General features: G+C 61.2%; 48 protein-coding genes (2 of these 48 only partly in view). 21 read left to right on the forward strand and 27 right to left on the reverse strand.

Going from position 1 to position 57,671, the window contains the following annotated elements; translation table 11 throughout:
• From mraY to lpxC, 10 genes are all read left to right on the forward strand, one after another.
• Positions 1-330: the final stretch of a phospho-N-acetylmuramoyl-pentapeptide-transferase gene (gene mraY, locus ABTV29_RS04890; RefSeq protein WP_433769068.1), read on the forward strand. Its footprint begins 753 nt before the window's first position; 330 of the gene's 1,083 nt are visible here — the last part of the coding sequence; the start codon falls outside the window, past its left edge; it ends in the stop codon at positions 328-330.
• A 6-nt stretch (positions 331-336) separates the two neighbouring features.
• A complete protein-coding gene (murD, locus tag ABTV29_RS04895; protein WP_433769069.1) occupies positions 337-1,683 on the forward strand; it encodes a UDP-N-acetylmuramoyl-L-alanine--D-glutamate ligase in 1,347 nt (448 codons plus the stop codon).
• Positions 1,680-2,897 carry a putative lipid II flippase FtsW gene (gene ftsW, locus ABTV29_RS04900; RefSeq protein ID WP_433769070.1) on the forward strand — a complete coding sequence of 406 codons (1,218 nt, stop codon included), beginning with the start codon at positions 1,680-1,682 and terminating at the stop codon, positions 2,895-2,897. The genes murD and ftsW overlap by 4 nt, the downstream gene beginning before the upstream one ends.
• Positions 2,887-3,957 (forward strand): undecaprenyldiphospho-muramoylpentapeptide beta-N-acetylglucosaminyltransferase, encoded by a 1,071-nt coding sequence (gene murG, locus ABTV29_RS04905; RefSeq protein WP_433769071.1) that lies wholly within the window; start codon positions 2,887-2,889, stop codon positions 3,955-3,957. Before ftsW ends, murG begins: the two co-directional genes overlap by 11 nt.
• Complete coding sequence (murC, locus tag ABTV29_RS04910) at positions 3,950-5,410, forward strand: UDP-N-acetylmuramate--L-alanine ligase (RefSeq protein ID WP_433769072.1); 1,461 nt, start codon at positions 3,950-3,952, stop codon at positions 5,408-5,410. The genes murG and murC overlap by 8 nt, the downstream gene beginning before the upstream one ends.
• A complete protein-coding gene (locus ABTV29_RS04915) occupies positions 5,407-6,387 on the forward strand; it encodes a D-alanine--D-alanine ligase (protein ID WP_433769073.1) in 981 nt (326 codons plus the stop codon). Before murC ends, ABTV29_RS04915 begins: the two co-directional genes overlap by 4 nt.
• A gap of 4 nt (positions 6,388-6,391) precedes the next feature.
• Positions 6,392-7,258: a cell division protein FtsQ/DivIB gene (locus ABTV29_RS04920; RefSeq protein WP_433769074.1), complete on the forward strand. Its 867-nt coding sequence runs from the start codon at positions 6,392-6,394 to the stop codon at positions 7,256-7,258.
• Positions 7,259-7,273: 15 nt separating this feature from the next.
• Complete coding sequence (gene ftsA / locus ABTV29_RS04925; RefSeq protein ID WP_110964796.1) at positions 7,274-8,533, forward strand: cell division protein FtsA; 1,260 nt, start codon at positions 7,274-7,276, stop codon at positions 8,531-8,533.
• Between the two features lie 71 nt (positions 8,534-8,604).
• Entirely contained in the window at positions 8,605-9,798 is a 1,194-nt protein-coding gene (gene ftsZ, locus ABTV29_RS04930; protein ID WP_433769075.1) for a cell division protein FtsZ, read from the forward strand.
• 112 nt (positions 9,799-9,910) lie between these two features.
• Positions 9,911-10,822 carry a UDP-3-O-acyl-N-acetylglucosamine deacetylase gene (gene lpxC, locus ABTV29_RS04935; RefSeq protein ID WP_110964794.1) on the forward strand — a complete coding sequence of 304 codons (912 nt, stop codon included), beginning with the start codon at positions 9,911-9,913 and terminating at the stop codon, positions 10,820-10,822.
• 62 nt (positions 10,823-10,884) lie between these two features.
• Here lpxC and ABTV29_RS04940 read toward each other — a convergent pair whose 3' ends face one another.
• The 7 genes from ABTV29_RS04940 to ABTV29_RS04970 all read right to left on the reverse strand — a co-directional run bounded on the left by ABTV29_RS04940 (position 10,885) and on the right by ABTV29_RS04970 (position 20,707).
• The gene (locus ABTV29_RS04940) at positions 10,885-12,384 is read right to left on the reverse strand and encodes a diguanylate cyclase (RefSeq protein ID WP_433769076.1); all 1,500 of its coding nucleotides are present in this window, start codon (positions 12,382-12,384) and stop codon (positions 10,885-10,887) included.
• A 288-nt stretch (positions 12,385-12,672) separates the two neighbouring features.
• Positions 12,673-12,897, reverse strand: a complete 225-nt coding sequence (locus tag ABTV29_RS04945; protein WP_433771746.1) for a hypothetical protein — start codon at positions 12,895-12,897, stop codon at positions 12,673-12,675.
• Positions 12,898-13,183: 286 nt separating this feature from the next.
• Entirely contained in the window at positions 13,184-14,548 is a 1,365-nt protein-coding gene (locus ABTV29_RS04950) for a heavy metal sensor histidine kinase (protein ID WP_433769077.1), read from the reverse strand.
• On the reverse strand, positions 14,538-15,215 hold the full coding sequence (locus ABTV29_RS04955; RefSeq protein ID WP_433769078.1) for a heavy metal response regulator transcription factor: 678 nt from the start codon (positions 15,213-15,215) through the stop codon (positions 14,538-14,540). The genes ABTV29_RS04950 and ABTV29_RS04955 overlap by 11 nt, the downstream gene beginning before the upstream one ends.
• Before the next feature lie 9 nt (positions 15,216-15,224).
• Positions 15,225-18,329 carry a multidrug efflux RND transporter permease subunit gene (locus ABTV29_RS04960; protein WP_433769079.1) on the reverse strand — a complete coding sequence of 1,035 codons (3,105 nt, stop codon included), beginning with the start codon at positions 18,327-18,329 and terminating at the stop codon, positions 15,225-15,227.
• A complete protein-coding gene (locus ABTV29_RS04965) occupies positions 18,326-19,486 on the reverse strand; it encodes an efflux RND transporter periplasmic adaptor subunit (protein WP_433769080.1) in 1,161 nt (386 codons plus the stop codon). The genes ABTV29_RS04960 and ABTV29_RS04965 overlap by 4 nt, the downstream gene beginning before the upstream one ends.
• 252 nt (positions 19,487-19,738) lie before the next feature.
• Positions 19,739-20,707: a LysR family transcriptional regulator gene (locus ABTV29_RS04970; protein WP_433769081.1), complete on the reverse strand. Its 969-nt coding sequence runs from the start codon at positions 20,705-20,707 to the stop codon at positions 19,739-19,741.
• Between the two features lie 274 nt (positions 20,708-20,981).
• Here ABTV29_RS04970 and ABTV29_RS04975 point away from each other — a divergent pair, with 274 nt between their 5' ends.
• From ABTV29_RS04975 to ABTV29_RS04990, 4 genes are all read left to right on the forward strand, one after another.
• Entirely contained in the window at positions 20,982-22,481 is a 1,500-nt protein-coding gene (locus ABTV29_RS04975; RefSeq protein WP_433769082.1) for an efflux transporter outer membrane subunit, read from the forward strand.
• 140 nt (positions 22,482-22,621) lie between these two features.
• Complete coding sequence (locus ABTV29_RS04980; protein ID WP_433769083.1) at positions 22,622-24,814, forward strand: FUSC family protein; 2,193 nt, start codon at positions 22,622-22,624, stop codon at positions 24,812-24,814.
• Positions 24,804-25,004, forward strand: coding sequence for a DUF1656 domain-containing protein (locus ABTV29_RS04985; RefSeq protein WP_433769084.1), 201 nt, complete (start codon positions 24,804-24,806; stop codon positions 25,002-25,004). The genes ABTV29_RS04980 and ABTV29_RS04985 overlap by 11 nt, the downstream gene beginning before the upstream one ends.
• A 24-nt stretch (positions 25,005-25,028) precedes the next feature.
• Complete coding sequence (locus ABTV29_RS04990) at positions 25,029-25,892, forward strand: efflux RND transporter periplasmic adaptor subunit (RefSeq protein WP_433769085.1); 864 nt, start codon at positions 25,029-25,031, stop codon at positions 25,890-25,892.
• 194 nt (positions 25,893-26,086) lie between these two features.
• On the opposite strand, the gene ABTV29_RS04995 is transcribed toward ABTV29_RS04990, so the two are convergent.
• The 15 genes from ABTV29_RS04995 to yaaA form a co-directional block, all read right to left on the reverse strand.
• Entirely contained in the window at positions 26,087-26,911 is an 825-nt protein-coding gene (locus tag ABTV29_RS04995; RefSeq protein ID WP_433769086.1) for an SDR family oxidoreductase, read from the reverse strand.
• Between the two features lie 64 nt (positions 26,912-26,975).
• The gene (locus ABTV29_RS05000; RefSeq protein WP_433769087.1) at positions 26,976-27,440 is read right to left on the reverse strand and encodes a multidrug transporter; all 465 of its coding nucleotides are present in this window, start codon (positions 27,438-27,440) and stop codon (positions 26,976-26,978) included.
• Positions 27,441-27,725: 285 nt separating this feature from the next.
• Positions 27,726-29,177, reverse strand: a complete 1,452-nt coding sequence (locus ABTV29_RS05005; protein WP_433769088.1) for a mannose-1-phosphate guanylyltransferase/mannose-6-phosphate isomerase — start codon at positions 29,175-29,177, stop codon at positions 27,726-27,728.
• 155 nt (positions 29,178-29,332) lie between these two features.
• The gene (locus ABTV29_RS05010; RefSeq protein ID WP_433769089.1) at positions 29,333-29,989 is read right to left on the reverse strand and encodes an alginate O-acetyltransferase AlgF; all 657 of its coding nucleotides are present in this window, start codon (positions 29,987-29,989) and stop codon (positions 29,333-29,335) included.
• 17 nt (positions 29,990-30,006) lie between these two features.
• Positions 30,007-31,182, reverse strand: coding sequence for an alginate O-acetyltransferase (locus ABTV29_RS05015; protein WP_433769090.1), 1,176 nt, complete (start codon positions 31,180-31,182; stop codon positions 30,007-30,009).
• Positions 31,183-31,193: 11 nt separating this feature from the next.
• Positions 31,194-32,759 (reverse strand): MBOAT family O-acyltransferase, encoded by a 1,566-nt coding sequence (locus tag ABTV29_RS05020; protein ID WP_433769091.1) that lies wholly within the window; start codon positions 32,757-32,759, stop codon positions 31,194-31,196.
• Between the two features lie 215 nt (positions 32,760-32,974).
• Positions 32,975-34,087 carry a mannuronate-specific alginate lyase gene (locus ABTV29_RS05025; protein ID WP_433769092.1) on the reverse strand — a complete coding sequence of 371 codons (1,113 nt, stop codon included), beginning with the start codon at positions 34,085-34,087 and terminating at the stop codon, positions 32,975-32,977.
• 8 nt (positions 34,088-34,095) lie between these two features.
• Positions 34,096-35,544, reverse strand: coding sequence for an alginate O-acetyltransferase (locus ABTV29_RS05030; RefSeq protein ID WP_433769093.1), 1,449 nt, complete (start codon positions 35,542-35,544; stop codon positions 34,096-34,098).
• Positions 35,545-35,554: 10 nt separating this feature from the next.
• A complete protein-coding gene (gene algG, locus ABTV29_RS05035) occupies positions 35,555-37,138 on the reverse strand; it encodes a mannuronan 5-epimerase AlgG (RefSeq protein WP_433769094.1) in 1,584 nt (527 codons plus the stop codon).
• Positions 37,139-37,164: 26 nt separating this feature from the next.
• On the reverse strand, positions 37,165-38,649 hold the full coding sequence (locus tag ABTV29_RS05040; protein ID WP_433769095.1) for an alginate export family protein: 1,485 nt from the start codon (positions 38,647-38,649) through the stop codon (positions 37,165-37,167).
• On the reverse strand, positions 38,646-40,157 hold the full coding sequence (algK, locus tag ABTV29_RS05045) for an alginate biosynthesis TPR repeat lipoprotein AlgK (RefSeq protein WP_433769096.1): 1,512 nt from the start codon (positions 40,155-40,157) through the stop codon (positions 38,646-38,648). The genes ABTV29_RS05040 and algK overlap by 4 nt, the downstream gene beginning before the upstream one ends.
• Before the next feature lie 15 nt (positions 40,158-40,172).
• Positions 40,173-41,342: a PilZ domain-containing protein gene (locus ABTV29_RS05050; RefSeq protein ID WP_433769097.1), complete on the reverse strand. Its 1,170-nt coding sequence runs from the start codon at positions 41,340-41,342 to the stop codon at positions 40,173-40,175.
• Between the two features lie 35 nt (positions 41,343-41,377).
• A complete protein-coding gene (gene alg8, locus ABTV29_RS05055) occupies positions 41,378-42,859 on the reverse strand; it encodes a mannuronan synthase (RefSeq protein ID WP_433769098.1) in 1,482 nt (493 codons plus the stop codon).
• Positions 42,860-43,012: 153 nt separating this feature from the next.
• Complete coding sequence (locus ABTV29_RS05060) at positions 43,013-44,329, reverse strand: nucleotide sugar dehydrogenase (RefSeq protein ID WP_433769099.1); 1,317 nt, start codon at positions 44,327-44,329, stop codon at positions 43,013-43,015.
• A gap of 825 nt (positions 44,330-45,154) precedes the next feature.
• The gene (yaaA, locus tag ABTV29_RS05065; protein ID WP_433769100.1) at positions 45,155-45,934 is read right to left on the reverse strand and encodes a peroxide stress protein YaaA; all 780 of its coding nucleotides are present in this window, start codon (positions 45,932-45,934) and stop codon (positions 45,155-45,157) included.
• A gap of 265 nt (positions 45,935-46,199) precedes the next feature.
• On the opposite strand from yaaA, the gene ABTV29_RS05070 reads away from it, so the two are divergent.
• From ABTV29_RS05070 to ABTV29_RS05095, 6 genes are all read left to right on the forward strand, one after another.
• The gene (locus tag ABTV29_RS05070) at positions 46,200-47,324 is read left to right on the forward strand and encodes a polysaccharide deacetylase family protein (RefSeq protein ID WP_433769101.1); all 1,125 of its coding nucleotides are present in this window, start codon (positions 46,200-46,202) and stop codon (positions 47,322-47,324) included.
• Positions 47,325-47,681: 357 nt separating this feature from the next.
• Positions 47,682-49,076 carry a PhoH family protein gene (locus tag ABTV29_RS05075; protein ID WP_433769102.1) on the forward strand — a complete coding sequence of 465 codons (1,395 nt, stop codon included), beginning with the start codon at positions 47,682-47,684 and terminating at the stop codon, positions 49,074-49,076.
• A 247-nt stretch (positions 49,077-49,323) separates the two neighbouring features.
• Positions 49,324-49,797 carry a cyclic pyranopterin monophosphate synthase MoaC gene (gene moaC, locus ABTV29_RS05080; protein WP_433769103.1) on the forward strand — a complete coding sequence of 158 codons (474 nt, stop codon included), beginning with the start codon at positions 49,324-49,326 and terminating at the stop codon, positions 49,795-49,797.
• A complete protein-coding gene (locus ABTV29_RS05085; RefSeq protein WP_433769104.1) occupies positions 49,794-50,036 on the forward strand; it encodes a MoaD/ThiS family protein in 243 nt (80 codons plus the stop codon). Before moaC ends, ABTV29_RS05085 begins: the two co-directional genes overlap by 4 nt.
• Before the next feature lie 3 nt (positions 50,037-50,039).
• Positions 50,040-50,492 (forward strand): molybdopterin synthase catalytic subunit MoaE, encoded by a 453-nt coding sequence (moaE, locus tag ABTV29_RS05090; RefSeq protein WP_433769105.1) that lies wholly within the window; start codon positions 50,040-50,042, stop codon positions 50,490-50,492.
• A gap of 295 nt (positions 50,493-50,787) precedes the next feature.
• Complete coding sequence (locus tag ABTV29_RS05095; RefSeq protein WP_433769106.1) at positions 50,788-51,564, forward strand: ABC transporter substrate-binding protein; 777 nt, start codon at positions 50,788-50,790, stop codon at positions 51,562-51,564.
• A gap of 113 nt (positions 51,565-51,677) precedes the next feature.
• On the opposite strand, the gene ABTV29_RS05100 is transcribed toward ABTV29_RS05095, so the two are convergent.
• From ABTV29_RS05100 to ABTV29_RS05120, 5 genes are all read right to left on the reverse strand, one after another.
• On the reverse strand, positions 51,678-52,319 hold the full coding sequence (locus ABTV29_RS05100; RefSeq protein ID WP_433769107.1) for a helix-turn-helix transcriptional regulator: 642 nt from the start codon (positions 52,317-52,319) through the stop codon (positions 51,678-51,680).
• A 122-nt stretch (positions 52,320-52,441) separates the two neighbouring features.
• Complete coding sequence (locus tag ABTV29_RS05105) at positions 52,442-53,569, reverse strand: NAD(P)/FAD-dependent oxidoreductase (RefSeq protein WP_433769108.1); 1,128 nt, start codon at positions 53,567-53,569, stop codon at positions 52,442-52,444.
• A 146-nt stretch (positions 53,570-53,715) separates the two neighbouring features.
• Positions 53,716-54,663, reverse strand: coding sequence for an ornithine cyclodeaminase family protein (locus ABTV29_RS05110; protein WP_433769109.1), 948 nt, complete (start codon positions 54,661-54,663; stop codon positions 53,716-53,718).
• Between the two features lie 141 nt (positions 54,664-54,804).
• Complete coding sequence (gene rhlB / locus ABTV29_RS05115) at positions 54,805-56,292, reverse strand: ATP-dependent RNA helicase RhlB (protein ID WP_433769110.1); 1,488 nt, start codon at positions 56,290-56,292, stop codon at positions 54,805-54,807.
• A gap of 111 nt (positions 56,293-56,403) precedes the next feature.
• Entirely contained in the window at positions 56,404-57,060 is a 657-nt protein-coding gene (locus ABTV29_RS05120; protein ID WP_433769111.1) for an alpha/beta hydrolase, read from the reverse strand.
• Positions 57,061-57,527: 467 nt separating this feature from the next.
• Between ABTV29_RS05120 and ABTV29_RS05125 the strand changes: the two genes are divergently transcribed.
• A protein-coding gene (locus tag ABTV29_RS05125; RefSeq protein ID WP_433769112.1) for an amino acid ABC transporter substrate-binding protein crosses the window boundary here: on the forward strand, positions 57,528-57,671 show its beginning. Its footprint extends 888 nt past the window's final position; 144 of the gene's 1,032 nt are visible here — the first part of the coding sequence; its start codon is at positions 57,528-57,530; its stop codon lies off the right edge, out of view.

Here is a 57,671-nt window from a genome sequence, read left to right on the forward strand (position 1 = left end):
GGCTTCCTGTGGTTCAACACCTACCCGGCGCAAGTCTTCATGGGTGACGTTGGCGCACTGGCACTGGGTGCAGCGCTGGGCACCATCGCCGTGATCGTCCGTCAGGAAATCGTCCTGTTCATCATGGGCGGCGTGTTCGTGATGGAAACCCTGTCAGTCGTCATTCAGGTTGCCTCCTTTAAGCTGACCGGTCGCCGCGTGTTCCGCATGGCACCGATTCACCACCACTTTGAACTCAAGGGCTGGCCCGAGCCGCGCGTGATCGTCCGTTTCTGGATCATCACCGTGATTCTCGTGCTGATCGGCCTTGCCACACTGAAGCTGAGGTAGAAACCCGTGTCTCTGATCGCTTCTGACCACTTCCGCATCGTTGTCGGCCTCGGCAAGAGCGGCATGTCCCTGGTTCGCTTCCTGGCGAACCGGGGCGTGGCGTTTGCCGTGGCCGATACGCGGGAAAATCCACCGGAACTGGCCACGCTCAAGCGTGACTATCCGCACGTGGAAGTGCGTTGTGGCGAGCTGGATGTCGAATTCCTGTGCCGTGCCGACGAGCTCTACGTGAGCCCCGGCCTGGCGTTGGCGACTCCGGCCCTGCAGGCTGCTGCTGCCCGTGGCGTGAAACTGTCCGGCGACATAGAGCTGTTCGCGCGTAATGCGAAGGCGCCGATCGTGGCCATCAGCGGTTCCAACGCGAAGAGCACCGTGACCACCCTGGTCGGCGAAATGGCGGCCGCGGCCGGCAAGCGTGTCGCTGTCGGCGGCAACCTCGGTACGCCGGCGCTGGACCTGCTGCGCGACGACGTCGAGCTTTACGTGATGGAACTGTCGAGTTTCCAACTGGAAACCACCGACCAGCTCAACGCCGAAGTCGCGACCGTGCTCAACATCAGTGAAGACCACATGGACCGCTATAGTGGTCTGCCGGCCTATCACCTGGCCAAGCATCGGATCTTCCGTGGCGCGAAGCAATTCGTGGTCAACCGCCAGGATGCCCTCAGTCGTCCGCTGATGGGTGAGAACCAGCCCTGCTGGACCTTCGGCCTGACCAAACCGGACTTCAAGGCCTTCGGTCTTCGTGAAGAAGACGGCGAGAAGTACCTGGCCTTCGAATTCCAGAACCTGATGCCGGTACGCGAGTTGAAGATTCGCGGCGCCCATAACCAATCCAACGCCTTGGCGGCACTGGCGCTCGGCCACGCTGTCGGCCTGCCGTTCGATGCCATGTTGTCGGCCCTGCGCAATTTCGCCGGGCTGGAGCACCGTTGCCAGTGGGTTCGTGACCTGGACGGCGTCGGCTATTACAACGATTCCAAAGCCACCAACGTCGGCGCCGCCCTGGCTGCCATCGAAGGTCTGGGCGCGGACATCGACGGCAAGATCGTGCTGATCGCCGGTGGCGACGGCAAGGGTGCCGAATTCAAGGACCTGCGTGGTCCGGTCGCAGCCAACTGCCGCGCCGTCATTTTGATGGGGCGTGACTCCGACAAGATCGGTGAGGCCATTGGCGATGCTGTTCCGCTGATTCGCGCAGGCTCTCTGATCGAAGCCGTAGAACAATGCCGCGCCGCTGCCCAGCCAGGTGACGTGGTGCTGTTGTCGCCAGCCTGTGCCAGCTTCGACATGTTCAAGAATTACGAAGACCGTGGTCACCAGTTCGTCCAGGCAGTGGAGGGATTGGCATGAGCCTCAAGGGCATCATCAAGCCGTATCCATCGCCGCTGATTACCGGACGCGGTATCGATCTCGACTTCCCGATGCTCGCCGGTTGCCTGGCGCTGCTTGGCCTTGGCCTGATCATGATCGCCTCGGCGTCGACCGAGGTGGCGGCAGTGCAGTCGGGCAGCCCGCTGTATTACATGATTCGCCATTTGATCTACGTGGTACTGGGCCTTGGCGCCTGCATCGTCACGATGATGATTCCGATCGCCACCTGGCAACGCTTGGGCTGGATGATGCTGATTGGTGCCTTCGGCTTGCTGGTGATGGTGATCATCCCGGGCATCGGCCGTGAGGTGAACGGTTCGATGCGCTGGATCGGCTTCAGCTTCTTCAACGTGCAGCCTTCCGAAATCGCCAAGGTGTTCGTGGTGATTTACCTCGCCGGTTATCTGGTGCGCCGTCAGAAGGAAGTGCGTGAGAGCTGGATGGGCTTCTTCAAGCCGTTCATCGTGCTGCTGCCGATGGCGGGTCTTTTGCTGATGGAGCCGGACTTCGGCGCCACCGTCGTCATGATGGGCGCTGCAGCGGCGATGCTGTTCCTCGGCGGAGTGGGGCTGTTCCGTTTTTCCCTGATGGTGGTGCTGGCGGTCGGCGCGGTGGTGCTGCTGATTCAGATGCAGCCGTATCGAATGGCGCGTCTGACCAACTTTGCCGACCCTTGGGCTGACCAGTTCGGTGCCGGTTATCAGTTGTCCCAGGCATTGATCGCCTTCGGTCGCGGCGAGTGGCTGGGCGTGGGCCTGGGCAACAGCGTGCAGAAGCAGTTCTATCTGCCGGAAGCCCACACCGACTTCGTGTTCTCGGTACTGGCAGAAGAACTGGGCGCCGTGGGTTCCCTGTGCACGGTCGCGCTGTTCGTCTTCGTGTGTATTCGCGGCATGTACATCGGCCTGTGGGCGGAAAAAGCCAAGCAGTTTTTCGCCGCCTACGTCGCCTACGGCCTGTCGTTCCTGTGGATTGGTCAATTCCTGATCAACATCGGTGTGAACGTCGGCCTGCTGCCAACCAAGGGCCTGACTTTGCCGTTCCTCAGTTATGGCGGCAGTTCGTTGGTGATCTGCTGCGCCTGTCTCGGCTTGTTGCTGCGCATCGAGTGGGAGAGTCGAACTCACCTGGGCAGCGAAGAGATGGAATTCCATGAGAGCGACTTCGCCGAGGAGCCGAACCATGGGCGCTAACGTATTGATCATGGCTGGCGGCACCGGTGGCCATGTGTTCCCGGCGCTGGCCTGTGCCCGCGAGTTCCAGGCACGCGGATATACCGTGCACTGGCTCGGCACGCCGCGTGGCATCGAGAACGAGCTGGTGCCAATGTCTGGCATCGAATTGCACCGGATCAACGCCAGTGGGCTGCGGGGCAAGGGCAAGCTGTCGTTGCTCAAGGCGCCGTTCATGTTGCTCAAGTCGGTCTGGCAGGCACGGGCGATCATTCGCCGGTTGCGGCCGGTCTGCGTGGTCGGGTTTGGTGGTTATGTGACCGGCCCCGGCGGTGTTGCCGCCAAACTGGCCGGCGTGCCGGTGATCGTTCACGAGCAGAACGCAGTGGCCGGTACCGCCAATCGGTTGCTGGTGCCGTTGGCCGCCCGAGTCTGTGAAGCGTTCCCCGACACCTTTACCCTGTCGAGCAGCCGACGGACCACCGGTAACCCGGTGCGCCCGGAGCTGTTCCTCGAAACATCGCGACCCGCCCTGGGCGGTCGCAAGGCGCGTTTGCTGATCCTGGGCGGAAGCCTGGGGGCAGAGCCGTTGAACAAGTTGCTGCCTGAAGCCTTGTCGCAAGTCGCTCCCGACCTGCGCCCGGAAGTGTTTCATCAGGCCGGCAAAAACCACGATGAAGTCACTGCAGAGCGCTATCGCGCGGCTGGCGTCGAGGCGCAGGTGCAGCCTTTCATCAAAGACATGGCCCAAGCCTATGGCTGGGCCGACCTGGTGGTGTGTCGCGCAGGTGCGCTGACCATCAGTGAACTGGCTGCCGCCGGTCTGCCCTCGATGCTGGTGCCCTTGCCCCATGCGATCGACGATCACCAGACCCGTAACGCCGATTATTTGGCCCGCGAAGGCGCTGCCTTCCTGATGCCGCAAAGAACGACCGGTGCAGCGGATCTTGCCGCTCGCCTGACAGAGGTCCTGATGCAACCGCAACGACTGAACGATATGGCCACCGCGGCCCGCCGCCTGGCAAAACCCGATGCCACCCGTAACGTGGTCGATACCTGCCTGGAGGTGGCCCATGGTTGAGAATCAGAAAGCCATGCCACAACCGGAAATGCGCCGCATCCGCCGCATCCACTTCGTCGGGGTCGGCGGTGTGGGCATGTGCGGGATTGCCGAAGTGCTGTTGAACCTGGGCTACGAAGTGTCCGGTTCCGATCTGAAGGCTTCGCCGGTTACCGAGCGCCTGGAGTCCTTCGGTGCGCAGATTTTCATCGGCCACCGTGCAGAAAACGCCGCAGCGGCTGACGTGCTGGTGGTCTCGAGTGCCGTGAACACCTCCAACCCGGAAGTGGCCACCGCGCTGGAACGCCGCATCCCTGTAGTGCCGCGCGCCGAAATGCTGGCCGAGCTGATGCGCTATCGCCACGGCATCGCCGTCGCCGGCACCCACGGCAAAACCACCACCACCAGCCTCATCGCTTCGGTATTCGCCGCCGGTGGCCTGGACCCGACCTTCGTGATCGGTGGCCGTCTGAATGCCGCGGGCACCAACGCCCAACTCGGCACCAGCCGTTACCTGATCGCCGAGGCCGATGAAAGCGATGCCAGCTTCCTGCACTTGCAGCCGCTGGTCGCTGTGGTCACCAATATCGATGCCGACCACATGGCAACCTACGATGGTGACTTCAACAAGCTGAAGAAAACCTTCGTCGAATTCCTCCATAACCTACCGTTCTATGGTCTGGCCGTGGTCTGCCTGGACGATCCTGTCGTGCGGGAAATCCTGCCGCAGGTCAAGCGTCCGACCGTCACCTACGGTTTCGGCGAAGACTGCGACGTGCGCGCCATCAATGTACGCCAGCAGGGCATGCAGACCTTCTTTACCGTGCTGCGTCCGGATCGTGAGCCGCTGGATGTCTCGGTGAACATGCCGGGCAACCACAACGTACTCAACGCACTGGCAACCATTTGCATTGCCACCGACGAGGGCGTCAGCGATGAAGCCATCGTCCAGGGCCTGTCCGGGTTCCAGGGCGTTGGCCGACGCTTCCAGGTCTACGGCGAACTGCCGGTTGAAGGCGGCAATGTGATGCTGGTCGACGACTACGGCCACCATCCGACCGAAGTCGCGGCGGTGATCAAGGCCGTGCGCGGTGGCTGGCCGGAGCGTCGTCTGGTGATGGTCTACCAGCCGCACCGTTACAGCCGTACACGCGACCTTTACGACGACTTCGTCAATGTACTGGCCGACGCCAACGTCCTGCTGCTGATGGAAGTCTATCCAGCCGGCGAAGAGCCGATTCCGGGAGCCGACAGCCGCAAGCTGTGCAACAGCATTCGCCAGCGTGGTCAGCTCGACCCTATCTACATCGAGCGCGGAATCGATCTGGCGCCACTGGTCAAGCCGCTGCTGCGTGCCGGCGACATCCTGCTGTGCCAGGGTGCCGGTGACGTTGGCGGTCTCGCCCCGAGTTTGTTGAAGAGTCCGTTGTTCACCGGTGCCGTGGCTGCGCCGGTCGAGGGGAAGTTGAAATGACTGCTGCCTACGCCAAGCTCGTCTCCACTGTCGCACCGAAGGATTTCGGCCGCGTTGCCGTGCTGTTCGGCGGCAAGAGTGCCGAGCGCGAAGTGTCCCTGAAGTCGGGTAACGCTGTCCTCGAAGCGCTGAAAAGTGCCGGTGTGGATGCGTTCGGCCTCGACGTCGGCGACGACCTCTTGCAGCGTCTGCTGAACGAAAAAATCGACCGCGCCTTCATCATTCTCCACGGTCGTGGCGGTGAAGACGGCAGCATGCAGGGCCTGCTTGAATGCCTGGGCATTCCTTACACCGGCAGCGGCATCCTTGCCTCGGCGCTGGCCATGGACAAACTGCGCACCAAGCAGGTCTGGCACAGCCTGGGTATTCCGACGCCCCGTCATGCGGTATTGAGCAGCGAAGCCGACTGTATTTCCGCTGCTGCGGAACTGGGCTTCCCTTTGATCGTCAAACCGGCCCATGAAGGTTCAAGTATCGGGATGGCCAAAGTGACTTCCGCGTCCGAGTTGATCGACGCATGGAAAGCGGCCAGTACCTACGATTCGCAAGTGTTGGTCGAGCAATGGATTCAAGGTCCGGAGTTCACCATCGCCACCCTGCGTGACCAGGTGTTGCCTCCGATTGCCCTGGGCACGACCCACAGCTTCTACGACTACGACGCCAAGTACATCGCCAACGATACCCAGTACCGCATTCCGTGCGGGCTGGACAGTGCCAAGGAAAAGGAACTCATGGACCTCACGGCGAAAGCCTGTGAGGCGCTGGGTATCGCCGGTTGGGGCAGGGCGGACGTGATGCAGGACGCCGACGGGCAGTTCTGGTTCCTGGAAGTCAACACCGCGCCGGGCATGACCGATCACAGCCTGGTGCCGATGGCGGCCCGTGCCGCCGGCCTGGATTTCCAGCAACTGGTTCTGGCCATTCTGGCCGAGAGCGTTGGCCGCAACGCTGCCAGTAAGCAAGAGCCGCGAGGTTAAGACCATGCAAGGCGCACAGTTGAGACATCAGCCCCCCGCACCCGGCCGCAAGCCGGTGCCACGGGGTGCCAGCCGAATGGTGGCCAAAGAGCCGATGTCCGCGCGCCTGCCGAAAGCCAACTTCGGCTTTCTGAAAAGCCTGTTCTGGCCGGTGCTGCTGGTTGCATTGGGGTTCGGCACTTATGAAGGCGCACAGCGTTTGCTGCCGTACGCCGACCGGCCGATCACCAAAATCAATGTCCAGGGCGACTTGAGCTACATCAGCCAGCAGGCGGTGCAGCAGCGAATCGCCCCGTACGTGGCGTCGAGCTTTTTCACCATCGACCTGGAGAGCATGCGCACCGAGCTGGAACAGATGCCATGGATTGCCCACGCCGAAGTGCGGCGGGTATGGCCGGATCAGGTAGTGATTCGCCTGGAAGAGCAACTGCCGGTGGCTCGCTGGGGCGATGAATCGCTGTTGAACAACCAGGGTCAGGCGTTCACTCCGCGCGAGCTGGCCAATTACGAACACCTGCCGCAGCTGTTCGGCCCACAACGGGCTCAGCAGCAGGTGATGCAGCAATACCAGGTACTGAGTCAGATGCTCAGACCACTGGGCTTCTCCATCGCACGTTTGGAGTTGCGTGAACGAGGCAGTTGGTTCCTGACCACCGGCCCTGGCAGCGCGGGCCCCGGAATCGAGCTGCTGCTTGGACGCGGCAACCTGGTGGAAAAGATGCGCCGTTTCATTGCCATCTACGACAAGACGCTTAAAGAACAGATTACGAACATTGCGCGCATCGATCTGCGCTACGCCAACGGCCTAGCCGTTGGCTGGCGGGAACCTGTAGCGCCCCCGGCAGCCCAACCCGCTGTCGCGAAGAATTGAGAAGAGGCAGGACCCATGGCAAACGTGCAAAGCGGCAAAATGATCGTCGGTCTCGATATCGGCACCTCCAAGGTGGTGGCGCTGGTAGGCGAGGTCGAGGATAACGGCACGCTGAATATCGTCGGGATCGGTACGCACCCGTCCCGTGGCCTGAAGAAAGGCGTGGTGGTGAACATCGAGTCCACCGTTCAGTCGATCCAGCGTGCCATCGAAGAGGCACAGCTGATGGCCGGTTGCCGCATCCACTCGGCATTCGTTGGCGTGGCCGGCAATCACATCCGCAGCCTGAACTCCCACGGCATCGTGGCGATTCGGGATCGCGAAGTCAGCTCGGCCGACCTTGAGCGCGTCCTCGACGCCGCCCAGGCCGTGGCGATTCCGGCGGACCAACGCGTGCTGCACACCCTGCCGCAGGACTACGTGATCGATAACCAGGAAGGCGTTCGCGAGCCTTTGGGCATGTCCGGCGTGCGTCTGGAAGCCAAGGTCCACGTGGTCACCTGCGCCGTCAACGCTGCACAGAACATTGAAAAATGCGTGCGCCGCTGCGGCCTGGAAATCGACGACATCATTCTCGAGCAACTGGCGTCTGCGTACTCGGTACTGACCGATGACGAAAAAGAGCTCGGCGTGTGCCTGGTGGACATCGGCGGCGGCACCACCGACATCGCGATCTTCACCGAAGGCGCGATCCGTCACACCGCGGTGATCCCGATTGCCGGTGACCAGGTCACCAACGACATCGCCATGGCGTTGCGCACCCCGACCCAGTACGCCGAAGAAATCAAGATCCGCTACGCCTGCGCCCTGGCCAAGCTGGCCGGTGCCGGCGAAACCATCAAGGTGCCAAGCGTTGGCGACCGCCCTCCGCGCGAACTGTCCCGCCAGGCCCTGGCCGAGGTGGTCGAGCCGCGTTACGACGAGCTGTTCACGCTGATCCAGGCCGAGCTGCGTCGCAGCGGTTACGAAGACCTGATCCCGGCCGGCATCGTGCTGACCGGTGGTACGGCGAAGATGGAAGGCGCCACCGAACTGGCCGAGGAAATATTCCACATGCCGGTACGCCTGGGCGTGCCTCATGGCGTGAACGGTCTGGATGACGTGGTGCGCAACCCGATTTATTCCACTGGCGTTGGCCTGTTGATGTACGGCCTGCAGAAGCAATCCGATGGCATTTCGTTCTCGGGTATCGGCAGCCGCGACAACTACAGCAGCGAAGAGCCGAAAGGCGCCTTGCTCGATCGCATCAAGAGCTGGGTCCAGGGCAATTTCTGAAGATGTACCGCAGCACCGTTGTAGATACAGGCAGTAGGCGAAAAAACTAGAGAACGTAAAGGAGAGGGAAAATGTTCGAACTCGTAGACAACATCCCCGCAAGCCCGGTCATTAAAGTTATCGGCGTAGGCGGTGGCGGCGGCAACGCCGTTAATCACATGGTCAAGAGCAACATTGAAGGCGTCGAGTTCATCTGCGCCAACACTGATGCCCAGGCGCTGAAGAGCATCAGCGCGCGGACCATCCTGCAATTGGGTACCGGCGTGACCAAAGGTCTGGGCGCTGGCGCCAACCCTGAAGTAGGTCGTCAGGCCGCTCTCGAAGATCGTGAGCGCATTGCCGAAGTCCTGCAGGGCACCAACATGGTGTTCATCACCACTGGCATGGGCGGCGGTACCGGTACCGGTGCTGCGCCGATCATTGCCGAAGTGGCCAAGGAACTGGGCATCCTCACCGTTGCGGTGGTGACCCGTCCGTTCCCGTTCGAAGGCCGCAAGCGTATGCAGCTGGCCGACGAAGGCATTCGCCTGCTGTCCGAAAGCGTCGACTCGTTGATCACCATTCCCAACGAGAAGCTGCTGACCATCCTCGGCAAGGATGCAAGCCTGCTGTCGGCGTTCGCCAAGGCTGACGATGTACTGGCCGGTGCCGTTCGCGGTATCTCCGACATCATCAAGCGTCCGGGCATGATCAACGTCGACTTCGCCGACGTACGCACCGTGATGAGCGAAATGGGCATGGCGATGATGGGCACCGGCTGCGCCAGCGGTCCGAACCGCGCACGCGAAGCCACCGAAGCGGCCATCCGCAACCCGTTGCTCGAAGACGTGAACCTGCAAGGCGCACGCGGCATCCTGGTGAACATCACCGCCGGTCCTGACCTGTCCCTGGGTGAGTACTCCGACGTGGGTAGCATCATTGAAGCCTTCGCTTCCGAGCACGCCATGGTCAAGGTCGGTACCGTTATCGATCCGGACATGCGCGATGAGCTGCACGTCACTGTGGTTGCGACCGGTCTGGGCGCCAAGATCGAGAAGCCTGTAAAGGTCATCGACAACACCGTTCACACCTCGATGGCTCCACAGCCACAACAACAGGCCCCTGTTCGTCAGGAAGCTCCAGCGGTGAACTACCGTGACCTGGACCGTCCGACCGTCATGCGCAACCAGGCTCAGGCCGGTGCTGCGGCTGCCACGAAGATGAATCCGCAGGATGATCTGGACTACCTGGACATCCCGGCTTTCCTGCGTCGTCAGGCCGATTGATGAAATGTATCAGGGCTATGAAGGTGATTGGTGTTCAGCAAAGGCGTGGTCTGCTATCATCGCCAGCCTTTGTTGATACCAGTTCGCAAATTGCGCTGAAGCGGCCCAAGCCATGATTAAACAACGCACACTGAAAAATATTATCCGTGCCACAGGTGTAGGCCTGCATTCCGGGGAAAAGGTTTACCTGACCCTCAAGCCCGCACCGATCGACACCGGAATCGTCTTTCGCCGTGCCGACCTCGATCCTGTGGTCGAGATCCCGGCTCGTGCAGCCAACGTCGGCGAGACAACCATGTCGACGACGCTGGTCAACGGTGACGTGAAAGTGGATACGGTTGAGCACTTGCTTTCGGCCATGGCTGGCCTGGGCATCGATAACGCCTACGTCGAGCTCTCCGCGTCCGAAGTCCCGATCATGGATGGTAGCGCTGGACCCTTCGTATTTCTGATTCAATCGGCTGGCCTGGAAGAACAGGATGCAGCCAAGAAGTTCATCCGTATCCTGCGGGAAGTGACAGTGGAAGATGGCGACAAGCGCGCCACTTTCGTCCCTTTCGAAGGGTTCAAGGTGAGCTTCGAGATCGATTTCGATCACCCGGTATTCCGTAACCGCACACAAAGTGCAAGCGTGGACTTTTCCAGCACTTCGTTCGTAAAAGAAGTCAGCCGCGCCCGTACCTTTGGTTTCATGAGTGACATCGAGTACCTGCGCAAGCACAACCTCGCACTCGGCGGCAGCGTTGAAAACGCGATCGTGGTCGATTCGGATGGTGTACTGAACGAAGACGGCCTTCGCTATGAAGACGAATTCGTGAAGCACAAGATCCTCGATGCAATTGGTGACCTCTACCTGCTGGGCAATAGCCTGATTGGTGAGTTCAAGGGCTTCAAGTCCGGCCACGCACTGAACAACCAGCTGCTGCGCAAGTTGATTGAGCAGACAGATGCCTGGGAAGTCGTGACCTTTGAAGACGCCAGCACTGCACCGATTTCTTACATGCGTCCTGTTGCGGCCGTGTAAGTAAAAAACCTCTCTAGTTTTTTAAAGGCTACCTTCGGGTGGCCTTTTTTTATGCCTGCTTTTCACGCGCTAACCACTTGGTTTCGCCCCCCATCCTTGGCCTGATACAGCGCCTTGTCCGCCAAAAACAGCAACTGCTCAAGGCTGATGTCACTGGCGGTGGTCCAGGTGCTGATGCCGATGCTGACGGTCATCGGCTGCTTATCGCCTGTAACCGGCGGCAACTTTTCCACCTGTTCGCGGATGCGCTCGGCGATCTGTCGAGCACCATCATTGCCGGTTTCGGCCAGGATCACCGAAAACTCCTCGCCGCCGTAGCGGGCCACCAGGTCGGTCGGGCGATGGACGTTGGTGCCAATGACCTCGGCCAGTGAGCGCAAGGCTTCGTCGCCAGCCGCGTGTCCATGACGATCGTTGAAGGCCTTGAAGTGGTCGGCATCGATCATCAGCACCGACATTGGCTTGCCGGAGCGCTGCGCGCGGAACCACTCGTGGCGTAGGGTCTGATCCAGGGTTCGGCGGTTGGCTACGCCAGTCAGTGCATCGGTGGCGGCCAGTTGCTCCAGTTCCTTCTCGATGCAGTGACGCAGGCGTAGTTCGCGGCAGAGCAGCCAGGTCAGCCACAGCAACGCCAGGCACAGAACCCCGGTTGCGCCGCTGATGACAATGGCCGTGCGCTTCCAGGTGGCGAATACTTCATCAGCGGACAGCGCAACGATCACCGTCAGCGGCAGGTTGCCGACCCGGCTGAACGTATACAGGCGTTGCCGCTGGTCCACGCTCGACACACTGTCAAAGCTGCCGCTACGCTCCTGCAACATACGCACAACATTGGGCCGGCCAGCATAGCTTTTGCCGATCGAGCTGCCTTGCAGAAACGGCTTCTGAGCCAGCAGCATGCCATCGTCATTGATGATGGCCAGGGTGCTGTCGGTGCCAACGTCCAGGCTGTTGAATAACTGTTCGAAGTACTCCAGGCGCATCGAGGCTACCGCGACGCCCAAAAACTCGCCGCTTGCCGAGGAAATACGCCGGCTGAAGCTGATTTGCCATTCGTCGCTGTACTCGCATTCGCAGCGGGCCTTGTACGGGCGGCTGATGAACAGGCCGGCGTCGCGGTTGAAGGCATGGGCGAGGAAATATTCCCGATCGGCGAAGTTGCCCGGTTTGGGCTCGATCAATGAGGAGTCGGCGAGCACTTCACCATGCTTGTCGAGCAACAGAATGTCGCTCTTGAAGCGTGCCGTGACGGAGCGGTCAAAGAGCACCAGTTGCCGTACTTCGGCCGACACCTGCTTGAGATCATCCCGCTGCGAGGCGGCAATCAAGCCTTGCAGGGTCAGGTCATAGAGCTCAACCGTGCGCAGTACATCGGCGTCGATCAACTGCGCGATGGTGGTCGCACTGCGTGTGGCTGCTTGCTGAGCGTTGGCGTGTTCGCGAATCAGCAGGAAGGTGACGATGGCGAGAATCGCGATGACGGTCAGGCTGCTGCCGAGGATCACCAGGAGCTCGGGCCGCCCGGCGCTGACTGAACGATGTGGGGTACGGCGTGCGGTCATGGGGCTGATGTCTGCGGGAGTGACTGAGTAAGCGTAGTCCCATCCCCCGTCTTCTGTAGGAGCGAGCTTGCTCGCGATGGAGGACAGAGCACCGCGGAGTGTCAGGCAGCGAGCGTTAACGTTGACGACCATCGCGAGCAAGCTCGCTCCTACAGGGATAGACCCATATCGTTGCGGGGGCAGTAATAACAGGCAAAAAAAAGCCGCTGACGGGAGCGGCTTGGAAGACAATTTTCACGGGAAAGAGCCGATGAAAATGTCAGGAGAAAATGGAGCAGTGCGCGTGGATCAACTGTCTTTCTGAGCATCGGTTGCGGACTGAGTGCTGGATGCCTGCGGAGCTTGAGTGGCTTGCTGGGCCTTGGCCGTCATTTCGTTCTGGTACTCCTCGTAGGCCGCGGCGCGTGCGGCGTTCTGCGCGACGAAGGCCTGCGATTCTTCAGCCATGGCGAAAGGAGAAACGATCAAAGCGGACAAAACGAAAGCGCTGGCAATACCCATACTGTTGGACATCTTTAAAACCTTCTTGCTTGGCAAGTGCTGTTTGGTGCGAGCAAAGATAAGGATGTCGGGCGGAGGGAAAAAGAGCGGATTCATGAAAGGACTATTACGCAAAAAGCAAAAGTTGCCTGCGGATCGTTCCCACGCTCTGCTTTGGAATGCCTCAACGGACGCTCTGCGTTCGGCTCTGAATGGGACGCAGAGCGTCCCGGGCTGCATTCCCACGAGGAGCGTGGGAACGATCAAAGAACCGGGGTGATGCAATCGCGAGCAGGCTCGCTCCCACAATGGAAGAGGGTCAGACCGGCAGATGAATCCCGAAGGTATTCATGCCGTGATCACTGCGCACAAACACATCCCCGCCGTGCATCAATGCAATCGCCTTGACGATCGCCAGCCCCAGGCCATGGTTGTGGCCGCTGTTGCTGCGCGAGGCGTCGACCCGGTAGAAGCGTTCGAACAAGCGTGACAGGTGTTCGCGGGCAATCGGCGAACCGGGGTTGGCGACGCCGATACTGACCTGATGTTCTCCGGTTTCAATTCGTACCTGGATCACCTGACCGGGCTCGGTGTGTTGCACTGCGTTGTTCAGCAGGTTGATCAACGCCCGACGCAGGTGCGCGATTTCGATTTGCACCTGGGCGTCGCCGCTGACCTGTACCTTAACTTGGGCATCTTCGAGGATGAAATCCAGGTACTCCAGGGTCGTCGCGACCTCATCGGCCAGGGACGTAGAGGTGAGTTTGGTGGCCTTGCTGCCCTGGTCCGCGCTGGCAAGGAACAGCATGTCGTTGATGATCGAGCGCAGTCGCTCCAGCTCTTCGAGGTTCGATTGCAGGACCTCGAAATAATGCTCCGCCGAGCGTCCACGGGTCAGCGCCACCTGGGTCTGGCCAATCAGGTTGGTCAGTGGCGAGCGCAGTTCATGGGCGACGTCGGCGTTGAAGGATTCCAGCCGTGAGTAGGCCTGTTCGACCCGCTCAAGAGTGGCGTTGAACGAGTTGACGAACTGATTCAACTCCGGCGGCAGCGGCGAGAGTCGCAAGCGTCCGGAACGCAACGGCGGCGCCAGGCGCTGGGCCTCCTGGGACAGTTTGATCAGCGGCTTGAGGCCGATCCGCGCCACCCAGTAACCCAGGGCCGAGGCCAGCACCACGCCGACAATCGCCAGGCTGATCAGGGCGATCAGCAATTGGTGCTGAGTCTGGAAAAACGTCTCGGTATCGATGCCGATCATGAAACGCAGCGGTGGCCGTTGATCCTTGGCCGGGAACTGGCTGACCAGCACTTTCAGCGGGTAAGGCTGACCGGGCAGGTTCATGTCGCGCATGCCCAGCGGGCCTTGGGCGAACTCACGGATCTGCGGTGTCAGGTTGCCGTATTCGTAGTGTGGATCGCCGCTGGTGATCCAGAAGCTGATGCGCTTGTCTTCCTCGCCCAGCAGCTTGAGCTTGTTGTTGATCTTGACCCAATGCTCCGGCGTGCCGTAACGGCCGACCGTAGATTCGAGCACGCTGTAGCGCGCATCCAGCTCCGCCTCGGGCAGCAAGCCCAGGCCTTTGTCGACCTGCTGATACAGCGCCCAGCCGATCAACAGGAACACCACAAGCGCCACCAGCGTGAACATCCCGCTCAGGCGCAAGGCAATGCTGTTACCGGACACCGCGACTCTCCAGCACATAACCCATGCCACGGATCGTGTGCAGCAGTTTTTCATCGAACGGCCCGTCGAGCTTGGCCCGCAGTCGCTTGATCGCGACTTCGACGACATTGGCGTCACTGTCGAAATTGATGTCCCAGACCATTTCGGCAATCGCCGTTTTCGACAGAATTTCACCCTGACGACGGGCCAGCACACTGAGCAGCGAAAACTCCTTGGCGGTCAGGTCCAGGCGGGTGCCGGCGCGGGTGGCCTTGCGGCTGATCAAATCTATCCACAGGTCGGCGATGCTCACTTGCACCGGTTCGTGGCCGCCGCTGCGGCGTGTCAGCGCTTGCAGGCGGGCCACCAGTTCGAGGAAGGAAAAGGGTTTGCCCAGGTAATCGTCGGCACCGTCGCGCAGGCCCTTGATGCGGTCTTCGACCCGCTCGCGGGCGGTGAGCATGATCACCGGCGTTTGCTTGCGCGCACGCAGGGCGCGCAGTACGCCGAAGCCATCGAGGCCCGGCAGCATCACGTCGAGGACGATCACCGCGTAGTCGCTTTCCAGCGCCATGTGCAGGCCTTCCACGCCGTCGCGGGCCAGGTCCACGGTGTATCCCTGTTCCGTGAGGCCACGGTGCAGGTAGTCCGCGGTTTTTTCCTCGTCTTCGATAATCAGAACGCGCATGACCCTGCCTCAGTCTGTGGTCGCCAGCGCCGATGCGGGCGCCGTTTTTTCAGGTCGATGGAATAGCCGTTCCAGCCATAAGTATATGACCGGCGTGGTGAACAACGTCAGCATCTGGCTCACCAGCAGGCCGCCCACCACCGCGATCCCCAGGGGTTGGCGCAGCTCGGCGCCGGTGCCATAGCCGAGCATCAGCGGCAGGGCGCCGAGCAGGGCGGCGAGGGTGGTCATGATGATCGGCCGGAACCGTGTGAGGCAGGCCTGGAAGATTGCTTCTTCCGCTGGCAGGCCACCTTTGCGCTGCGCTTCCAGGGCGAAGTCGATCATCAGGATGCCGTTTTTCTTCACGATGCCGATCAGCAGCACCAGGCCGATCAGCGCCATGATCGAAAAGTCCTGGCCGCAAGCCCACAGCATGATCACCGCCCCGAGCCCCGCCGCGGGCAGGGTCGAGATGATGGTCAGCGGGTGCACGAAGCTCTCGTAGAGCACGCCGAGAATGATGTACACCGCCACCAGCGCCGCGAGGATCAGCCATGGCTGGCTGGCCAGCGAACTCTGGAACGCCTGGGCCGCGCCCTGGAAGTTGCCGCTGATCGCCACCGGCATGCCGATGTCGGTCTTGGCCTGGTTGAGCATGATCACCGCATCGCCCAGTGCCACGCCGGGCGCCAGGTTGAACGACAGGTTGGCGGCCGGGAACATGCCGTCGTGGGCGATGGACAGCGGGCCCACGGTGGGGGCATCGAACCGCGCCAGTGCCGACAGCGGCACCATCTCACCGCTCAGCGGCGAGCGCAGGTAGAAGTAATTGAGGCTTTCCGCCTTGCCGCGCTGTTTGGTGTCCAGTTCCAGGATCACGTTGTACTGGTTGACCTGCGTCTGGAATTCGTTGATCTGGCGCTGGCCGAAGGCATCGTACAGCGCTTCGTCGACATCGCTGGCGGTCAGGCCGAAGCGTGCCGCGGCGCTGCGATCGATGCTGATGTGGGTGATGCTGCCGCCCAGTTGCAAGTCGTTGGAAACGTCGCGGAAGGCCGGGTTGCCGCGCAGTTTTTCCGTCAGGCGCTGGGTCCAGGTGCTCAGCACCGCACCGTCGTTGCTCTTGAGCACGTACTGATACTGGGCACGGCTCGGGCCGGAACTGAGGTTGATGTCCTGGCCGGCGCGCAAGTACAGGACGATGCCCGGGATTTTCATCAGTTGCGGGCGAATCCGGTCGATGAACTCACTGGCTGACACATCGCGCTCACTACGTTTTTTCAGGGCGATCCAGAAACGGCCGTTGGCGATGGTCTGGTTGCTGCCCGACACCCCGACCGAGTGCGAGAACGCCTGGACCGCGGGATCGGCGGCGACGATTTCGGCCATCGCCAGGTGTTTTTTCACCATGTCGCCGTAGGAAATATCCGCAGCCGCTTCGGTTGTCCCGAGGACGAAACCGGTGTCCTGCACCGGGAAAAAGCCTTTGGGGATGAACACGTATCCACCAACGGCCAGCGCCACCGACAGGCCAAAGATGCCGAGCATCAGCTTCTGGTGGGCGAGGGCACGGCGCAGGCCTTTCTCATAGAGGTCCAGCAGGCGCTCGCCGAAGCCTTTTTTGCCATGGGCATCATGCACCGGGGCGCGCATGAACAGCGCCGCCAGGGTGGGCGCCAGCGTCAGCGAGACCACCACCGAAATCAGGATGGTCGAGGTGGCCGTCAGGGCGAATTCCTTGAACAAACGCCCGACCACACCGCCCATGAACAGCAGCGGAATGAACGCTGCCACCAGCGAGAAACTGATCGACACCACGGTGAAGCCGATTTCCCCGGCGCCTTTGATCGCGGCCTCGCGCATGCCGTCGCCGGCCTCCAGATGCCGGTGAATGTTCTCCACCACCACGATCGCATCGTCGACCACGAAGCCCACGGCGACCACGATCGCCACCAGCGTCAGGTTGTTCAAACTGAAGCCCATGACATACATCAGGGCGAAACTGGCGACCAGCGAAACACCGAGCACCGCCGATACAATCAGGGTCGCCGACAACTGGCGCAGGAACAGGGCCATCACCGCCACCACCAGCATGATCGCGATCAGCAGGGTGATTTCCACTTCATGCAGCGAGGCGCGAATGGTCTGGGTGCGGTCGATCAGCGTCTTGACCTGGACCGAGGCCGGCAGCATCGCTTCCAGGCCCGGCAGCGCCGCCTGGATGCGATCCACGGTCTCGACGATGTTGGCCCCCGGCTGGCGAAAGATCACCAGGTTGACCCCCGGCTGTGTGCCCGCCCAGGCCTGGACGTAGGCATCTTCCGAACCGTTGACCACTTTGGCCACGTCCTTGAGATGGACCGGTGCCCCGTCCTTGTAGGAAACGATCAGCTGGCTGTAGTCCTCGGGGTGGAACAGTTGATCGTTGGTCGAGAGCGTCGAAATGCTCGACTCCCCGTACAGCGCACCCTTGGCCAGGTTGAGGCTGGTCTGCTGGATCGCCAGGCGAATGTCCGCCAGGGTCAGGCCGATGGCCGCCAGTTTGTCCGCCGAGACCTGTACGCGAATCGCCGGACGTTGCTGACCGGTAATGTTGACCTGGCCTACACCGTCGATCTGACTGATCTGACGGGACAACAGGGTTTCCGTCAGGTCACTGAGCTCGGGGCCGGGCATCAGCGACGAGTTGACGCTGAGGATCAAGACCGGGCTGTCGGCCGGGTTGACCTTGCGCCAGGTCGGCAGGTTCGGCATGTCCTTGGGCAGCTTGCCGGCGGCGGTGTTGATCGCCGCCTGCACTTCCTGGGCGGCGGTATCGATGCTCTTGTCGAGGGTGAATTGCAGGGTCAGGTTGGTCGAGCCCAGGGCGCTGCTGGAGGTCATCTGGGTCACGCCGGGGATGGCGCTGAACTGCACCTCAAGTGGCGTGGCCACCGAAGAGGCCATGGTTTCCGGGCTGGCGCCAGGCAGTTGCGCGGCCACCTGGATGGTCGGGAATTCCGCTTCGGGCAATGGCGCCACCGGCAGGCGCGGGAAGGCGATGACGCCCAGCAGCACCAGGGCAAATGTCAGCAGTACCGTGGCGACCGGATGGTCGATGCACCAAGCGGAAACCGAACCGTGGCCTTTCATTGCTCGGCCTCCGATTGCACCACCTGCGCCGGATCGGTCAGCACTTGCACCGTGGAGCCGGGCTTGAGCCGCGACTGGCCGTCGCTGACCAGCACGTCACCCGGTTTCACGCCCTTGATGATGTTCTGGCCGCTGCTCTGGTAAACCATCTCCACCGGCACCGTCTCCACCTTGTCGCCCTGGACCCGGTAAACGAAAGGCTGATCGAGGCCACGTTGTACGACGGTGGGCGGTACGACCAGCGCATCCTTATCGAGGGCCGTCTGAATCTTTACCGTCACCAGCAGGCCCGGCCAGAGCTTCTGGCCGGCGTTGTTGAATTCAGCCTTGGCACGGATGGTCCCGGTGTTGGCGTTGATCTGGTTGTCGATCAGGGTCAGGTGGCCTTCGCCCAGCAGATTGCCGGTTTCGCCGTCGGTGTCGGCGCCGATGTAAGCCTTGACCCTGGCGTGTTGCGGGTCGTTGATCAGGCCCTGCAGGGTCGGCAGCATGTGCTGCGGCAGGGAGAACTCCACGGCAATCGGGTCGATCTGGGTCACCGTGAACAGGCCCTGAGCGTCGCTCATGCGCAGGAAGTTGCCTTCATCCACCGTGCGAATGCCGACGCGGCCGGTGACCGGGGAGCGAATCTGCGTGTAGGAAAGTTGTACTTGAGCCGCATCAATCGACGCCTGGTTGCCTTCGGCGGTGGCCTTGAGCTGGTTGACCAGCGCCTGTTGCTGGTCGTAGGTCTGTTTCGAAACACCGTCGTCGACGCTCAGCAGCTTGTAGCGCTTGAGGTTGACCAGCGCCACTTGCAACTGCGCCTGGCTTTGGCCCAGTTGCGCACGGGCCTGGTCGAGGTTGGCGCGGATGGTGCGGTCGTCGATGGTGGCCAGCAGGTCGCCCTTGTTCACCAGTTGGCCTTCCTTGACCATGATTTTTGTCAGGATGCCGTCGATCTGCGGACGGACCACGACGCTGTGCAGCGACAGCACCGAGCCGATGCCGCTGACGTAGCGAGGGACGTCTTTTTCGGTGACGGCAACCACGCGCACGGGGATGGCACTGGGCGCCGCGAGCCTGGCCTTGGCGGGTTTGGTGGCATACCACAGGCCCAGCGCTGCCAGGAGGATCAGAAGGGCGACGAGCAGGGCGGGTTTGTGCTGGATTCGCATGCGAGAGAAGCGCCAGGGCAGGGGATCGGGGAAATTTGTATCTTCCTTTATAAACCTGTTTGGGGGTCAGGAAGGTGACTGCTAACTGACGGCGCTGTCAGTTTCGTCTGCGAGTAGGCGCTTTTGCTTTTTTTGTAGGAGCGAGCTTGCTCGCGATGGACGTCAACGATAACGCGGGCTGCCTGAATGACAGCGTTGCTCAGTCGTTTTTTCGCGAGCAAGCTCGCTCCTACAGTGGCTAAAAGCCGCTCATCAATCGGCCACCCGAGCCCCCGCCAGGCTTCCGCTCAATTCATAAGCGGCCAATTCCGCCTGATGCGCCGCCAGCAGCTCCGGCAGCGACCCACGCAGGTATTCCACCCAGGTCTTGATCTTCGCATCCAGGTACTGCCGCGACGGGTAGATCGCGTACAGGTTCAGCTCCTGCGAGCGGTACTTGGGCATCATCCGCACCAACGAGCCGTTGCGCAGGCCGTCGATTGCGGCGTACAGCGGCAGCACGCCAACACCCATGCCGCTGATGATCGCGGTTTTCATGGCGTCGGCGGAGTTCACCAGGAAGGGCGAGCTGTTGATGGTGACCATTTCCTGGCCATCGGGACCGTCGAACGCCCATTTTTCCAGGGGGATGACCGGGCTGACCAGGCGCAGGCAGGCGTGGTTGAGCAGGTCGCTGGGTTTTTGTGCGCAGCCGTTGGCTTTGACGTAGGCCGGGGAGGCGCAAACGATGCTGTAGGTGATGCCCAGGCGCTGGGAGACGAAGCCCGAGTCGGGCAGTTCGCTGGCGAGCACGATGGACACGTCGTAGCCCTCGTCCAGCAGGTCCGGGACGCGGTTGGCCAGGGTCAGGTCGAAGGTCACGTCCGGGTGGGTCTTGCGGTAGCGGGCGATGGCGTCGATGACGAAGTGCTGGCCGATACCGGTCATGGTGTGCACTTTCAGTTGCCCGGCCGGGCGGGCGTGGGCGTCGCTGGCCTCGGCTTCTGCCTCTTCGACGTAGGCCAGGATTTGTTCGCAGCGCAGCAGGTAGCGCTTGCCGGCTTCGGTCAGGGCGATGCGTCGGGTCGTTCGGTTGAGCAGACGGGTTTGCAGGTGGGCTTCCAGGTTGGAGACCGCGCGCGAGACGTTGGCGGTGGTGGTGTCCAGTTGCACGGCGGCGGCGGTGAAGCTGCCGGCCTCGGCCACGTAACTGAAGGCGCGCATGTTTTGCAATGTGTCCATGGGGTGCTCTCGGGTTCGATGGCAAATTGTGACACGAAGTTTCAGAGTCTGAGACCCCGACCAAGGGATTATCGCGTTAACGGTAACAAAGATTCACAGGAATCCCACCTTATCGCCATTCCGGACGCCCCATAGAATTGCGCCGATCCCTGTAGGAGCAAAGCTTGCTCGCGATGGGTTCACCAAGGTCTTTCAGGTCCACCGCGGTGATGCCATCGCGAGCAAGCTTTGCTCCTACAGGTTCCAGCCTTATTTTCCCCAGGAATCTTCAGCAGTGCCGCGTCGCATCAGCAGAGCGCTCGAGTCGCTCAGTGTTTTGGCTTTAACCCTGGCAATCAGCGGCTGCATCGGAACCGGAGGTATTGCCCCGCAGGGCAAGGCGCTGGAGGCCGATTCGCTGGCCACCGACGAAGCCATCCAGAGCGCCGCTCAAGATGCGCACTGGCCGACGGCCCAATGGTGGCAGGCTTATGGCGATCCGCAACTGAGCCGCTGGATCGACCTCGCCGTACAAGGCAGCCCGAGCCTGGCCATGGCCGCCGCCCGGGTGCGCCAGGCCAAGGCCATGGCGGGCGTTGCCGAATCCGCCGAATCGTTGCAGATCAACGGCGAGTCCACCCTCAAGCGCCACAACTGGCCCACCGATCAGTTCTATGGCCCCGGCGACCTGGCCAACTCCACCACCTGGGACAACAATGCGGCGCTGGGCTTCAGTTACGCCCTCGACCTTTGGGGCCGCGAAAGCAACAACACCGAGCGCGCGGTGGACATGGCCCACATGACGGTGGCCGAAGCACGCCAGGCCCAGCTCGAATTGCAGAACAACATCGTGCGCGTCTACATCGAGCTCTCGCTGCAATACGCGCAGCGGGACATCGTCGAAGCGACTCTCAAGCAGCAACAGCAGATCCTCGATCTGGCGCAAAAACGCTTGAACGGCGGCATCGGCACCCATTTCGAAGTCAGCCAGGCGCAGACGCCGTTGCCTGAAACCCATCGGCAGATCGATGCCCTGGACGAAGAAATCGCCCTGAGCCGCAATCAGCTGGCCGCGCTGGCAGGTAAAGGGCCGGGTGAAGGCGCGCAATTGCAACGACCGACCCTGTCGCTGGGCGCGGCGCTGAAATTGCCGTCGTCGTTGCCTGCGCAATTGCTCGGCCAACGCCCGGACGTGGTCGCCAGTCGTTGGCAAGTGGCGGCGCAGGCCCGCGGCATTGATGTGGCGCACGCCGGTTTCTATCCCAACGTCGATCTGGTCGGCAGCCTGGGCTACATGGCCACCGGCGGCGGGGCGCTGGAGTTCCTGACCGGCAAGAAACTCAACTACAGCGTGGGGCCGGCGATTTCCCTGCCGATTTTCGACGGCGGGCGTTTGCGCGCCGAACTGGGCGAAGCCTCGGCCGGGTATGACATCGCCGTGGCCAAGTACAACCAGACGCTGGTCAACGCGCTGAAGAACATCTCCGATCAGTTGATCCGCCGCGAGTCGATGGACAAGCAGCAAGCCTTCGCCGCCGAGTCGGTGGCCACGGCGCAGAAGACCTACGACATCGCGATGATCGCCTACCAGCGCGGGCTCACCGACTACCTCAACGTGCTCAATGCCCAGACCCTGTTGTTCAAACAACAGCAGGTGCAGCAGCAGGTACAGGCGGCGCGGTTGAGTGCCCATGCCGAACTGGTGACGGCGCTCGGCGGTGGATTGGGCGCGGGCAACGACGTGCCCAAAGACAGCCAGACAGCTGCGCCGACAACCCCGGTCCTTCTACGTTGAATACAAGCCCCTGTGGGAGCGAGCCTGCTCGCGATTGCGGTCTGACATTCAACATTGATGTCGACTGACACTCCCTCATCGCGAGCAGGCTCGCTCCCACAGGTTGCAAGTTGCCACAGAACTTTACTGAGCAGGATTCCATGACCCCCTTGCCCGCACCTCTGCGCTGGCTGTATTCCCTCGAATGGCGCCGGGGGTTCTTCGACTGGGCGCGCAGCGATGGCGTGACCTGGGTCTACATCTTCAAGGTGCTGATCGCCGCCTTCCTGACGCTCTGGCTGGCCATGCGCCTGGAATTGCCGCAACCGCGCACGGCGATGATTACCGTGTTCATTGTCATGCAGCCGCAAAGTGGCCAGGTGTTCGCCAAGAGTTTCTATCGCTTCCTCGGCACCCTGGCCGGGTCGACGGTGATGGTGGCGCTGATTGCCCTGTTCGCGCAGAACACCGAACTGTTCCTTGGTGCGCTGGCGATCTGGGTCGGCATCTGCACGGCGGGCGCGGCGCGCAGTCGCAACTTCCGCGCCTACGGATTCGTGCTGGCCGGCTACACCGCGGCGATGGTCGGCTTGCCGGCGCTGGCCCATCCCGACGGCGCGTTCATGGCGGCGGTATGGCGGGTGCTGGAAATTTCCCTGGGGATTCTCTGCTCGACCCTGGTCAGCGCCGCGATCCTGCCGCAAACCTCCAGTGCCGCCATGCGCAACGCCTTGTACCAGCGCTTCGGCGTGTTCGCCCTGTTCGTCACCGACGGCTTGCGCGGGCGCAGCAAACAGGAGGCGTTCGAGGCCGGCAACGTGCGCTTCATCGCCGAAGCGGTGGGCCTGGAAAGCCTGCGCAGCGTCACCGTGTTCGAAGACCCGCACATGCGCCGGCGTAACGGTCGACTCAGTCGGCTGAACAGCGAGTTCATGGGCATCAGCACCCGCTTCAATGCCTTGCATCAGTTGCTCGAACGCCTGCGCGGCAGTTGCAGCGAGCACGCGGCTGCCGCGATCAAACCGGGCCTGCAGGACCTGGCCGAAGTGCTCGACGGCTTCAGCGGCCGTGCCTTGACCAGTGCCGATGCGGTGCGACTGGTCACGGCGCTGACCGCCTACAAGGAAGGGCTGCCGGCGCGGGTGCGCAGCCTGCGGGCGACCTTTCAGGCGAGCCAGCCGAGCGACGCCGAACTGCTGGATTTCCATACGGCCTACGAACTGCTCTATCGCTTCGTCGACGACTTGCACAGTTATGCACAGACCCACGCGTCCCTGGCCGATCACAGCCACGAGCGCGAACTTTGGGATGAACCCTTCACCCCGCAGACCAACTGGCTGGCGGCTGCCGCGTCGGGCATTCGTGCGTCGTTCATTCTGCTGGTGCTGGGCAGCTATTGGGTGGCCACCGCATGGCCGAGCGGGGCGACCATGACCCTGGTGGCCGCTGCCACCGTGGGCCTGTCCGCCGCCACGCCGAACCCCAAACGCATGTCGTTCCAGATGGCCTGCGGCACCTTTCTCGGGGCGCTGATCGGTTTCGCCGAGATGTTTTTCATCTACCCGTGGATCGACGGTTTCCCCCTGTTGTGCATGGTGCTCGCGCCGGTATTCGTGCTCGGCGCCTTCCTCGCCTCGCGGCCGCAATATGCCGGGGTCGGGGTCGGGTTGCTGATTTTCTTCAGCATCGGTTCGGTGCCGGACAACCTCACGGTCTACAACCCCTACACCTTTATCAACGACTACATCGCCATGGTGATCGGCATGCTGGTGTGCGCGGCGGCGGGGGCAATCATTCTGCCGCCCAACAGCCGCTGGTTGTGGCGCCGGCTGGAGCAGGATCTGCGTGGCCAGGTGGTGTACGCCATCAGTGGCAAGCTCAAGGGCCTGGCTTCGAGTTTTGAAAGCCGCACGCGCGACCTCGTGCATCAGGCCTACGGCTTCGCAGCGGGGCAGCCGCAGGTGCAGCGCAATTTGCTGCGCTGGATGTTCGTGGTGCTGGAGGTGGGGCACGCGATCATCGAGTTGCGCAAGGAACAGGCGACACTGCCGGTGCACCCGGCCTATGCCGAATCCCAGCCCTGGCGCCAGTCGATCCGCGTGATGGGGCGTGCACTGGTGCGGCTGTTCCTGCAACCGGGCCAAAGCAACCTGGAGCGCGCACTGGTGGCGGTCGATCACGCGATCAGCCGCGTGCAAGCCACCGATGAACCCTTCGCCCCGCATTTCGACACATCGGCGCTGCGCCGGGTGAAGAGCTACCTGCACTTCATCCGCACCTCGCTGCTGGACCCGCAATCGCCACTGTCCCGCTACAGCCCGGCCAAGCCCCAAGGACTTGAACATGCCCCGTGAAATCGCCTTCCACGGCGTGTACATGCCGACCATGACCCTGATGTTTCTGATTGCGGCTCTGCTTGCCTGGGGGCTGGACCGGTTTCTTTCCGGGCTGGATCTGTACCGCTTCTTCTGGCACCCGGCGCTGCTGCGCCTGAGTCTGTTTACCTGTCTGTTCGGCGCCATGGCGCTGACTGTTTACCCGTGACTCTCTAACACTGAGAACGCCCTGATGAAAAAGCTTTTCAGCCTGCTCGCGACCCTGTTGGTGCTGGCTCTTGCGATTTGGATCGGCCGCACCCTCTGGGTGCATTACATGGAAACCCCGTGGACCCGCGATGGCCGTGTGCGCGCCGACATCATCAACGTCGCAGCCGACGTGACCGGCGAAGTGGTGAACGTGCCGGTACGCGATAACCAGTTGGTGAAGAAGGGCGACCTGCTGATGCAGATCGACCCCGAGCACTATCGTCTGGCGGTGAAGCAGGCGCAGTCCCTGGTGGCTTCGCGCAAGGCCACATGGGAGATGCGCAAGGTCAACGCCCATCGCCGCGCGGACCTGGACAACCTGGTGATCTCCAAGGAAAACCGCGATGACGCCAGCAACATCGCCGACTCGGCCCTGGCCGACTATCAACAGGCCCAGGCGCAACTGGAAGCCGCCGAGCTCAACCTCAAGCGCACCGAAGTCCGGGCGGCGGTGGACGGTTACGTGACCAACCTGAATGTGCATCGCGGCGACTATGCGCGCTTCGGCGAAGCGAAAATGGCCGTGGTCGATATGAACTCGTTCTGGGTCTATGGCTTCTTCGAAGAAACCAAGCTGCCCCACGTACGGGTGGGCGACAAGGCCGACATGCAGTTGATGAGCGGCGAAGTGCTCAAGGGCCATGTGGAAAGCATTTCCCGCGGGATCTACGACCGCGACAACCCGGAAAGCCGCGAGCTGATCGCCGACGTGAACCCGACCTTCAACTGGGTGCGCCTGGCGCAACGGGTGCCGGTGCGGATTCACATCGATGAAGTGCCGGAGGGTGTGCTGCTGGCGGCGGGGATTACCTGCACGGTGGTGGTCAAGCAAGGTGATGGGGCGTAACCCATTCCCCTGTAGGAGCGAGCCTGCTCGCGAAAAACCGAAGGGCGACGCGGGCTTGTCTGAAAGTCCGCGTTATCGTTGACGTCCATCGCGAGCAGGCTCGCTCCCACAGGGATCTTCGGTGTGGATGCTATTGCCGCCATCGCGCAGAAACTTGTGGGAGCGAGCTTGCTCGCGATGCAGACGACGCGGTACTAGAGCTGCCCACGCAACCCAAACCGCTTCATCAAGGTCGATTCCAGCAATCCCTTGGGCAGCAAGGTCGCCAGCAACGGCAGCGCCCGGCTGCCATTGCCCAGGCGAATCAGGCGCGGCGGCTTGCCCTGCTGCACGGCCTTGAGCAGTCCGGCGGCGAATTCACTGGCGGGTGTCGGGTTGTCCTGGGATGCCTTGGCCCGTGCACGAATGCCTTCACGCAGCGGGAACCATGGCGATTGCTCGCTGATCAGTTGCTCGGCTTCGTGACCGGCATTCTTGGCGAAGCTTGAGGCAATGGCGCCTGGCTGCACTTCCATGACCCGCACGCCAAAAGGTGCCAGTTCCATGCGCAAGGCGTCGCTCAACGCATGCACCGCGGCCTTGGAGGCGCAGTAGGCGCCAGCGAACGGTGTGACCAGCACCCCGGAGACGCTGCCGACGTTGACCACGATTCCTTTGGCCCGGCGCAACACCGGGAACAGGGCGCGGGTCACCCCCACGATGGCGAACACATTGGTTTCGAACTGGCGCTGCATCGCCTGCACGCCGCCATCGAGCAACGGCCCCATGGCGCCGTAGCCGGCATTGTTGATCAGCACGTCGAGGCCGCCGTGTTGCTGGTTGATGCGTTCGCTCAACTGCTCAAGCGCCTGGGCGTCGTTGACGTCCAGTTGCACGGCGGTGAAGCCGGCGGCGGCCAGCATCGCCACATCTTCAGGCTTGCGGGCACTGGCCCAGACTTTATAGCCGGCAACCTTGAACGCATCGGCCAGGGCGCGGCCGATGCCGCTGGAACAACCGGTAATCAACGCAACGGGCATGGCGCGGTCCTTGTGCAATCAGTTGGGGGGGAAAACTCTGAGGGGAAAGCTCAGACGGAGCAGTTCAGTCGGAGAAGCTACCCTGCAAACGCTCGGCGCGAAACTCCAGGGTTTCCGGGCGGTAGCCGGGGCGCAGGGGCGGCAGCGGCAAACAGTCTTCCCAGTTGTCGCCGGCCTGCAATTCGCCGGGGCCACGGTAGCGTGGGGCGGTGTATTGATTGTCGGCCAGGTTGACCGTGTCCCCCGGCGCATAGGCAGCCACCCGCCAGCGCAGTTCGGTCAGCGGCACATCGTTGCCATTGTTCATGGTGAATTTCAGCGGACGGTCGGCGGGGCACTGTTGCGGCGCGTAGCTGATGCGCAGTTCCAGGCGTTGCAGTTGCTTGAGTTCGCGGTGGTCCATCCAGATCACCCAGGTGGCGACAATACCCAGGCCGACGGCGGCCGCCAGGGAAACCGGCAGGGCCTTGGCCGGATAGCGCAGCAACAGGATCACCCAGGTGATGACCAGCAGGATGCCGATGAACATGACGCGCAGACCTCGGAGGGAGATGGGGCCATCGTACCTAAGCGTGGGTGGGATTGGCGATGGGCGAGATTTTTGTGGCGGATGTGAGGGCCTCATCGCGAGCAGGCTCGCTCCCACAGTGGTTCGGGGTGGAACACAAAATTTGTGACCAACGCAAAAACCTGTGGGAGCGAGCCTGCTCGCGATGGGGCCCTATCAGACAACGCAGAACAAAAAAGCCCCCGGCCAACCCGCTGCGGATGGGGAACGCAGCAGGCCGGCCAGGGGCTCAAGGTCTAGAGAGGTTTACTGCGCGATCGTCTTCACCGACACGCCACGCTCGATCGGGGTCGAACGACCGTAGATATCGTCATAGCGCTCGATATCGTCCTCGCCCAGGTAGCTGCCCGATTGCACTTCGATGATTTCCAGCGGGATCTTGCCCGGATTGCGCAGGCGGTGAACCGAGGCGATCGGGATGTAGGTCGACTGGTTTTCGGTCAGCAGGAACACGTTTTCATCGCAGGTCACCTCGGCGGTGCCGCTGACGACGATCCAGTGCTCGGCACGGTGGTGGTGCATCTGCAGCGACAGGCACGCGCCCGGTTTCACCGAGATGTGCTTGACCTGGAAGCGCCCGCCCATGTCCACCGAATCGTAGGAACCCCACGGACGATAGACTTCGCAGTGGTTCTGGGTTTCGCTGCGGCCCTGTTCGTTAAGGGTGTTGACCATCTGTTTCACGCCTTGGACCTTGTCCTTGTGCGCGATCATCATGGCGTCCTTGGTTTCCACGACCACGATGTTTTCCAGGCCGATCACCGACACCAGTTTGCCGTTGCCGTGGATCATGCAGTTGCGGCTGTCCTGGACCACCACATCGCCTTTGGTGACGTTGCCGTTGGCGTCTTTCTGATTGACTTCCCACAGCGACGACCAGCAGCCGACATCGCTCCAGCCCGCGGTCAGCGGCACCACGCAGGCGCGCTGAGTTTTTTCCATCACGGAGTAGTCGATGGAGTTGTCCGGGCAGCAGGCGAAGGTGGCTTCGTCGATGCTGACGCTGTCCGGGTCTTGCTGGCTGCGTTCCAGGGTCAGCAGGCAGGTGTCGTAGATGTCCGGATCGTGCTTTTTCAGCTCTTCCAGGAAGCGGCTGGCACGGAACAGGAACATGCCGCTGTTCCAGAAGTAGCCGCCGGACTGGACGAACTCGGTGGCACGTTTCACGTCAGGTTTTTCGACGAAGTGCGAGACACGGCTGACGCCTTCGGGCAGCAGCGAATCGTTGGTCGACTTGATGTAGCCGTAGCCGGTTTCCGGTTTGGTGGCCGGTACGCCGAACAGCACCATTTCGCCGTTTTCGGCGGCGACGGTGGCCAGGGCCAGGGCGCGTTGCAGGGCTTTCTGGTCGTCCAGCACGTGGTCGGCCGGCAGTACCAGCATCAGCTCGTCGCGGCCTTCATTGACCAGCATCATCGCGGTCAGCGCCACGGCCGGCGCGGTGTTGCGGCCAAACGGTTCCATCAGGATGCGCTGGGTTTCCAGTTTGCGGGCGGCCAGCTGCTCATTGACGATGAAGCGGTGGTCCTTGTTGCAGACCACGATCGGCGTGTCCATGCCTTCGAACACCAGGCGTTCCAGGGTTTGCTGGAACAGCGTGTGCTCACCGGTCAGGGCCAGGAACTGTTTCGGGAACTGCTTGCGCGAAAGCGGCCAGAGACGCGAACCGCTACCACCGGAGAGGATGACTGGAATCATGGTGTAACTCCTTGCAAATCGTTTGGTTAGAGCCCCTGTGGGAGCGAGCCTGCTCGCGAAAGCGGTGTATCAGTCGACATTGATGTTGAATGTCAGACTGTATTCGCGAGCAGGCTCGCTCCCACAAGGGGGACTGCATCAATTGGGGAATAGGGTTAGCGCGTCGATACCGGGCGTTTTACCCAGACCGGCGACAGGCTGCTGCCGCTGCCGGTGACGTACAGCACGGCGGCTTCACCGCGTTCCAGGGCGACGGGTTTCACGTCGCCGACTTTCGTTGCTCCATCGTATAGCGCCAGGCTGACTTTCACCGGGTTGATTTCACGTTCGCCACGGCCTTTGGCGGCTACGTTGGGGACCACGTCGGTCTTGCCGTCGGCGGTTTTCAGGGTCAGTGCCTTGTCGCTGAGGTTCTGCATGCGAACCAGGGATTTCTGTTTGTTCTTGAACGGCGGCTCTTCGATCAGTTGCGGCGCGCCGCTGGCGTTGTTGACCAGGGTGTAATAATGGTCACCGGCCAGCTTCACCGGCAGCGTCTGGCTGCCGACCTTGGCGCTGTAGTCGCCACCGGGCATGAAGCTGAAGTCGCTGCTGGACAACGGCGCGACGTCGCTCAGGTTGGTGCTGCCCACAGTGGCGCTGACTTCGGCGTTGCTGGCGTTGTAGATGCGCACGAAGGTCGAGCCTTTCGGTGCGGTCGGGCCGTACAGCGCCGCGTCGCCGCCGGCGAAGGCCTGCATCGAGAGCACACTCATACCAGCAACCAGTGCAAAGGTCTTGGCGAGACGACGAGGAGTAGTAGTGAAAGTCATGGTAGTACCTCTCTCTTTCAGTTTTGCGCCCGGTCGGGCGTCTCGGATTTGTTGTTAATGGCTACGTTTTGTTGGCGGGCGCCGGCTTGTTTGAGCTCTGCGACCCACTGCGGGTCGGCGTCACCGATTTCGTTGTTCACAGGCAGATATCGTTCAGGGAACTCCCAGATCAGCACCTGGGGCGGGCTGTTCTTGAAAGCGTCGCTTTTCAGGTAGCTGAGCATCGGCAAGATCGGGCCGTGGCCGTCTTCGGCGTAATTGACCACGTCGCTGCGCAGGGCTTGCTTGAGCGCGCCCACGAAATTCCAGTTGGGGTTGGCGCTGTAGCTGGTGCCGATCAGCGCTACCGGAACTTCGGTGTTGGCGAACAAGGCGTCGTCACCGGCAGGCTGATCGCCGGCGGCTACGGTGTTGCGCTTTTGCAGTGGCTCTTGCGCCGGCATCATGTTTTCGAACAGCGGGTCCAGCGGCAGGAACAGGCGCAGGTCGCCCTTGTGCGTGATCTTTTCCGCAGGCTCGGTGATGAAGTCTTGCGGTTCGCCGCTGAGCGGGAACTTGTCGGCAATGGTCTTGGCCAAGCGGTTGGCGGCGATTTCGGCGCCTTCCGGAGTCCAGTGGGTGTCGGTGCGCAGGAACACTTGCTTGCCTTCGTTTTTCGCGGCTTGCAGCGGGCCGAGCAGGTCAGGCGCCGGAATCCGGTCGGCGGCCAGGCGCTTGTGGAAGTCCTGGTAGAGGTTGGCGTGGATGCTCGCCGGTTTCACCTCGCCGAGGTGTTCCGGGTACAGGCGCACCTTGGCCGGCACCACGGCCATTACCAGTTGCACGCCTTTCTCTTTCAGGGTCTGGCGCACGCCTTCAACCAGCGCGTAGTTGCCTTGCAGGTTCAGCTCTTCGTTGACGACCGGGTGGAATTCTTCATCGCTGTACAACCATTGGTCGCGACCGAGCACCACGCCCGGACGACCTTCGTTGAACAGTTTGAAATCCAGCGCCGCCCAGAGGTTGGTGCCCAGGCGCTTGATCGGGAATTCGTCGTCGTAGTGCGTCTCCACCGCCTTGGTCCAGCGGCCGTTGAGCACCGTCGCGTCGGCGTTGGTGCTGAAACCCAGGAAGCTGCGAACCGACCACAGGCCAAGGGCCAACAGCGTCACCAGGAACAGGGCGATGTAGAAGATGCGTAATGAGCGGGTCATGGTCAGATCCCTCAGAACTGGAAGTAAAGGAACGGCGAGAAGCTTTGCGCCGAGAGTTTGAGAATCGAGGCGATGAACAGCAGCAGCACCAGGGCGCGCATCACGTAGCGCGACCAGTCGGCGGTCCAGTAGGCCGGTTGCACCTGGGCTTCGACGCCGACGGTGTAGCCAGGCTGGTGGATGCTCGCCGGGTTATCCCCAGGCACAGCCTTGATCGTTCCCGGTGTAGCGGCGGCCGGGCCGTCGGCATCGATGTTCACGGCAGGCTTGGTCTTGACCGGCGGCTGGTTGGTGTAGAAATCACGCAGGCCGAAGAACGCCAGGGTCACGTACGCCACGATCAGGGTCGCCACTTGCAGGCCGGTGAGGTTGGCCTGGTTGAGTTCCGATAGCGACCAGTCGCCGAAGCTGAACATCGCGCCGTACATGCGGCTGGCGACGTGTAGATTCTCGGCACGGAAGATCACCCAGCCCATCACCACCAGCAGGAAGGTCAGCGCCCAGCGGATCGGGTTGAAGCTGCGTGGCGTGGTGTTCAGGCCGATGGCTTTTTCAATCGCCAGCCACATGCCGTGCCACGCACCCCAGACGATGTAGGTGATGTTCGCGCCGTGCCACAGACCACCGAGCAGCATGGTCAGGAACAGGTTGCGATAGGTCATCAGCGTGCCTTTGCGGTTGCCGCCCAGGGTGATGTAGAGGTAGTCACGCAGCCAGGTCGACAGGCTGATGTGCCAGCGGCGCCAGAACTCGGTGATCGACTGGCTGACGTAGGGCTGCTTGAAGTTTTCCATGAAGCGGAAGCCCATCATCAGGCCCAGGCCGATCGCCATGTCGCTGTAGCCGGAGAAGTCGAAATACAACTGCGCGGTGTACGCCAGGGCGCCCAGCCAGGCATCGCCCGTGGTCGGGTTCTGCAGGGCGAAACAATGGTCGGCCACCACCGCGAGGGTGTCGGCGATGAAGACTTTCTTGATGAAACCCTGCATGAACCGCGTGCAGCCCTCGGAGAATTTATCGAGGGTGTGGGTGCGGTTGTTGAACTGATCGGCGAGGTCGCGGAAACGCAGCACGGGACCGGCGATCAGGTGCGGGAAGATCGCCACGAATGCCGCGAAGTCGATCAGGTTGCGGGTCGCCGGCGTGTCGCCACGGTAGACGTCGATGATGTAGCTGATGGACTCGAAGATGTAGAACGAGATCCCGATCGGCAACAGCACGTGGGTTAGGATGAACGGCTCAAGGCCCACTGAGGTCATCATGGCGTTGATGCTGTCGACACCGAAGTTGGCGTACTTGAAGTAGCCGAGGATGCACAGGTCGACGGCCACGCCGAGCAGCAGCCAGCGCTGCGCCGGTTTGGTCTTGACCCCGGCGGCACCGACTTTCAGGCCGATCCAGTAGTTCCACACGGTGACGGCGGCGAACAGCGCCAGGAAGTCCACACGCCACCAGGCGTAGAACACGTAGCTGGCGATCAGCAGCAGCAGGTTGCGATAGCGTTGCCCGCTCAGGTAGTACAAGCCGAGAAAGATCGGCAAGAACAAAAACAGGAATACGTTGGACGAAAAAACCATCCCGATCTCTCCTTGTTTAACCAACAGTCAAGGGCCAACGGCCCCCCCAAACCCCCCATCGAAAACCGGGGGGGATTACACAAAACTCCAACTCGACTAGCGCCTCCTGTGGGAGCGAGCCTGCTCGCGATGAGGGCCTGACAGTCGACATCGATGCTGGATGTCAGACCGCAATCGCGAGCAGGCTCGCTCCCACAGGGGGAACTTCTTCAGCCTCAGGAACCCTTGCCCTTTTCGTTTGCCGGGTCATAGACCTTGGTCAAATCACCCCCAAGGCGGAAGGTCTTGAACGGTTGCATCTTGTGCTTCTTCTGCAGCACATCCGCCGAGCAGGTGTAGAGCGTGCAGAACGGTTCGAGCCAGGCGAATTTCATGTCCTCCTTCAGGTCGGTCATGTCCTGTTCCTTGCCGTTCTTCTGCTCGAATTCATCCGGGTCTTTCACCCCCGCGAGCACGCGGTCACCCAGGCGCTTCAGCGCACCGTTGTTTTCCTGACGCAGATCCACGCCGTTGACCTGGGCGAAACTGGCGATCATCGCCAGCGGTGGCAGGGCGTAGTTGTGGTAGGCGAGGGCGCGTTGCTGGCGCTTGAGTTCGTTGGGCAGGTAACCGTCGGCGTCGACCTGGTTGGCGCCGACCTTGTATTCCTTCACCGCCCAGTCGAACAGGTCGCGACGGTTGGTGGCGATGGACGTTGCCATCACCGACCAGGCCGCCCAGTACGAGTGGTTGTTGGTCTTGTCCAGCGGCAGGTTGTCCCAGTCGCTCACCACCTGATCGGCCATTTTGCTGAACCAGGCCTCGATCAGCTGCGACTCCTGCTGATGGTTGGCCAGCGGATGGGAGTCGGAGAATTTCAGGCGAATGTACGAAGACGCCATGCTGCCCAGCGCCCATTTGCGCATGGACTTGCCAGTGTGGTTGAAGTCCCTGGACATGAGCGCGTCGGCCTTGGCCCAGGCGGTCAGCCAATTCAGGGTGCATTCCAGCTGCTCCGGGCGACCGTCACGCATGAACTGCATCACCCGCTTGCTGGTGCCGCGCTCGATCTTGGTGATGTCGGCGGTGCTGTCGCGGAAGGCTTTTTCCGATTGCACGTTCAGGGTCGCGCGGGCCTTGTCCGAGCCTTCGTACTTGCTGCGAAATTGCAGCGAGCCGGTGTAGGGCGTCGGCATGGCATCGCAGCCTTCGCTCTTGTCGCCGGTTTTGACTTTTTCGATTGGCGCGAAATAGCCCTGGGGCGGACGCAGCGGCGCGGCAGCCTGAGTCGCGTCGGCGAACATCGCCAGGCTCAGCAGCGTCAGTGTTGCAAGTGTCGGAGTTCGCATGGCAGACCTCATTGCCCGACCGAAGCAGTACGCTGCTCGGCGCCCGGGAATACGTTGCGTTTGCAGATTTTCGCTTCGACTTTCTGCGGCGCGGCACCGGCTTCAGGGCCCTGGACTTCGACGGCCAGCAGGTTCTGCGAAGCCCAGTCTTCGTCCGTGCGCAACTCGAAGGCGAAACGTCCGTCGGTTTCGGAGGTTTCCGGTTTTTCGATCTTGATGTCCTCGTGGCGCCCGTTCATGTACCAGAGGGTGGCTTGCAGGGTTTTCACCGAGGTATCGGCGAAGCGGATGTCGACCTGGTGATTGCTGTTACGCAGGTCGAGGTTTTTGCTGTTGACCATCAGTTCGTTCTTGCCCGGCTTCAAGGTGCTGCTGCCGGACATCTGTGCATCCTTGCCTTCGCAACCGTTGTCCAGCAGCGCCATCATCTGGCGGTAGATGGTTTCCTGGTCCAGGCGGTAGAGCGGCGAGAATTCCCAGATGAGAATCTTCGGCGGGTTCTTCTGGAACTCGTCGCTGCCCAGGTACTGCAGCATCGAACCTTCCAGGCCGCCGCCGGGGAACGCCACGTTGAGAATGTCGGCGCCGATGGCCTCTTCGAGGAAACCGGCGAAGTTGTAGTTCTTGCCACTGTGGGAGGTGCCCACGAGGGTGATCTGCGGGTTGCCGGAATCGCCGAACAGGTCGCCATCGCCCGCTTCGCCCTTGGGCTCGGTGGTGAATTGATCCATGTACTGGATCGCGTAGCTGGTGCCACAGAGTTGACCGGCCATGTTGTGCAATGTTCCGGTCTTGCCCATGCGACCCGACTTGTGGGTCTCGAATTCACGCTTGGGAATGTCGGCGAACTCAGGCAGTTGCTTGACCTTTTCTGCGACGATTTTTGCCGTGCGCTGGGCGCCGTATGGCGTCCAGTGCTGGTCGCCACGGAAGTAGAAATCGTGGGCCGGCAGGGTATCGGGCAGTTGTTCGTTGGTCAGCGGCGATAGGTCCGGCACCACGTAACCCATCTGCGCGAAGCGCCCGAGCATGGTCTTGTAGTTGCGCAGCGCCTTGTCGAAATCGAAGCTGGCTTTCTCGGCTGGATTCAACTTGTTGCGGTTCACCAGGCCACGCGTTGGTTGGTACACAACAACGAGCTCCACGCCTTTGCTCTTGAACGCATCGTGCAACTGCTTCATGCGTTTGTAGCCAGCGGGGGTGGTGTCGAATTCGGTGCGCAAGTCTTCCTGGGTACGGAACAGCCAGTCGCCCTGGGCCTGCACCAGCGTGGTGAAGTTCTGCTGGTAGCGGGTGGTGTAGTTCTTCGCATCGTGGGCGGCCGGGCACAGGCTGCAGCACGGTTCGGCGCTGAATTTCGGCGCTTGCACCTCATCGGCGCGCGCACCGGTGCTGGCGGCGAGAATGCCGGCGGTCAGGGCCGACAGGCTGAGTAATTTGATCAAGTGTGGGTGCATAAAATTATCCTCAGTCCCGCATTTCGGTCTGGCGTTCGACAGGGTCGATCAGCACGGCTTTCTGCTGGCGCACCAGCAGGTCGAGAATTTCATCCTGGCGCTCGCCGAGAATGCCGGTGAAGCTGATGCCGCTGGATTTGGTCGGCGCGAGCATGGACACGCGATACAGCTCGACGCTCAGGGGCGAGTCGATGGACAGCGGGCCACTGCCGTTGGCCGCCAGTTCGCCACCGACCACGATCAGCGACACCTGGGCGTCGAACGGGTCGAGCTTGATGTCACGGTCGGTATCGGTGAGGTCCTTGATGTGCCCGTAGACGCCGGTCAGGCCGTTGGCCATGGCGACGTTTTCGTACAGGCGAATGTTCACGCTGTTACGAATGCGGATGCCGTGGCGACGGTTGCTCAGCAGTTTGTTGCCCCACAACAGGTTGTCGGCACTCTCGTAGAGGGTGATGCCGTCGGTGTGGTTCTGGTAGACCTCGTTGTGGGCGATCAGGTTGTTGACGCTGTTTCGGTCGATCACGATGCCGGACAACTTGTTGTCGTAGCTGCGGTTGTTGAAGATGAAGCTGTCGTTGACCTCACGGGAAATAATGATCCCGTGCTTCTTCTTGGTCCCGTACACCGTGTTGTCGGCAATGATCAGACCGTGCGAGCGGTCATGGGGGTCGATGCCGTAGACGATGTTGTCCTTGTAGGTGTTGCCCTTGACCACGAAGTCGCGGGTTTCATAGCAGTAGAAGCCGTACCACATGTCCGAGAACTCGGAACCGACGATCCAGCCGGTCGGTTCCGGGCGCTTGAGGACCTTGGCCATGTTCGGCGTGTACTGGGAAATACTCACGCCGTAGGACTTACTGTTGGCGTAGCCGAAACTGGCGATCTTGCTGTCGGCGATGTAGGTCTCGGTACCACCCCAGGCCAGCAGGAACGGACGGAATTCCTTGGGCGAATTGAACGTCGCCGGGCCGTTGTCCTTTTCGCGCCAGCCGGTGATTTTGGTGTCGCGCACAAACAGCTGGCCGTCGTTGACCAGGAACGAGCCGGCCTCCTGGGACAGGCGCAGTTCCTGGGTCTGCTTGTCGATTTCCAGGATGCCATGGCGACCGACCACGATCGGCAACCGGGCCAGGTAAACCCCCGGCGCGGTTTCGATGACGTACTTGGGTTGCTTCTTCGCCAGGTCCTTGAGGTTCATGTAGCCGTCGTCGACGAAGATCGCCTGGGGGATGCCGTGCTGGCGCACCACCCATTCGGCCATCTTGTTGTCGCCGCCGATGAAGTCCTTCAGGGCGTCTTCCTGCATCATCCGACGCACGCTGATTTTGCCCGCCTTGCTGCGCACGACTTTCGCCGCGATGGCCTCGCTGGTGTAGCCCGAGAGGTCCGGCAGTTTCGGCGTGGCCAGTTCCAGCGGCGCGGTCGGCGCGCTGCTGACGGTGTAGGTCTTGGCTTGTTGCAGTCCTTTGGCCATGGTCGACGGCCTCGCAGGTTGAGGCGCTACCGGCTCCACACTGGCGAAGGTGGCCGCACTGGCCAGCAGCATTGCGCCGGCCAGCAAGCTGATCGAGCCGCGCTTGCAATTGTTCATGTCGGGCACTCCCTTCGCGGTTTGCATCAGAAGCGCCAGATCACGTCGATGAACGCACGGTGCATGTACGAATCGACTTGTTTGCCATAGGCGTCACCCGGCTTGAACACGCCGCCACGGAACCGCACCAGCGCCGAAGGCTCGTCGACCGCCTGGCTCAGCGAAGCCGGCAACAGGCCCTGCTTGAAGTACTTGGTGACCACCAGGTCCATTTCCTGACCCATGTCCTTTTCGCCATCGTTGAGCGGCAGCGAGGTGCTGGACAGCACGGCACCGGTGACGTCATCGGTGTTGTTCTGCACGGCGTTGATACCGTTGCTGCCCACCGGCTTGTTGCCGTCGACACGCCAGAACTTGTGGTAGATCAGGCTGGCGTCGTACTGGTCGTTGAGCATCCAGGAACCGAACAGCGTGGCGGTTTGCAGGTTGTTCATTTCGCCACGGAAGGCCTCGCCGAAACGGTGTACCCGCGAACGTGTACCGGTGAAGTTCGAGCGGTTGCTTTCCAGGCCGTTCTGTTCGTAATCGGCGCTGGCGCGGGCATAGGCCGCACCCACTTGCCATTGCGGATCGAGGCGCAGGCGCACGCCCAGGTCGGTGGCCCAGCCGTCGACATCGCCGCTGCGTTTGGCTTGTGCGGGTGCGGTGCCATCGGCGTTCAGCGGGTTGACCGTGTCGCGGTCGCCGCTCATGCCGGTGATGCTGCCCCAGTAATTGACCGTGTTGGTGTTGCGCCAGTTGTAGGCGTCGCTGTCGGCGGTAAGGCCGAGCCAGCTGATGTCGCCGTTCTGTTTCTTGTCCAGGGTGTCGGCAGGCTCACCCGGCGTCGGGTAGTCGAGCTTGCCGTCATCGTGGGTGTGATGGCCGCGAATGCCGACCCAGTTGCCCGGTGTCCACTGGTAGGCGGCATCGGCGTAGGCGTGCAGGCGATCCTTGTCCTGGGGCGACAATTCCTTCAGGTCAGTGCGGTACTCGCTGAAGCGTTCGGCGATACCGGCGTTGGCGCGCAACAGGGTGGTGTCGAAGGTCCAGTTCAGGGCTTCGATGTTGGTGTCGCGCCATTGGCCGTCGTCGTTGCGCAGGCGCTGGCGACCGAACTTGAGAATCTCGCCGGGGTAGGGCGTGAAGCCGCTGTAGCCGACCCAGAACTCGCGCATCGCCAGGTAGTTCTTCTTGGTCTGGCGATCATTGTTGTCGGTGTTCTCGGCACCATCGGACTGTTGCAGGGTGTCGGTCTCGATGATGTCGGTGGACGTCACCGCCTGGCCCATGGCGTAGGCGCTCCACGCGCCGCTTTCGCCATAGACCCACGGACGCAGGTCCAGGCCCACGCCATTGACGTCGCCACCACTGGCGGTGCCCAGGTCGCGGTCGTCTTCGGACTGGCCGGTGATTTTCACGTCCAGGCCGAAGTTCTTGGTTTCTTCGGTCATTGCCGCCAGTGTCGGGCAGGACCAGATCAGGGCGAATGTCAGGCCGATACCGGCCTTCATGAATGGATTCAACTTCATAGGGCTTCCTCGCCGTCTTCTTGCAGGGCCTGCAGTTGTGGCGTGTTCTGGCTCAAGGCACCGCGAACGGACTGTTCCTGTTTCAACAGGCGTTGGGCTTCGGCCATTTGCGCAGGCGGCAGTTGGGCTTCGAGTGTTTGTGCAAGCTCGGTGGCTTGCGGGGTGTTCTGGGCTTTGGCGAGCTGGCTGAACACGTAGGCGTTAAGCGGGTCGGGCTTGGTGCCCTTGCCTTGGGAAAACAGTTGGGCAATGGCGAAGTCGGCGCTGTTCTGGCCGTTGCGCGCAGCGGTCAGCAGATGGTCGAGGGCCTTCTGCGGATAGACCTTGCCCAGGTAGCCACGGCGATAAATCTGGCCGAGGTAGTAGTCGGCGGCGACTTCGCGGCCGACGGCTTTCTGGAAGTGTTCTTCGGCGACCTTGGCATCGGCCGGAACCATCTTGCCTTCGTAGTACAGCTTGCCCAGCAACAGTTCGGCGCGGGGCTGGTCGGCGGCGCGGCCGTTGTCCAGGTACTTCATCATCTGATCGACATCACCCAGTTCGGGGAAGTCGTAGATCAGTTGCGCGAGGGTGACCCACGACGCCGGGTAGCCGGGAGCGATAGGTTCGAGCAGCGACTGCGCGGTTTTTTCGTCGGTCTGGCCCAGGGTCGCATCGGCGAGCACGCGAGCCACGCTGTCCACCCGCTGGGCGGAGACGGTGCCGCGACTGTGCGCTGCCTGCAGCTGCTTGATCAGCTCGGCCTGTTGCTCTGGCTGGGCTTTTTTCTGATAGACCGTGGCCAGTTCGACGTAGCAAATGTCGGTGGTGTTGAGCGCGGCCTTGCAGATTTTTTCCACGTCATCCAGATGCTGGTCGTAGGTGCCCTGGGTGCGATACAGCAGCACTTGCGCCAGGCCCGCTTCCGGCTTGCCTTCGGCGCGCCATTGGCTGATTTGCTTCTGCGCGTCGACGTTGGGGAAGCTGTGCGGGTATTGCAGGTACAGCATCGCCAAGGGGATCAGGGTGTTGCCTTCGCCAGCGGCGGAAGCCTTTTTCAACAAGCCTTCGGCCTCGTGATGTTCGGCTTCGGTGGCGCCGGGCTTGGCCACCAGCAAACGACCGAGACGCGCCTGGGCACGCGGCGAAACACTGGCCGCGGCACGGTAGGTGGCCTCGGCCTGTTTCATCTGTGCCGGGTCGCGGCTGTCGACCTGGATATCGGCCAGGCCGACCTGGGCTTCGCTGTAACCCAGGTCCGCCAGCTGCTGATAGTTCGCCGCGGCGGTGGCGGTGTCGCCACGCTTGAGGGCTTCGTTGGCCAGGCGCTGGTCGGGCAGGCCGGCGCAACCGGCGAGGCTGACCGCCAACGCCACTGCACACAGAGATCCCATGTAGGAGTGAGCCTGCTCGCGATGCAGGCGACTCGGTGCATCAGACAAACCGCGCTGATCCCATCGCGACGGTTCGACGATTCGACAGGCTCGCTCCCACAGGGATTGCGGTGTGTTGAGGATAGGAGTCTTCACAGGCATGTCCTCCGGTTACAGACCAGCTGCCATGGCTTTGTCGATCAGCCAGCTCAGGTTCGGGCCGCGGTCGCTGTTCACTTCCACCGGACGGCCGGCAAGGGTGCTGTCCAGGGCTTCGTCAGGCTGGATCAGGACGCGGATGTCGGAGGACAGGTCGGCGCTTTTCAGGCTGGTGCTGCTGACGATCTTGCCGGTGCGGGTCTTGTCTTCACCGGCGATCTGGAAGCGCACGGCGGTGCCTGGCAGCACGTCGCCGAACTGACGGTAGGAGAAGCGCGCCTCGACATTGGCTTCGGTGTTGCGCGGTACCAGCTGGAAGATCACGTCGCCCTTGCTGGCGTACTGACCGTTGGCGACCAGTTGCTGGCCCACGGTGCAATCGCACGGCGAAGTCAGGGTGCCGGTCATTTGCTTGCCGAACAGTTCTTCAACCTTGGCCGGGGCCAATTGATTGTCATCCAGGTGGCCCTTGAGCACGTCCAGCATGCTGGTGCTGAAGGTCGCCAGCGGTGCGCCCTTGGCGGCGACGCCGTCGGCTTTCACCAGGCTCTGGACGGTGCCATCGCGAGGCATGGTGATGTTCACGCCTGCCACGCTGACCAGACCGGCCTGGGCATGGCTGACGAAGTACATGCCGTACACCGATTTGAAAATGAAACCGAACGCCGCCAGGCCGACGACGAAGACCCCCAGGCTGAAGGTCACGGCTTTCAGGCGCCCGAATGCGCTCATGCCATGGCCGCCGTCCTTCATCTTGCGCGCCTTGGTGAAGTTGTCGCGCTGCAGGGTCGCCAGCACCTCGCCGATGCTGACGATGTCGCCGGCCAGGTGCGAAGTGATCAGGTGACGCAGGGTCGAGATGTCTTGCGGTTCCAGGTTCTGGAACTGGCAACCGGTACGACCGGTCTGGCGATCGTAGGAGCGCACCTGCAGTTCGACGTCCATGGCCAGGCCGAGGTTATCGATGACGAATTGCAGACGGGCCTTGTACTTGTCGCCGATGTTCAGTGGCAGCTGCCCGGCATTGAAGGCCAGGCCACCGGCGGAGAGATCGAGCACGCGTGCTTCGACTGGCGTACGGTCCGGGCCGAAGAAGCGCAGCTTGGCCGGGATTTTGACCCGGGCGTGTTGGCGCTGGGCTTCGGATTCGTGCACTACGTTGGCGTTGACGGCGGTATTCATAGGGGCGTTTTCCTAGTTAATTCAGGCGAGTCCGGTCAGACCATCATCAGCAGCACGGCGACGAAAATGCTGCCGGCGGAGAAGGTCATGGTCCGAGACGACCAGGTGTTGAACCAACGTTGAAAGCTGGCGAGATCACGGGACAGAGAAGTGGGTTGGCGAGTCCAGGACTGTTGGTCGAGGCGGAAGAACACGTAGATCTTCACCAGTGCGCCGACGATCTGGTTGTAATAAAGAATCGCCGGGTAGGCCGGGCCGATCCGGTGGCCGGAGCAGGACAGCAACAGCGTCAGGATCAGGCGGGTGATGCCGATCCACAGCAGGTACACCAGGATGAACGCGGTGCCGTACTTGAAGCTGGCGATCAGCGCCACGGTCAGGCCCAGCAGGGAAGTCCACATCGACACGCGCTGATCGAACAGCACTACCGAAGTGAACGCACCGAGGCGCTTGATCCCCAGGCCCAGGGCGCGGGAGTTCTGGCGCAGGTTGTTGCCGTACCAGCGGAACATCAGCTTGCGACTGGCCTTGATGAAGCTCTTTTCCGGTGGATGCTCGACGGTGTTGATCGCTGCATCGGGCACGTAGAAGGTGTCGTAGCCCAGGCGCATCAGGCTGAACCAGCTGGACTTGTCGTCGCCGGTGAGGAACTTGAAACGACCCAGGCGCCAGTGTTGCAGGGAGTCGCTTTCCACGTCGGCGATGAATTCGGGGTTGGTGACCACGGTGGCACGGAACACCGACATCCGCCCGGTCATGGTCAACACGCGCTTGGACAGGGCCATCGAGCACATGTTGATGTGACGCTGGGCGAAACGCAGCTTGTGCCATTCGCTCATGATGTAGCCGCCGCGCACTTCACAGAATTCGTTGGTGGTCAGGCCGCCGACATTGCCGAACAGCTGGAACCACGGCACGGTCTTGCGCACCACGCCTTCGCCGAGCACGGTGTCGCCATCGATCACCGCAACCACGGCGCGGTCGTCCGGCAAGTGGCGGGAAATGGCGCGGAAACCGTAGGCCAGGCCATCGCGCTTGCCGGTGCCGGGAATGCGCACGAAGTCGAGCTTGACCCGGGCCGGCGGGTTCATCCGCTTCCACAGGCTCTTGACCAGCAGCTCATCGGACATTTCCACGATGGAGCAGACCACGGTGGTGGGCAGTTCGCAGTCGATGGCCTCGCGAATCACCGAGCTGTAGACCTGCGCGGTGGTCAGCGCATCGATGCGGAAACTGGTGACCATCAGGAATACGTGGGACGGGTCCGCCGCCTTGCCAAGCTTGCGCACCTTGCGCCGCAGGTGCGGGTAGACCACGTACAGAAACAGCATGCCGCGCACAAAGTGCGTGGCCCCCATCGAGTAGCGCCAGATGCCGACGATACCGATCAGGAAAATGAAGTCCTTCGACTCGGGGTCGAATGTGGACACGGGCAACGCTACGGCGAGGCCCATCAGCAAACTTAGATAAAACAGCCAACCGGCGGCCTGGAGTAGGCCGTGCTTTAGCCTGAGCATAATCTGATCCGTCTTGATCTCGGGTTAAGGCAGGCGAACAAACCTGTAGGAGCGAGCATGCTCGCGATGGTCGCCAACGATGACGCTGGGTACCTGATACCCAGCGGTGTTTTCAGGTGCATCGCGAGCAAGCTCGCTCCTACAGTGGGGGCCTTACCAGCAGATGCCTTCGGTGCGGGTCACGGTGTCGGTGGCCTTGGGCATGAAGCCCACCAGGTCGATCACTTGCTTGCCGTGCGGGACGTCCTGCACCAGGGCGCGGAACTTCTCGTCGCGGTTGCCCAGGATGATCACGTCGGAGTTGTTGATCACGGCGTCGAAGTCGGAGTTGAGCAAGGAGGAAACGTGAGGGATCTTCGACACGATGTAGTCTTTGTTCGCGCCGTGGACACGGGCGTATTCGACGTTGCTGTCGTAGATGCTCAGGTCGTAGCCCTTGCCGATCAGCATTTCCGCCAGGTCCACCAGCGGGCTTTCACGCAGGTCGTCGGTGCCGGCCTTGAAGCTCAGGCCCAGCAAGGCGACTTTGCGCTTGTCGTGGCTCTGGACGATGTCGAAGGCGTTCTGCACCTGGGATTCGTTACTGCGCATCAGCGAGTTGAGCAGCGGTGCTTGCACGTCCAGGGAACCGGCGCGGTAGGTCAGGGCACGCACATCCTTTGGCAGGCAGGAACCGCCGAAGGCGAAGCCCGGGCGCATGTAGTACTGGGACAGGTTCAGGGTCTTGTCCTGGCAGACCACGTCCATCACTTCACGGCCATCGACGCCGACAGCCTTGGCGATGTTGCCGATCTCGTTGGCGAAGGTCACCTTGGCGGCGTGCCACACGTTGCAGGTGTACTTGATCATCTCGGCGACGGCGATGTCCTTGCGGATGATCGGGGCGTCGAGCTCTTCGTACAGCGATTGCAGAACGTCACCGGAGGCTTTGTCGAACTCACCGATCACGGTCATCGGCGGCTGGTCGTAGTCGGCGATGGCGGTACTTTCGCGCAGGAACTCTGGGTTCACGGCCACACCGAAATCGACACCGGCTTTCTTGCCGGAGCAGTCTTCGAGAATCGGGATGACCACGTTGGCTACGGTGCCCGGCAATACCGTGCTGCGCACGACGATGGTGTGGCGGGTGGTCTTGTCGCGCAGGACAAAGCCGATTTCGCGGCACACGGCTTCGATGTAGTTCAGTTCCAGGTCGCCGTTCTTCTTGCTCGGCGTGCCGACGCAGATCATCGACAAGTCAGTGTCGCGGATCGCTTCGGCGAAGTTTGTGGTGCCACGCAGGCGACCGGTCTGGATACCTTGTGCCAGAAGTTCGCCCAGGCCCGGTTCAACGATTGGCGATTTGCCTGCGTTGATCATATCGATCTTGTCTTTGGCAACATCGACGCCAACGACGTCATGACCCCGTGCAGACAGGCAACCGGCACATACAGCGCCCACGTAACCCAAACCAAATATGCTGATGCGCATCGCAATTACCTCTCTATTATCAAGCCTGTAATAACATCAGGCCATTAGATGGCCATAGTTCATGGTGTTCAGCGTTTAAGTGCACTCGAAAGTGCAACGAGCAGGCGCAACAATGCCGTGTGCTGGCATATAAGTTACGAGTGTCTAAATAAGTGCACTCAAGGTGTGCGTAACCGGGACTTATTGTTATGAGTTGCCCTGTAATGCAGCCTGTCTTCTGGTCAGAAGTTATTCGTGCAATGGTTCTGTACGCTCGATCTCAGGCTAAAGGCCAGTAATATCAAGCGGTTGGGTGCTCGGGTGAGCACGTTATAGGGGCGCTGCCGTGGCCCGATAGGGGATAGTCGTCATCGTTTATCTCCTGTCCATCTTGTGTTGCCCAAATCAGGGATTAGTCTGCGCAAGTTGCTGTGACAACCTCGCTACATGGATCTCTGTTCTGCGTAAGTTATCTCGTACAACCTCTGTGAGAATCGTTACCGGTGGTATGAGCGGTGCATTCGGACATAGTTCCGATCCGCTCATCACGAAATCTGAAATTTCTTGAAATATTGAGAAAGATGGCACTGCTTTCAAATTGATAGCACTTGCCGTTTCGCCCTTTATATATAGGCGGATTATCAGAGGGGATAGTTTTTTGCCACTACCGATAAAAATTTTCCGTGCCACTACTGAAAAAAATGATCGAAGTCGAATGAAACTAAAGTTAAAAATTTGACTGGTAAGTTTTTGGCGCCATAAAAATGGCGAATTTGGCGGGGGATATAGGGTGGATCAGCAGAGCGGCGCAGGTCGGATTTTCCGCTCCTGCGCCGGCCGCCAGGGTTACTCGGGCGCGTGATCGCGCAGGAAAACCAGGTTGTCCGGTTTCGATTGCTCGGCGCAGAAACGATAGCCCTGGACGTCGAACTGTTTAAGGGTGTCGGGATTGTTGATGCGTTCTTCAATGACGAAGCGGCTCATCAGGCCCCGGGCCTTTTTCGCGTAGAAGCTGATGATTTTGTACTGGCCGTTTTTCAGGTCCTTGAATTCGGTATTGATGATGCGCGCGTTCAGGGCGTTGCGCTTGACCGCCGAGAAGTACTCGTTGGAGGCCAGGTTCAGCAGCACATCGTCACCTTGGTCGGCCAGGGCCTCGTTCAGCCACTCGCTGATGCGCGTTCCCCAGAAGGCATACAGGTCCTTGCCACGGGCGTTGGCCAGTTTGGTGCCCATTTCCAGGCGGTACGGCTGCATCAGGTCCAGCGGACGCAGCAGGCCATACAGGCCGGAGAGCATGCGCAAATGTTGCTGCGCGTAATCGAAATCGGCTTCGCTGAAGGTTTGTGCATTCAGGCCGGTGTACACATCACCCTTGAACGCCAGCAATGCCTGCTTGGCGTTTTCCGGGGTGAAGGCCGGGGTCCAGCTGCCGAAGCGCGCGGCGTTCAGCCCGCCGATCTTGTCGGAGACGTGCATCAACTCGCTGATCTGCGCGGGCGTCAGGTCGCGCAATTGCAGGATCAGCTCCTGGGAATGGTCGAGGTACTGCGGCTGGGTAAAGCGCTGGGTCGCCGGCGGTGTTTCGTAATCGAGGGTCTTGGCGGGTGAAATCACCATCAGCATGAAGTCGTCTCCTTTAATCGTGGGGGCGATTCTAGGGGGTTGACGATGTTGACTCCAGCTATCGGTGCGATAGGTGATCGGTGGCTACCCAAAATCCCCTGTGGGAGCGAGCTTGCTCGCGATAGCGGTGTATCAGCCGACATCATTATCGACTGGCGGACCGCCATCGCGAGCAGGCTCGCTCCCACAGGGGATCAGTGTTGCTGCAGACGTCGGGGGTGGATCAGCTATAGTGCCGCCCGGGTTTTGTTATGGAGACATCCCATTGCGTATCGTTTTTCTACTCACGGCCTGGCTGCTGAGCCTGGGTGCCATGGCGGCGCCGAGCGATGTGGCGACACTTGATCGCAGCACCTGGCCGGAAAAACTCGGTAACCCGACATTGTTCGACGTGGCATCGCGCGCCGAAATCCTCATGTTCGCCCGGGTATTGCTGGCCAGCGAAGCCCTGGATGAGCCGGCACTGGCCCAGCGCCTGGGCCTGCGCACGGTCAATATGGCGTCGGTCAACCGCGTTCGCGCCCGTATGTGGCAACGCTTGCTGGGCAGCTTCAATTTCGCCCAGCAGAGCTGCGACCAGGATGCGTCCTTCTGTTTCCTGGTGGAGGACTTGCCGACCCTGCGCGAGCAGGCCGGGAAGTTCCAGATCGGTGAAGAGAGCTACTACATCAAATGGGCCGAACCGAGCCGATTGTTCCATGCCCAGTACCTGGACGAGCAGTTGCGCAAGGCGGCGCTGTTTCCGCAAACCAGCAGCGAAGTCGATCAATTTGGCGACTACGAACGCAATGGCGATGCCATGCATGACCGGCTGTTCCTGCTGACCTTCGACAGCGCCGCGAATGCCGCGCCGGACAATACCGACTGGGTGGCCGAGTACCTGCGCAAGGCGAACATGAGCGGCACTTTCTTCGTCCTCGGCAAGGACATCCAGGCGCGTCTGGCGCAGGGTTCGGTCGCCAACCTGCAAGCCGCGTTTTCAACCCAGTGCGTCGGGGTGCAAGGCTGGGAGTTTCGTTCCCACAGCCATTGGCAGGACTGGCAGGACTCGGTGCGCCGCAGCGTCGAACTGGTCAAGGGCAAACTGCCGGAAAACTATGTGCCGCTGTTCCGCCCGCCCGATGGCCAGCGACGCTCGAACGCCGAGCCATTCTTCAAGTCCCAGGGCTTGCAGGTAGCGTTGTGGGATATCGATGCGCAGGACGGCGCGGGCAAACTCAAGGCCCCCCAGAGCGCGCAGCGGGTGCTGACCCTGATGCTGCTGTGGCGTCATGGCGTGATCAATTTCAATGCGAAGCAAGATGGGGTGAAAACCGCGTTGCCCTGGCTGCTGACACAAACCTCGCAAAGCGGCATCGGCTGGGAAGACTGCCAGAGCGGGTTTCAATAATAGAGGGGGCGAGTTGCGCGGAAAAACAGGGAAAGCCCGTAAACATTGGGCAAGAGGCGATTTTTGGAGAGATTTTGCAGCAGGTTGACTTCCGACTGTAAACGGATGATGGCAGTCCGCCAAGGGCTTTTCGTCACTCTGAAAAATAAACTTCAAAAAAGCGTCAAAGTGCTTTTTTCTGTCATGTGTTTTGGAGTATTACGAAGACAGACCGCCGAAACCTGCAACACAGGTGGCGTCTCCCAAGACCCGTTTGTTTGCAGTCACTTAAGTCTCCGTAGGTGAGATCGGCGGCCACTTCGAGGCGCAGCACCGCCCAGGTATTGCGTCCACTGGCTCTGACAAAGGTGACCGAGTATGGATGATCACGGACGTAGCTCTTCTTCCAACCAGCCAATCCTTTATGTACTCGATACCAACGTATTGATTCACGATCCAAACGCACTGCTTAATTTCGAAGAACACCACGTCGCCATCCCGATGACCGTGCTCGAAGAACTCGACAAGCTCAAGAGCGGGCATCACAGCGTTGCCGCCGAATGCCGCCAGGCCATTCGGCTGATCGACAAGACCCTGGGCGACGCCACTCCCGAGGATGTGGAACAGGGCGTGCCGATCCAGCGTGGCAAGAGTGGCCCGAAAGGTTTGCTGTCAATTCTGATGAGCAAGCGTACCGAGCCGAACATCATCCTGCCCGAGCACCTGAACGACAACATCATCATCAACCAGTTGATCGACTTGCAGGCGCGGCATCTGAAGAAGTCGGTGGTGCTGGTCACCAAAGACATCAACATGCGCCTCAAGGCCCGCGCCTGCGGGATCTCGGCCGAGGACTACAGCACCGACCAACTGGTAGACGACGTCTCGCTGCTGCCCAATGGTTACCACGAGATGAGCGGCTCCTTCTGGGACCTCGTGAGCAAGGTCGAAACCCGTCAGGGGCATGGTCGCACCTGGCATCAGGTGAAGTTGATCGACAACTTGCCTGCGGTGCACATCAACGAGTTCATCATCGATGAGCAGGGCTTCGTCGGCTGGATCAAGGAGATCGAGAATGACCAGCTGCTGATCCTCGACCTGCATCAGGAACCGCTGCTGCACCAGGAAGCCTGGGGCCTGAAACCCCGCGACATCTACCAGAGCCTGGCACTGTTCGCCTTGCTCGATCCGGACATCCATCTGGTGAACCTGTCCGGTGCCGCCGGTTCCGGTAAAACCATCCTGGCCCTGGCCGCTGCGATCGAGCAGACCATGGTCAGCAAGCGTTATCGCCGCATCATCGCCACCCGCAGCGTGCAGGGCCTGGATCAGGAGATCGGCTTCCTGCCCGGCACCGAAGCGGAAAAAATGGAGCCCTGGCTGGGCGCCATCACTGACAACCTCGAAGCCTTGCACATGGATGACGAAAGCACCCATGGCAGCGTCGACTACATCCTCAGCAAAGTGCCGTTGCAGTTCAAATCCCTCAACTACATCCGGGGCCGCAGCTTCCAGCAGAGCCTGATTCTGATCGATGAATGCCAGAACCTGACGCCGCACCAGATGAAAACCATCATCACCCGGGCCGGCGCCGGTTCCAAAGTGGTGTGCCTGGGCAACCTGGCACAGATCGACACCCCTTACCTGTCCGCGACCAGCTCCGGGCTTACGTACCTGACCGAACGCTTCAAGGATTTCCCCAACGGCGTGCACATCACCCTGCAAGGGGTGCCTCGCTCGATTCTGGCCGAATACGCCGAATCGCATCTGTAACCGCTTCAGCCAAACCGGGCGACCTCAAAGTCGCCCGGTTTTTCATGCCCGGCACAAAACCCCTGTAGGAGCGAGCATGCTCGCGAAAAACGTCCAGCCAACATGGGCATCCAGACAGCACGCGTTATCGTTGACGTCCATCGCGAGCAAGCTCGCTCCTACAGGGGGATTGCGTGACCCGATAATCGCGCGTGCGGAAAATTGACCCGCAGGTTTACAATCGACGCTCCTGATCAGGAGTAATCCCGTGCTGACTCATCTCGATTCCCAAGGCCGCGCCAACATGGTCGACGTCACCGATAAAGACGTGACGTTCCGTGAGGCGACGGCCCAAGCGCTGGTGCGCATGCTGCCCGAAACCCTGCAGATGATCGTCAGCGGCGGTCACCCCAAAGGTGATGTGTTTGCCGTGGCGCGCATCGCCGGCATCCAAGCGGCGAAGAAAACCAGTGATCTGATTCCGTTGTGCCATCCGCTGATGCTGACCGGCGTCAAGGTCGAGCTCAGTGCCGAAGGTGACGACAGCGTGCGCATCGTGGCGCGCTGCAAGTTGTCCGGGCAGACCGGGGTGGAAATGGAAGCTCTCACCGCCGCCAGTGTCGCGGCGCTGACCATCTACGACATGTGCAAGGCCGTGGACCGCGGCATGACCATCGAAAACGTCAAGCTGCTGGAAAAACTCGGCGGCAAGAGCGGCCATTTCCAGGCGGACCAGCCATGAACGTCACCGTGAAGTTTTTTGCTCGTTATCGTGAAGCCCTGGGCGTGGATTCGGTGAAGGTCGAAGGCCCGTTCAATACGGTCGACGACGTGCGGGCGCTGTTGGCCCAGCGTGAGGGCGCCGAGGTGCTGAGTGAGCAGAACCTGATGTGCGCGCGCAACGAAGACCTGTGCCAGCTCGACGAGCCGGTGGTCGATGGCGACGAAGTGGCGTTTTTTCCGACCGTGACCGGGGGCTGAACCATGGCGATCCGTGTGCAGCCTGAGCCGTTCGATCCCGGGGTTGAAGTCAACGCCATGCACGCCGCCAATGTTGGCGTCGGTGCGGTGGTGAGTTTTGTCGGCTATGTGCGCGACTTCAATGACGGGCTCGATGTAGCGGGGATGTTCCTCGAACACTACCCGGGCATGACCGAAAAAGCCCTCGGCAAGATTGCCACCGAGGCCGAGCAGCGCTGGCCGTTGCTCAAGCTGGAAGTGCTGCATCGCATCGGCGCCCTGGAGCCGGGCGAACCGATTGTCTTCGTCGGCGCCGCCAGCGCCCACCGCCAGGCCGCCTTCGATGCCTGCGCCTTTGTCATGGACTACCTGAAAACCCGCGCACCGTTCTGGAAAAAAGAGAACACCAGCGACGGCCCGCGCTGGGTCGAGGGCCGGGACAGTGATCATGCGGCGGCGGATCGCTGGAAGCAGTAAGCCTGTAGTTTCTTTATTGTCTATTCGGCCTCATCGCGAGCAGGCTCACTCCCACACTGGAACTGTGTTCGCAGGACCACTGTAGGAGCGAGCCTGCTCGCGATGGCGTCATCCGCAACACCAAAAATCCCGCTGACTCACCACCCGACCATCGGCCGGCACGGGCCGCATTTGCCTCATTGACGCCTTATACATAAAAGTCCAATATGGATTTATAAGTACAAAAAAGGCTTTCCACCGTTTCCGCTTTTTCTTCTGTCTTGCAAAACCAACAACAACCCGCGAGAGAACGAATATGAAGAAGTTCCCCCTCATCACCGGTCTGGCCCTGAGCCTGTTGGCGTGCTCCAGTCTGTATGCCGCCGAGAAAACCCTGCGTATCGGTATCGAGGCCGCTTATCCACCGTTTGCTTCCAAAACCGACAAGGGCGAGATCGTCGGGTTCGACTACGACATCGGCAACGCCCTGTGCGCCGAGATGAAGGTCAAGTGCGTATGGGTCGAAGGTGAGTTCGACGGTCTGATTCCTTCCCTGAAAGTGAAGAAAATCGACATGGCGCTGTCGTCCATGACCATCAATGACGACCGCAAGAAGTCGGTGGATTTCACCCACAAGTACTACTTCACCTCTTCGCGCCTGGTGATGAAGGAAGGTGCGGTGGTGGATGACCAGTACGCCAGCCTCAAGGGCAAGACCGTCGGTGTGCAGCGTGCGACCACCACCGACCGCTACGCCACCGAGGTGTTCGAACCCAAGGGCGTCATCGTCAAGCGCTACGGCAACAATGAAGAGATCTACATGGACCTGGCGGCCGGCCGCCTGGACGCCGTCTTTGCCGACACCATTCCGCTCAATGACTTCCTGTCGATGCCGCGTGGCAAGGGCTATGCGTTTGTCGGGCCGGAGCTGAAAGATCCGAAGTACGTGGGCGAGGGCGCCGGGATTGCGGTGCGCAAGGGGAATGCCGAGTTGGTCAGCCAGTTGAACGCGGCCATCGATGGCATTCGCGCCAATGGCGAGTATCAGAAGATTTCCGAGAAGTATTTCAAGTCTGATATCTACGGCGATTGATCAACCGCCATCGCGAGCAAGCTCGCTCCCACAGGTTTTGTGTCGTTCATAAAATCTGTGGGAGCAAAGCTTGCTCGCGATGAGGCCGGACCAGCCAATGGAAATCTAAAGGCTCAGCCCTTCAATTCCTTCAAATGCTTGTAAACCGTCGCCCGCCCCATGTTCAGCACATTGGCCACATAGTTCGACGAGCTTTTGCCTTTGAATGCCCCTTCGGCATGCAGCGCCAATACCAGTTCACGTTTGTGATCGCGGGTCAGCAGGTTCAGGCTCAGTTGCCGCTCGCGCAGCCAGGCGTGGAGGAAGGTGTTGATCCGCTCCTGCCAGTCATCGCGAAACAGTGCGTCCGGTTGCGGGATCAGTTTGGTCGGTGACAGGAACAGGTCCAGCGCGGCCTTGGCGTTCTCGAACAGCGAAATATTCAGATTGATGCACAGCACGCCCAGCGGATGACCTTCGCTGTCGCGCAGTACGGTGCTGACGCTGCGAATGTTCTGACCATCCCAATTGAGCTTTTCGTACGGCCCGATGTTTCGTTCGCTGACATCGTCGCTGAGCATGTCCTCCAGCGCCGAATCGTCACCGATCACCCGCTTGGACAGGTTGTTGGCGATGTAGTCCACCTTCTGTGTACGCAGGTCGTGCAGCACCACCTCGGCATGGGGGAAGAACAGGGTGGCGACGGCATCGGCGATCGCCCGGAAGTTATCCAGGGAGGCGTCGCGCTGTACCGGGTCTTTTTCGGGGGCGTTCATGCGAGGGCGCTCTTCATACGGTGAACTCTTCATCCAGGCGCTGCGGGCAGCATCAGTGCCCCGTGGAACGGGGCCCTGAAAGTGTGACGCAATCGTGGCGGCGCGTCACGCGAGGGTCGCGATCAGCCCAGGCGTGCGGGGGAGAGCATCTCGGTGCTCAGGCCGAAACGGGCCAGTTGCTCAGGCAGGGCTTCGCCACGCACCAGGGCGGCGCTGGCCTGGCCCATGGCCGGCGAGGTCTGGATACCGTAGCCGCCTTGCGCCGCGACCCAGAACAGGCCAGGCACTTGTTGATCGAAACCGGACAGCAGGTCGCCATCACTGACGAAGCTGCGCAGGCCGGCCCAGGTGCGGGTCGGACGACGGATGGTCAGGGTCGTCGCTTCTTCGATCTGGTAAATGCCCATGGCGATGTCCAGCTCTTCGGGCTGCACGTCGTGGGGCTCGACCGGGTCGGCGTTGGCGGGCGAACCGAGGAACATGCCCGCGTCGGGCTTCATGTAGAAGGATTCGTCGAGGCTGACCAGCATCGGCCAGTGGTGGATATCCACACCTTCGGGGCCGGCGAAGATGAAGGCCGCGCGGCGCTTGGGTTGCAGGCCCAGTGGGCGGGCGCCGGCCATTTCACCGATCTTGTCGGCCCAGGCGCCGGCGGCGTTGATGATAATCGGCGCGCTGAAGGTCCCGGTCGACGTTTGAACTTGCCACAGGCCCTGGGCATCGCGGGTCAGGCTCAGGACTTCGCAATCGGTATGCACTTCGCTTTTATTGCGGCGGATACCGCGCAGGTAACCCTGATGCAGGGCATCGGTGTCGATGTCGCTGGCGGTCGGGTCGTACAGCGCGCCATGGACTTTCTCCCGACGCAGGATCGGCAGGCGCTCACAGGCTTCGTCGGCACTGAGCAGTTGCATCTCGGGCACCGTGGCCTTTGCGCTCTGGTACTGGCTGTTCAGCTCGGCCGGATCACCGGTGAAGTCCACGGTCATCTCACCGCGCGGGGTCAGCAGCGGATGCTCGCAGAAACCCTGGGGCGGGGCGTCGAAAAAGTCACGGCTGGCCAGGGTCAGCGCTCGCACCTGCGGTGTGCCATAGGCTGCGGTGAACAGTGCCGCCGAGCGTCCGGTGGAGTGATAGGCCGGATGGGATTCGCGCTCGAGCACGACCACGCGCCCGTGCTGCGACAGCCAGAAACCGGTGGAAGCGCCGGCAATCCCGCCGCCGATGATGATGAAGTCTGCCTGGCTCATGAACGTCTCCTGATCAAGCGCAAATGCCCAAATTGTTGATAACTCTTTTGTAGGAGCTGTCGAGTGAAACGAGGCTGCGATCTTTTGATCTTCTTCAAAGATTGCAGCCTCGTTTCACTCGACAGCTCCTACAGGGTTTTGTGGTGTTAGTGCTGAAGGCGGTAGATGGCATTGGCCAGCGCAATGTCTTCCAGGCCCAGGCCGATGGAGCGGAAGAACACATGGCGGTCGTAAGCGGGGCGCTGCACCTTCTCGCTGAGCAGGTCGGGCAGGTCGCCGACGATGGCGCTCTTGTTCCAGCCATGTTGTTCGCCGGCGATCAGCATTTCACCGGCCGAGCCTGGGGTGGTCACGCGATAGTCGCAGAACACCTGCATGTCGTTGAGGCTCTGCGGCGGTACTTCGTGGGCGCGCGGGGCGTTGGTGCTGATGGAGGTGATCAGCGCCGGTTTGCTCAGGGCGGACGGATCGATCACCGGGCCTGCGGAGGAGGTGCACAGCATGATCACATCGGCGTCAGCCATGGCGGCTTCGCGGCTTTCGGCGATGGTCAGGCGCGGGTCGAGGCTTTTGATGCGTGCCTGTTCCTCGGCGCTGCTTTCGCACAGGCCCGGCGAGTACAGGCTGATGCTCTGCCAGTCGCGCAGGCCTTTGACATAGTGCACGTGGGCCTGGGCCACCTTGCCGCTGCCGATGATCGCCAGGCGCGTCGCTTTCAACGGCGCCAGGGCATCGACTGCCACGGCGGTGGTCGCGGCGGTGCGCGCGGTGGTCAGTTCGCCGGCATCGCACAGCAGCAGAGGCTGGCCGGTCTGCATCGACATCAGCAAGGTCCAGGCGGTCACCAGCGGGCCCTGTTCGCGAACGATGTAAGGCGAGGTCTTGACCCCGTACACGCCATCTTCAGCCAGCACCCCCAAGTAGTTGATGAAGTCGCCGGCACCCTGTGGAAACTCAACCAGTTGCTGCGCGGGCTGCACGGCTTGCCCGGCGGCCAGGTCGCGGAACAGTTTGCGCAGGATCTGCGGCACGTCGACCTGGGCCAGCAGCTCGCGGGCCTGAGGTTGGGTGATCACGTAGGGGGTGCTGGACATGGTCGGCTCCGGGAGTGGCAAGTAAACTAATTTGTCTATTATGGACTTTTATATCTTGCCAGCAAGCACTTAACGACAAAAAGCCGGGCGAAAAAAAAGCGCAGTCCGTTGCCGGCTGCGCCTCTTTCAGCATCTCGTCCGTTACGGACGTTTGCGCTCAACCGCGCGCAACAGATGCGTCGGTGGTGTTTCACAGTTGATCTTCTTGCCCAGCATCGCCTCGATGGACGGTAGCTGGTAGGAGTCGTCTTCACCGGCAAAGCTGATGGACACGCCGTCGGCGCCCGCGCGACCGGTACGGCCGATGCGGTGCACGTAGTCGTCCGGTACTTCCGGCAGGGTGAAGTTGATCACGTGGCTGATGCCGTCGATGTGGATTCCACGACCGGCCACATCGGTGGCCACCAGCACGCGAATCTTGCCTTCGCGGAAACCTTCCAGGGTCTTGATGCGCTTGTGTTGCGGCACGTCGCCAGACAGTTGCGCGGCGTTGATGCCATCGCGCACCAGGCGTTCTTCGATGCGTCGCACTTCATCCTTGCGGTTGGCGAACACGATCACCCGCTCCCAACCGTTGTCGTTGACCAGGTTGTAGAGCAGTTTGTATTTGTCGGCGCCGGCCACGGCATAGATGTGCTGCTCGACGTTGTCGCTGGCCACATTGGTGGCTTCGATTTCGACGATGGCAGGATCGGTGGTCCACTGCTTGGCCAGGTTCATCACATCTTCGGTGAAGGTCGCCGAGAACAGCAGGGTCTGGCGCTCGGACTTCGGCGGCGTCTGGCGAATGATCTGGCGCACCTGCGGGATGAAGCCCATGTCGAGCATGCGGTCGGCTTCGTCCAGCACCATCACTTCGACCATGTCCAGATGCACGTCGCCGCGCTGGTTGAAGTCCAGCAGGCGGCCCGGCGTGGCCACGAGGATGTCGCAGTGACGGGCTTCGAGGTTTTTGAGCTGCTTGTCGAAGTCCATGCCGCCGACGAACGTCATGACGTTGAGGCCGGTGTATTTGGTCAGGTCCGCGGCATCCTTGGCGATCTGTACCACCAGTTCCCGGGTCGGGGCGATGATCAGCGCCCGCGGCTCGCCCATGTAGCGCTCTTTTGGCGGCGGGGTCTGCAGCAGTTGGGTGATGATCGAAATCAGGAAGGCGGCGGTCTTGCCGGTGCCGGTCTGGGCGCGACCGATCGCGTCCTTGCCGGCGAGGGTGAAGCCCAGCACCTGTGCCTGGATCGGCGTGCAATAAGGAAAGCCCAGGTCCTGGATGGCGTGCATCAGTTCGGGGGCGAGCTTGAAATCGTGGAAACGGGTCTTGCCTTCCTGAGGCTCGACGACGAAATCCTCGAGCTTCCACGGGATAACCGGCGCTTTTGGCTTCGGTTCGCGGCGTGGTTTGGCAGGTTTTGGCGTTTCGCTGCGTGGCTGTCCGGAGGCCGTGGTGGCTGCGGGCTGAGCCGCTGGCGCAGGTTGCGGCTCGTCTTGCGGTGCCGCTATGGGAGCGGTCCGGCCAGGCTGATTACCGTCGGTGCGGTGGCTGGGCTGGTGAGACGGAGCGCTGGGGGCTGGCGCGAGTTGTTCGGTCTCGCTTTTACCGAACATTTTCTTGAGTGCTTTGAGCACGGTCATCTCATCAATTGGTTAAGGAATGTACGCCGGCCAGTGTAATGCAAGAAACGGGCGCGGCGTAGTGGGATGGATCAAAGGGCGCTTTTAAACAAAAAAATGCCGGTAAAACACTTAACGCAAACGTTCAGCAAGCCAAACACCGATGTCGCGAATTTCCTCGGGTAACACTTCGTGGGCCATTGGGTACTCCTGCCATGTCACGGTGACACCATGCTGCTTGAGGTACTCGTAAGCGGTACGCCCCATCGAGTTTTGCACCACGTCATCGTACTGGCCATGCAGCGACAGGACCGGAATGCGCTGCTGGCTGGCGGACAGTTCAAGGTCATCGCTGAAGGTCGGTGCATAGGTCGATAGGGCAAGTACGCCACCCAGCGGGCCCTGCCATTTCACAAACGCGGTGTGTAAAACCACGGCGCCGCCCTGGGAAAAGCCCGCAAGGAAAATCCGCGACGCGTCTATTCCGCTGGCTCGCTGCTGTTCGATCAATTCGATGATGCGATCAGCGGAGGCTTCCAGCTGATCGCGGTCGATCGCCCGCGCCGGGCTCATGGCCAATATGTCGTACCAGCTCGGCATCTCGTAGCCACCGTTGATGGTCACGGCGCGGGTCGGTGCCTGGGGCAGTACGAAGCGGGTGGTGGTCAGGCTTTCCTGCAGGGCTTCGGCCACTGGCAGGAAGTCGTAGCGATCGGCGCCCAGGCCGTGCAGCCAGATGACGCAGGCGTCTTCTGTCCTGGCGGGGTGAAGAATCAAGGGCTCGGTCATGTCTGCTCCAATTGTGTGCGTGCGCTCTCATTGAGTGCGGGGGCTGAGTGCGCGTCTGGTTGATCAGTTACGAAGATGTCGCAAGGTTACAAGTTTTGCTATTGACCTGTCGCTTAACCGCTTAAGCGACTGGTGTGGTACGGGCTTTGCTATAGGGAAGCCGTACGAAAGATCCCACGTCAATCGGTAACACTATCAGGCCATTTCTGACAGTGGGATAGCAAAAATCCGGTGATGGATGTTCGCCAGTGGCCGCTACGGGCTTCGCGAACGTGAAAGGGCTACAGCCCGTTCGGCCGATTGGTGAGAAGTGAGTTGTCCATTATGTGGATTTTCTCCTACTAGACTCATAGCTACGGTCTCTACGTCGGTTGACCCCACAACAAGCCAACTCGGGTCAACAACGCCTCAAAAGGGTGCGGCAGGACTCACGCTCCGACACAACAAGAGCAAAACTGGAGGTTTGAATGAAGATGTTGAAATCCACCCTGGCCATCGTGACTGCAGCAACAGTTCTCGGTGTCAGCGGGTTCGCTCAGGCGGGTGCAACCCTGGATGCAGTGCAGAAGAAAGGTTTCGTGCAGTGTGGCGTCAGCGATGGTCTGCCAGGC

It is taken from the genome of Pseudomonas putida, from assembly GCF_050989985.1.
Lineage (GTDB): Bacteria > Pseudomonadota > Gammaproteobacteria > Pseudomonadales > Pseudomonadaceae > Aquipseudomonas > Aquipseudomonas putida_AI.

What these genes read in the sequence shown, in the direction of transcription:
- ftsW (WP_433769070.1), top strand. Translation starts at nt 1,680, where the DNA reads ATGAGCCTCAAGGGCATCATCAAGCCGTATCCATCGCCGCTGATTACC.
- murG (WP_433769071.1), top strand. Translation starts at nt 2,887, where the DNA reads ATGGGCGCTAACGTATTGATCATGGCTGGCGGCACCGGTGGCCATGTG.
- murC (WP_433769072.1), top strand. Translation starts at nt 3,950, where the DNA reads ATGGTTGAGAATCAGAAAGCCATGCCACAACCGGAAATGCGCCGCATC.
- ABTV29_RS04915 (WP_433769073.1), top strand. Translation starts at nt 5,407, where the DNA reads ATGACTGCTGCCTACGCCAAGCTCGTCTCCACTGTCGCACCGAAGGAT.
- ABTV29_RS04920 (WP_433769074.1), top strand. Translation starts at nt 6,392, where the DNA reads ATGCAAGGCGCACAGTTGAGACATCAGCCCCCCGCACCCGGCCGCAAG.
- ftsA (WP_110964796.1), top strand. Translation starts at nt 7,274, where the DNA reads ATGGCAAACGTGCAAAGCGGCAAAATGATCGTCGGTCTCGATATCGGC.
- ftsZ (WP_433769075.1), top strand. Translation starts at nt 8,605, where the DNA reads ATGTTCGAACTCGTAGACAACATCCCCGCAAGCCCGGTCATTAAAGTT.
- lpxC (WP_110964794.1), top strand. Translation starts at nt 9,911, where the DNA reads ATGATTAAACAACGCACACTGAAAAATATTATCCGTGCCACAGGTGTA.
- ABTV29_RS04940 (WP_433769076.1), bottom strand. Translation starts at nt 12,384, where the DNA reads ATGACCGCACGCCGTACCCCACATCGTTCAGTCAGCGCCGGGCGGCCC.
- ABTV29_RS04945 (WP_433771746.1), bottom strand. Translation starts at nt 12,897, where the DNA reads ATGTCCAACAGTATGGGTATTGCCAGCGCTTTCGTTTTGTCCGCTTTG.
- ABTV29_RS04955 (WP_433769078.1), bottom strand. Translation starts at nt 15,215, where the DNA reads ATGCGCGTTCTGATTATCGAAGACGAGGAAAAAACCGCGGACTACCTG.
- ABTV29_RS04960 (WP_433769079.1), bottom strand. Translation starts at nt 18,329, where the DNA reads ATGAAAGGCCACGGTTCGGTTTCCGCTTGGTGCATCGACCATCCGGTC.
- ABTV29_RS04965 (WP_433769080.1), bottom strand. Translation starts at nt 19,486, where the DNA reads ATGCGAATCCAGCACAAACCCGCCCTGCTCGTCGCCCTTCTGATCCTC.
- ABTV29_RS04970 (WP_433769081.1), bottom strand. Translation starts at nt 20,707, where the DNA reads ATGGACACATTGCAAAACATGCGCGCCTTCAGTTACGTGGCCGAGGCC.
- ABTV29_RS04980 (WP_433769083.1), top strand. Translation starts at nt 22,622, where the DNA reads ATGACCCCCTTGCCCGCACCTCTGCGCTGGCTGTATTCCCTCGAATGG.
- ABTV29_RS04985 (WP_433769084.1), top strand. Translation starts at nt 24,804, where the DNA reads ATGCCCCGTGAAATCGCCTTCCACGGCGTGTACATGCCGACCATGACC.
- ABTV29_RS04990 (WP_433769085.1), top strand. Translation starts at nt 25,029, where the DNA reads ATGAAAAAGCTTTTCAGCCTGCTCGCGACCCTGTTGGTGCTGGCTCTT.
- ABTV29_RS04995 (WP_433769086.1), bottom strand. Translation starts at nt 26,911, where the DNA reads ATGCCCGTTGCGTTGATTACCGGTTGTTCCAGCGGCATCGGCCGCGCC.
- ABTV29_RS05000 (WP_433769087.1), bottom strand. Translation starts at nt 27,440, where the DNA reads ATGTTCATCGGCATCCTGCTGGTCATCACCTGGGTGATCCTGTTGCTG.
- ABTV29_RS05005 (WP_433769088.1), bottom strand. Translation starts at nt 29,177, where the DNA reads ATGATTCCAGTCATCCTCTCCGGTGGTAGCGGTTCGCGTCTCTGGCCG.
- ABTV29_RS05010 (WP_433769089.1), bottom strand. Translation starts at nt 29,989, where the DNA reads ATGACTTTCACTACTACTCCTCGTCGTCTCGCCAAGACCTTTGCACTG.
- ABTV29_RS05015 (WP_433769090.1), bottom strand. Translation starts at nt 31,182, where the DNA reads ATGACCCGCTCATTACGCATCTTCTACATCGCCCTGTTCCTGGTGACG.
- ABTV29_RS05020 (WP_433769091.1), bottom strand. Translation starts at nt 32,759, where the DNA reads ATGGTTTTTTCGTCCAACGTATTCCTGTTTTTGTTCTTGCCGATCTTT.
- ABTV29_RS05025 (WP_433769092.1), bottom strand. Translation starts at nt 34,087, where the DNA reads ATGCGAACTCCGACACTTGCAACACTGACGCTGCTGAGCCTGGCGATG.
- ABTV29_RS05030 (WP_433769093.1), bottom strand. Translation starts at nt 35,544, where the DNA reads ATGCACCCACACTTGATCAAATTACTCAGCCTGTCGGCCCTGACCGCC.
- algG (WP_433769094.1), bottom strand. Translation starts at nt 37,138, where the DNA reads ATGAACAATTGCAAGCGCGGCTCGATCAGCTTGCTGGCCGGCGCAATG.
- ABTV29_RS05040 (WP_433769095.1), bottom strand. Translation starts at nt 38,649, where the DNA reads ATGAAGTTGAATCCATTCATGAAGGCCGGTATCGGCCTGACATTCGCC.
- ABTV29_RS05050 (WP_433769097.1), bottom strand. Translation starts at nt 41,342, where the DNA reads ATGAATACCGCCGTCAACGCCAACGTAGTGCACGAATCCGAAGCCCAG.
- alg8 (WP_433769098.1), bottom strand. Translation starts at nt 42,859, where the DNA reads ATGCTCAGGCTAAAGCACGGCCTACTCCAGGCCGCCGGTTGGCTGTTT.
- ABTV29_RS05060 (WP_433769099.1), bottom strand. Translation starts at nt 44,329, where the DNA reads ATGCGCATCAGCATATTTGGTTTGGGTTACGTGGGCGCTGTATGTGCC.
- yaaA (WP_433769100.1), bottom strand. Translation starts at nt 45,934, where the DNA reads ATGCTGATGGTGATTTCACCCGCCAAGACCCTCGATTACGAAACACCG.
- ABTV29_RS05075 (WP_433769102.1), top strand. Translation starts at nt 47,682, where the DNA reads ATGGATGATCACGGACGTAGCTCTTCTTCCAACCAGCCAATCCTTTAT.
- ABTV29_RS05085 (WP_433769104.1), top strand. Translation starts at nt 49,794, where the DNA reads ATGAACGTCACCGTGAAGTTTTTTGCTCGTTATCGTGAAGCCCTGGGC.
- moaE (WP_433769105.1), top strand. Translation starts at nt 50,040, where the DNA reads ATGGCGATCCGTGTGCAGCCTGAGCCGTTCGATCCCGGGGTTGAAGTC.
- ABTV29_RS05095 (WP_433769106.1), top strand. Translation starts at nt 50,788, where the DNA reads ATGAAGAAGTTCCCCCTCATCACCGGTCTGGCCCTGAGCCTGTTGGCG.
- ABTV29_RS05100 (WP_433769107.1), bottom strand. Translation starts at nt 52,319, where the DNA reads ATGAACGCCCCCGAAAAAGACCCGGTACAGCGCGACGCCTCCCTGGAT.
- ABTV29_RS05105 (WP_433769108.1), bottom strand. Translation starts at nt 53,569, where the DNA reads ATGAGCCAGGCAGACTTCATCATCATCGGCGGCGGGATTGCCGGCGCT.
- ABTV29_RS05110 (WP_433769109.1), bottom strand. Translation starts at nt 54,663, where the DNA reads ATGTCCAGCACCCCCTACGTGATCACCCAACCTCAGGCCCGCGAGCTG.
- rhlB (WP_433769110.1), bottom strand. Translation starts at nt 56,292, where the DNA reads ATGACCGTGCTCAAAGCACTCAAGAAAATGTTCGGTAAAAGCGAGACC.
- ABTV29_RS05120 (WP_433769111.1), bottom strand. Translation starts at nt 57,060, where the DNA reads ATGACCGAGCCCTTGATTCTTCACCCCGCCAGGACAGAAGACGCCTGC.